Source organism: Streptomyces sp. NPDC051109 (assembly GCF_044455885.1).
GTDB lineage: Bacteria > Actinomycetota > Actinomycetes > Streptomycetales > Streptomycetaceae > Streptomyces.
Genome location: NZ_JBITFF010000002.1, coordinates 524,135 through 581,805 on the forward strand (window position 1 = coordinate 524,135; position 57,671 = coordinate 581,805).

Genomic DNA, 57,671 nt, shown 5'->3' on the forward strand with positions numbered 1-57,671 from the left:
GGGCGGGGGGGGGGGGCGGCGGCGGGGGGGCGGGGGGCGGGGGGGGGCGCGGGGGCGCGGGGGGGGGGGGGGCGGGGGGGGGGGGGGGGGGGCGCGCGGCGCCCGCCCCCCCCCCCCCCCCCCACCGCCGTGCGGAACTATTCGACCGTGGCCCAGTCGAGCGTGCGTTCCACGGCCTTCTTCCAGCCCGCGTATCCCTCCTCGCGCCGTTCTTCGGACCACTCGGGTTGCCAGCGCTTGGACTCCTGCCAGTGCGTGCGCAGTTCGTCCGTGTCGCGCCAGAAGCCGGTGGCCAGTCCGGCGGCGTACGCGGCGCCGAGCGCGGTCGTCTCGGCGACGACGGGGCGGCTGACCGGTACGCCGAGGACGTCGGCCTGGATCTGCATGCACAGGTCGTTGGCGGTCACGCCGCCGTCCACCTTGAGGACGTCCAGGTGGACGCCCGAGTCCCGTTCCATGGCGTCCACCACGTCGCGGCTCTGGTAGCAGATGGCTTCCAGGGCGGCCCGCGCCAGGTGGCCGTTGTCGTGGTAGCGGGCGAGCCCGACGATCGCGCCGCGGGCGTCGGAGCGCCAGTACGGTGCGAAGAGGCCGGAGAAGGCAGGCACGAAGTAGATGCCTCCGCTGTCCTCGACGGTGAGGGCGAGGCGTTCGCTCTCCGCCGCATCCTTGATGATCTTGAGTTGGTCCCTCAGCCACTGGATGGCCGAGCCGGTGACCGCGATGGATCCCTCCAGCGCGTACACGGCCGGGCTGCCCGCGAACTGGTAGGCCACGGTGGTCAGGAGGCCGTGCTGGGAGCGGACCAGTTCGGTGCCGGTGTTGAGCACCAGGAAGTTGCCGGTGCCGTAGGTGTTCTTGGCCTCGCCGGGTGCGTAGCAGACCTGCCCGACGGTGGCCGCCTGCTGGTCGCCGAGGACTCCGGTGATGGGGATGGCCTCGCGCAGGGGGCGGGAGGTGCGGGTCCGTCCGAACGCCTCCGGGTGGGAGGACGGGTTGATGGTGGGGAGCATGGCCCGGGGAACGCCGAAGAATCCCAGGAGTTCGTCGTCCCAGTCGAGGGTCTCCAGGTCCATGAGCATGGTGCGGCTGGCGTTGGTCACGTCGGTGGCGTGGACGCCGCCGTCGGGTCCGCCGGTGAGGTTCCACAGCACCCAGCAGTCGGTGTTGCCGAAGAGCGCGTGGCCCTGCTCGGCCGCCTCGCGTACCCCGTCGACGTTCTCCAGGATCCACTGGATCTTGCCGCCGGAGAAGTAGGTGGCGGGTGGCAGGCCCGCCTTGCGGCGGATGACGTCGCCCTGGCCCGAGCGCTCCAGTGCCGCCGCGATGGAGTCGGTGCGGGTGTCCTGCCAGACGATGGCGTTGTAGTAGGGGCGACCGGTGCGCGGGTCCCATACGACCGTCGTCTCGCGCTGGTTGGTGATGCCGATGGCCGCCAGGTCGGCGGCGGACAGGTCGCCGTGCCGGAGCGCGTTCTGCATCACCGAGTTCGTGCGTTCCCAGATCTCCACGGGGTCGTGCTCGACCCAGCCCGAGCGGGGCAGGATCTGGGAGTGTTCCAACTGGTGCCTCGCCACCTCGTTGCCTGCGTGGTCGAAGATCATGAATCGGGTGCTGGTGGTCCCCTGGTCCACCGCGCCGACGAAGTCAGCCATGGCGTGCCGCCTCTCTAGGCGATTGGGCCGTACGGGCCGAGGTGCGGGGCGGGCCGTCTCGGGCCCGCCCTGGCGGTCCCGGTCCGGTCAGCTCTCGTCCGGGGCCGGGACCCGTCCCGCAGGCTCCGGCTCGGCGGTGGGCAGGAACCTGCCGATGAAGATCTTGTAGATGCACGCGCCCAGCACGCCGCCGATGAACGGGCCGATGATGGGCACCCAGAAGTAGAAGTTCCCGTACTGATCTCGCCACGCCCCGCCGTAGCCGGTGAGGAAGCTCGCCAGCCGGGGTCCGAAGTCACGGGCGGGGTTGATCGCGTATCCGGCGTTGGTGCCGAAGGCCATGCCGATGGCCACGACGATCAGGCCGACGATGAACGGGGCCAGGTTGGCGCCGGGGGGCGTGCCCAACAGGTCGGTGACCGCGAAGATCAGCAGGAGCAGGAGCGCCGTGCCGATGATCTGGTCCCGCAGGGCTCCCCACTCGGTGACCGGCAGGTTGGGGTTGCCGTTGGCCGGGAGCGTGGAGAAGACGCCCTGCGTCTTGATGGTGTGACCGGGGTCGGCCTTGGCCAGTGCCTCGGAGTAGTTCCACCGGATGATGAGGGCCGCGACGAAGGCGCCCGCCAGCTGGGCCACCATGTAGGGAGCCACCCTGCGCCAAGGGAAGCCCTTGAAGGCCGCCAGTGCGAGGGTGACCGCCGGATTGAGGTGGGCACCGCTGAGTCGTGCTGCGACGTAGACGCCCAGGGTCACACCGAGACCCCAGGCCCAGGCGATGCTGTCGTGGTTTCCGAGGCCGCCCGCGGGCTCCGTCAAGGCCCCGCCGGCGACCACCTGGGCCACCACACCACACCCGAAGAGAATGAGGATCATGGTGCCGGCAAATTCGGCGGATAGCTCGCCGACCAGCCCAGATCCCTTGAGGCGCTCAGTCATGGCTTCCGCTTCCCGCCGGCCCGAAGGGCCGGCTTCGACTGCCCCGAGTCCTCTGTAGCGACGGTGCGCCCGCGCTCGACGGGCCGCCGGTCCAGTATTGGGATCTTTCCCGTTGATCGCAGCTCGTAACTCTCCCGGGGCCGGGAACGGAAGTCTTGGCGGATGTGCCGTGCCCCGAAGAACGGCACACTGGGGTGTAGGGCGTGCAAGGTGAGCGGTGCGTGCGCTCCCGGGCGTGCCCGCCCGTCCGGGGCGGGCGGTGGAGTGCTTTTACCGCTCGTCCGCCGGTTGCATCCCGGAGGCACCTGATGAACATGCTGATCAACAGTCCGCAGACAGTGGTCGCCGACGCCCTGCGCGGGCTGGCCGCCGCCCATCCCGATCTGGACGTGGACGTGGAGGGGCGGGTCGTCGTACGGCGTGACGCGCGTGAGGGCGGGCGGGTCGGTCTGGTCTCCGGCGGCGGTTCCGGGCACGAACCCCTGCACGCCGGGTTCGTGGGCCCCGGGATGCTGTCCGCCGCCTGCCCGGGCGAGGTGTTCACTTCTCCCGTGCCGGACCAGATGCTGCGGGCTGCCAAGGCCGTCGCCTCCGGGCAGGGTGTCCTGTTCGTCGTCAAGAACTACACCGGGGACGTCCTCAACTTCGACATGGCCGCCGAGCTGGCCGAGGAGGACGGGATCCGGGTCGAGCGCGTCCTGGTCAACGACGACGTCGCGGTGACCGACAGCCTCTACACGGCCGGGAGGCGCGGCACGGGGGCCACCCTCTTCGTCGAGAAGATCGCCGGGGCGGCGGCCGAGGAGGGCGCGCCGCTGGAGCGGGTCGCCGCACTCGCGCGGCAGGTCAACGAGGCTTCCCGCAGCTTCGGCGTGGCACTGGGTGCCTGCACCACACCCGCCAAGGGCACACCCACCTTCGATCTGCCGGACGGCGAGTTGGAGCTGGGGATCGGCATCCACGGCGAGCCGGGCCGGGAGCGCCGCGCCATGATGACGGCGCGGGAGATCGCGGAGTTCTCGGTGGGGGCCGTGCTGGAGGACCTGGCCGCGGTGGCCCCGGCCGACGGTCCGGTCCTGGCCCTGGTCAACGGGATGGGCGCGACGCCGCTGCTGGAGCTCTACGGCTTCCACGCCGAGGTGGCGCACGTACTGGAGGCGAGGGGCGTGCCGGTGGCCCGGACGCTGGTGGGGAACTACGTCACCTCGCTGGACATGCCCGGCTGCTCGGTGACGCTGTGCCGGGCCGACGAGGAACTGCTGCGGCTGTGGGACGCGCCCGTGCAGACGGCGGCCCTGCGCTGGGGCCGTTGACACCGCAGGCCGGCCCGGGGCGCCGTCGGTCCCGTACGAGGACCGGCGGCGTCCACGCGGCCCCTGGAGCCGTCCGGCGCGGCCTCGACGTCGATCCGTCGCCGGAGTCCTGCGTGAACGGCCGGAGCGGGGGCAGGCGCGCCCGCAGACCGGCGCGCCGGGTTCCGGCGGACGGCGGGGCCCTTGTGCGGGTCCTTCGGCTTCCGCGGGGAAGCACGATCGAGTCGAGGAGCGAGTGGATGGCAGGCCAGGGGAGTGACGTCGTCGAGGTGATCCTCAAGGATCACCGCACCATGGAGGAGCTGTTCCGCCGCATGCGGAGCGTCGAGGCCGACCGCGCCGGAGCGCTGGCCGAGTTCTCGGCCCTGCTCATCGCGCACGGCGAGGCGGAGGAGGCCGAGGTCTACGGGGCGCTCAAACGCTTCAAGGGCGTCGACAACGAGGAAGTGGAGCACGGGGAGAAGGAGCACACCGAGGGCAACGAGGCGCTGCTGGCCCTGCTGGAAGTGGACGACGTCGGCTCCGACGAGTGGGACGCACGGTTGGAGGACCTGGTCAAGGCGGTGACCCACCACGTGGACGAGGAGGAGCGGACGATCCTCAACGGCGCCCGGGAGAGCGTCCCCGACGAGCGCAGGGCCGAGCTGGGATCCGCGTTCCTGAGGGCACGCGACGAGCTGCTGGCGTCCGGCTGCGGAAGCATCGAGAACGTACGCGCCGTCGTCGGCAGGTGAGGGCGGGCGGGGAGGTCGGAGGACCGGGGGCTCGTGTTCACGGAGGCGGAGTGCGACCGGCCGACGCGGTGCCGGGTTCGGCGGCCGCAATGGCCGCGAGGGCCGATCCCGGGTCCCGTTCGACCTCCAGGTCACCCAGGGTGACGACTCCGACGAGCTCGCCGTCCTCGGTCTGTACGGGCAGGCGCCTGAGTGCGTGGTGGCGCATGAGGTAGGCGGCCTGGTCGACGCCGTCGGCGGGGCCGACCGTGATCGGCTCGGGGCTGCAGATCGCCCGCACCGTCGTCTCGGCGGGGTCACGGCCCTCGGCCATGGCCCGTATGACCAGGTCCCGGTCGGTCAGGATGCCGCGCAGCCTGCCCCCCTCCAGGACCAGGACGTCCCCGATGTCCGCGTCCCGCATGACCCGGGCCGCCTCTGCCAGTGAGGTCAGCCCGTCGACGGTCACCGGCTTCTCGGTCATCACCTCGTGGACCCGTCGGGTCATGGCTCCTCCCACGGCTGGAAGCGGTTCCTGCCCGGCGCCTACCCAACCCGGCGCCGGGTACCCACCGCGCTGCCGCGGGACCGCGCCGCCCGCCGGAGCGGCGCACCTTCCGACCGCCGCGGAGCGGCACACGCGGCCCGTCCGTCGCGGCCCGTCGCGGCCCGTTCACCTCCCGGCCGGAGCCGGGCCGCCGCGGGCGGGCGCGTGGTCCCTCACAGGGAGGTGGTAGACGGCGAAGGCCCGGTCGATGACGGGCAGGGCGACGTTGCGGACTCGGATCCCGCCCGCCGTCATGCCGTGTTCGGTGCCGAGGTGGGCGTGGCCGTGGACGGCGAAGTCGGCGCCCTGCTCGTCCATGGCCTCGGCGAGCAGGTAGCTGCCGAGGAAGGGGTAGATCTCCCGGGGCTCGCCCGCCAGGGTGTCGGGTACGGGCGCGAAGTGCGTCAGAGCGATGCGCACCGCGCAGCCCGCTCGGCGCAGCTCGCCCAGCGCCCGCCCCAGTGACTCCGCGCAGTGGCGGCTGTAGCGGATGAACGCCTTCATCTCCGGTTCGCCGAACTCGCTGCCACTGCGTCCGGCGAAGCCTCCGCAGAATCCCTTGGTCCCCGCCACGCCCACCCGCGTACCGGCGAGGTCGAGGGCGATCCCCTCACCCTCCAGGACGTGCACGCCCGCCGCCCGCAGCTGCCGGGTCACGTCCTGCGCCTGGTCGCTCTGGTAGTCGTGGTTCCCGAGGACCGCGACGACGGGCACCGGCAGTCCCGCGACCTCCGCGGCCACCACCCGGGCCTCCTCGGGGGTGCCGTGCCGGGTGAGGTCGCCCGCCAGCAGCAGCACGTCCGCGCACGTACCGAGGGTGTCGAAGGCGGGTCGCAGCAGCCCCGCGCTGTCCGGACCGAGATGGACGTCCCCGACGGCCGCCACGCGGATCACGACAGTTCCTCGGCGTGATCGGGCAGGCCGGGGTGGCTCACGGTGAGGTCGTCGTACCAGTCCAGGCCCGCCAGCTCCTCCCCCGCGACGCGCAGGACGGCCGTCCGGCACTGCTCGTCGGGGACACGGCCCCGGACGACGGCACGGGCGCCGTGCGTTTCGACCCGTACGCCGAGTTCGGCGGTCTCCCCGCGGGCCAGCCGGTCTCGCAGGTGCTCGATGCGGTACTCGGTGATCTCGTCGGAGGTCACAGCCCTGCCTCCTTCTCGTCAGGAGCCCCGCTCTGATGGCGGTCGATGACCCGGAGCCTCACGAGCAGGTAGAGGAAGGCGTCCGGAAGCGGGGCGGCCCGGTGGTCCCGGTCGAGCCGGTCCCAGTCGATCTGTTCGCGCAGCATGCGGGCCATGGGCAGCAGTTCGCCGAAGTCGCAGTAGTGCTCGCAGAGCGCCGCGAGGCGGCTCTCCATGAGGTCGGTGGGCGCGAGGACCGGCATCCACACCGAGTCCACCGCCTTGACGCTCGCCCGTCCCAGCAGCTCCGTACTGACGGGACGTCTGGCCAGCTCGAAGATCAAGTCGATCTCCTCTCCGCCCGAGCGGCCCTTGACCAGCCAGTCCTCGGGGGCCCGCCGCATGTCGATGCCGCCGGCCTCCAGGGCTTTGATGGCCGTGTCGGCGTCCTCGGGCCGGATGCAGAAGTCCGTGTCGTGCTGGAAGCGGGCCGGCAGGCCGTGCGCGAAGGCGGCCACGCTGCCCGCCAGGGCGAAGGGCTTTCCCGTGCGCTTGAGCAGCGCCGCCACGTGCTTGGTGGTTTCGAGGATCGCCTGGGTGTGGTCCTTGGGCAGCGGAGCACCGGCCGGGGCCGCGGGGCTCAGGCTTTCGGGTGGGGGGAGTCCCCCAGGCGTCGGCGGGGCGGTCTCGGAGACCATGGCACCTCACTCGTGTCACACGAGACGAGTACATCCCTGATAGGTCATGTGGGGCCTCTTACCGGTCCTGGGCGCCCCAAACCCGGCTGCCGCGCCGCGGTGCCGCACGCAGCCGCCGGCTTCCTGCGCGCCGCGGGACCCGCACGCAGCCGCCGGCTTCCTGCGGTGATCCCGGCCGGCTCCTCCTGCCGCAGGGGTTCCGCGGCAGGAGGAGCCGAAGGGCACCCGTCAGGTGCGGTACGCGTAGTAGACCGCGTCCGGGTAGGACGCGACGATGCTCGCGAGCGACTTACGGTAGGTGTTGGTGGAGTGGTACGTGAGGTACGGCATTCCGGCGTTGCTGCGGTACGTCACCATCATGGAGTGGTCCTTGGACCCGTCCCTGTTGAAGTCCACCTGCACGATGTCACCGACGTCCGTCTGGTAGACGTCGGCCAGGTTGGCGGCCCGGTGGTTGGACAGCGTGAACCACGCCCACTCGTTCGCGCCGACCCAGGAGTCGGTCTGGCGGGTGCTGTCGTACGACCAGTTGCGGTAGTCCGTCGTGGGGCCCGGAACGGTCTTCCAGCCACCTGCCTTGAGGGCCTGGCTGATGAAGTTGGTGCAGTCGCCTCCCGCGCCGTTGAACTTGCGGTAGGCCGGGTTGTAGCTGCTCCAGTACTTCTCCGCGTACTTCGCCATGGCCGCGTAGTCGTACGCACCGCCGGTCTTCGCCTTGGGCTTGGCCGGGGCGGGGTACTTGGTGGACGCGGGCGTGCCGCCCGGATACTGGTTGCCGTCGTCCTTGGCGACGTTCGTCCTGGCCGCCACGGGCTCGTTGATCGCGACGGGGCCGTTGTCCTGGGACTTGATCGAGGCCAGCTCCCAGGCACCGCCCCGCTTGCTGGTGAAGGTCAGTTCGTAGCGCGTCCGGAAGTCGGTCGTGGCCGGCTCGTCTCCGCGCAGTTTCTTGTAGGTGAGCGTGGTGTCCTCGGCGACCTCGACGGTCGCCTTCCCGCCGGTGACCGTGGCCCGGTCCACGGCGACGTGGGTGGTGGCACCCGTGTAGGCCTCGCCGAGGGCCGCCAGGCGCGTCTTACGGGACTGCAGCGAGGAGATCGCGGCGTCCTCGTCCTTCTTCAGCTGGGCCGACATGCGCGTCTTCGCGGAGGACGGACCGGAATTGCGGTGTCCGGGCTGTTCCTCGACCAGAGCCAGGGTGCGCTGGGAGAGCACGTCGTCGGCCATGCGGGCGAAGGTGTCGACGGTCGCGCGGTCGGCTGCTTCGGGCCCGGAGCCCGCACTCGCGGAGTAGGCGAACAGCGTCGCGGACGACAGGGTCACGGTCAAGGCTGCGCCGACGGCAAGCCTGAACCTCTTTGGTATCACTGCTTTTCCCCTTGTCACCCGGTCCACACGGACCGGGGGACGGAATCTTCGCACAACCAGGCGGTTCCTTCAGCGCGTTCCGCTTCGTCGGCGGTCGCCTCCCAGGAGTCGTCTCAAACGCAGGGCGGCCCGCCTCCGGTTCACCTTCCGCCACCGGCTCCGTACGCCGCGGCCGGAAGCCGACGCCCACCGCGCCGGCCTCACAGCAAATGCCTCTAGGGTATGCGGGAAAGCACAGCAAGGGGGCATTCCCAGTGGGCAGGCAGGATACGTCCGCAAGAGGGCGATCGTGGGGCAGGCGGGCGGCTCCGGAGGGCGGCGGCGGAGCCCGGTCGGGCCGTCGCAGGAAGACCGGGACGCGCCGGAGGCCCCAGGCGGCGGCCGGCCGGCCAGTCGCCCTCGCGTCGGCCGCCGCTGCGGCGCGCACACGGCTGCGGCGCCTTCGACCCGCCTTCCCGAGACCGGGCCGCAGCGGCTGGCGGCGGTGGATACCCTCCTGGCGCCAGTGGCTGGGAGCCTGCCTGTTCGCGTTCACGGCCCTGGCGGGCTTCATCACGTACGCCTACGCGACCACGGACATACCCGAAGACCTCAACTCGTTCGCCACACAGCAGGACAACGTCTACTACTGGGCCGACGGCTCCACGATGGCCCGGACGGGATGGGTCAGCCGGCAGGAGATGCCGCTGGACAAGGTGCCTCCCAAGGTCCAGGGAGCCGTTCTCTCCGCCGAGAACGCGAGCTTCTACTCCGATCCCGGCGTGTCACCGTCCGGTGTCCTGCGCGCCCTGGGCGCCGCGGCGACGGGCGGCGAGACCCAGGGCGGGTCCACCATCACGCAGCAGTACGTGAAGAACGCCTACCTGAACCAGGACCGCACGCTCTCCCGGAAGTTCACCGAGCTCCTGCTCGCCGTGAAGCTGGACAACCAGAGGGACAAGAAGCAGATCCTCCAGGACTACCTCAACACCAGCTGGTTCGGGCGCGGGACCTACGGGATCCAGCGCGCGTCCCAGGCGTACTTCGGCAAGGACGTCTCCCAGCTCAATGCCAGCGAGGGCGCCTTCCTGGCCTCCCTCCTCAAGGGCGCCGGGCTGTACGACCCGGCCCTCGGCAAGGAGAACCACGAGCGGGCCGTCGAACGCTGGGCCTGGATCCTGGACCGCATGGTCGAGACCGGTCGGCTCTCCCGCGCCGAGCGCGCCACCTACACCACCTTCCCCGAGCCCTTGGGGGCCGCCATGCCCGGCACTCCGGGCGCGCAGACCGGGTACCTGGTCGAGCTGGCGAAGGCCTACGCGATCAAAGCGGGCCACATCACGGACTCCGACTTCGACCTCGGCGGCTACCAGATCTACACGACCTTCGACCGGGCCCGCATGACGGCCCTGACCTCTGCCGTCCAAAAGGCGCAGAAGGACTTCGACGCCGAGCGGCGCCCCGACACCGACAAACACGCGAAGATCGGGGCGGCGAGCGTCTCCCCCGACGGGCGGCTGCTCGCCGTGTACGGCGGCCCCGACTATCTGAAGCAGGGCTTCAACGAGTCGAACGCGACGACGATCCCGGTCGGCACGGCGTTCACGCCGATCGTCTACGCCGCCGCGCTCGACGAAGGGGTGCTGCGCTCACGCGGCAAGACCCGTACGCCCGTCTCCCCCTCCACCACGTACAACGGCGACGACCAGGTCACCGTGCAGACTCCCGAGGGGCCGTACTGGGACCGCAGCGGCAAGGTGGTGAAGGGCCGCAACGACGACGGCCGCAACTGGGGCCAGGTGACGTTGCGCCAGGCCGTCGCCGACTCCGTCAACACCCCCATGCTGCAACTCGGCCTCGACGTGGGCCTCGACGGGGTGCAGTCGTTCGCCCAGCGCGCGGGCCTGCTCGAATCGAGCCTGGGGCCACGGATTCCCACGTTCGCGCTCGGGGAGAACTCGACGCCCAGTGCGATCCGCATGGCCGGCGCCTACGAGACCTTCGCCGCCGGCGGCATGCACACCGACCCCTACTCGGTGCGCTCGGCCAGCCGCAACGGCGTTGCGGTGCCGCTCGATACGCCGCAGCCGACCCGGGCCGTGACGGCCAAGACCGCGCAGGCGGTGACGGACGCCTTGCGGGAGGCGGTCACCGAGGGTTCGGCGAAGACGGCGGACAAGGCGCACGCCGGGGCGGCGGGCAAGACCGGGACGACGGCCGCGAAAACGGCCGGCTGGTTCGTCGCGAGCACCGAGCAGGAGTCCACGGCCGTGGTGGTCTACCGGATGTCGCTGACCGACCTGGTTCCGCTGCCGCTGACGGGACTCGGCGGCGACGCGCCGGGCACGCCCGGCAGCGAGCGGGCGGTGCGTCTGTGGAGCGACTACATCAAGGCGGTGAAGTAGGCCGGGCGGCGCACGCCGCCCGGCCCGGCGACCGCCGGGCTGCCCGTCTACTTGACGAGCGAAGCCCAGGCCGGTGCCTGCGCCGGGTCGAGCGTGCGCAGTTGGGCCAGGACCTTCGGGTCCTGCGCGTCGAGCCAGTCCGCCAGCTCCCGGAAGGACACGCAGCGGACGTCCTGGCGCGGGCAGACGTCCTTCATCACGTCCTCGACGGCCTTCATGTAGATGCCGCCGTTCCAGTCCTCGAAGTGGTTGCCGACGAACATGGGCGCCCGGCTGCCGTTGTAGACGCGGTTGAAGCCGTTCATGTACGAGGCCCGGGTCTGCGCCTGCCACGCCGCGAACTTCGCCGGGTCGCCCTGCGTGCTGTCGCCCGACTGGTTGAAGAGGAAGTTGAAGTCCATGGAGAGGACCTGCACCTCCTTGCCCTGCAGTGGCAACAGCTGCAGGGGGAAGTTCCAGATGCCGTCCTGCTTGGACGGCCACAGCTGGAAGTCACCGGCGGAACTCGCGTCGTAGCGCCAGCCGTACGGCTTGATCGCGGTCAGGAGGTTCTTCTGGCCCTCCAGGCAGGGCGCCCGGCCCCCGACCACTTCCCGGTCCGGGTCGAAGGGCAGCGGCGCCTCCTTGGTGAAACCGGTGTTGGTCTTCCAGTTCTTGATGAACGCATACGTCTGGTCGATCTCGCTCTTCCATTCGGCGGGGCTCCAGTCCTCGCCGCCCTTGGGCCCGCAGAAGTGCCCGTTGAAGTGCGATCCGATCTCGTCACCGTCGCCCCAGGCGCCGCGCAACTGCTCCAGGGTGCCCTTCACGTGTGGAACGGTCGGGTAGGAGATGGCGGCCGAACCCGGGCTGTGCTGCGGCGGCCGGTAGAGCGCCTTCTTGTTTTCCGGCAGCAGGTAGATGCCCGTGAGGAAGAAGGTCATGTGAGCCTTGTTCTCGCGGGCGACCTGGCGGAAGTGCGAGAAGAGGTGGTCGTCGCCCTCCAGCGCGCCGTCCCAGGAGAACACCACGAACTGCGGCGGCTTCTCCCCGGGTTTCAGCCGCTCGGGCTTGAGCTGGCCCGGCTGCGGCCCGGTGTAGGAGGTGGAGCCGTCCCCCAACACCTTGACCTTGCCGTCCCAGGCCTCCTCGGCCTTCTTCGCAGCGGCGGCCCCGTCGGCCGCGCCGCCCGGAGCCGCGAGCTTCGCATCGCCTTGGGCGGCCCCCGAGGGACCGCTCCTGGTGAAGGCGAACGCGGTGGCGGTGGCCCCGGCGATGGCGATCACGGCCACGCCCAGGCCCAGGCGTCTGCGGTTCTGCGCCTTCCTGCGTACTTTGCGGGTGCTCCGGGACTCCGTCCGGTCAGCCGGAGCGGTGTCTGTATCGGCCATCGCAGTCGTCCCCCTGAGATCCCCGCAGCCGGGCCGCGCGTGGATGGTTCATACGAATATAGAACTTGTCGGCACTCCTCCCACACTCAGGACTCCTCAACCCGTCGCTTCACAGCCAACTCACAGCCCCGGCCGCATCCGCCGCCATGGCCGTTCTGCGAGGTCGGCGCGTACGCGAACCGGACGAAGGTCCGGTGTCGGTCGTCCTGTCGGGCGGTCGGCACCGTGCCCGCGACATCAGGGGAGATGCCGGTGCTTGGAGCGGTGACGGATGCGGGCGCGGCGAGCACGCCGGCGGGTCCGCTGATCGGGCGGGACACCGAACTGGACCAGCACACCCGACTGTTGGCGGAAAGGCGTCGGACGAGCAAGATCGCGGTGATCGAGGGAACGGCCGGCATCGGCAAGACCCGGTTGCCGTGGGCGCTGGTCGAGCGGGCCGCGGCGGCGGGGCGCGAAGTGCTCGCACGTGAGTGAGGAGTTCCGCGCACCCGGATGGTTCGTCTCCTTCGGATCCTGCCGTTTGGGCCCGCGTCGTCAGGTGCCGTGCCCGCACGGACGGAAAGGCTGCCGATCCACTGGACGCGCCCCGGGTGCCTCGACAACACGGCGAGGTGCGGTGCCGGCCGGCTTGGTTGTGCCTGGAGCCCTCATACTCCAGCCGTAGTTCGTGATGATCCGTGGGGCAAAGTGGGCGCATGACTACGTACGAGACGATGTCGTTCCACCTTGAGACCGAGCGGCTGATAATGCGGCCTTGGGCCGAGTCGGACGCCGCTGAGTTCTGCGCCCTCCTCTCCGAACGCGGCAAGGGAACTCCCACGGTTGAGCACATCCGGACGTCCATCGCGGAGCTGCTCACCGCGACGGCGACTACGGGCATCGCCCTGTTGCCCATCCAGCGCCGTGACGAAGGCGACTTCATCGGCTACTGCGGGCTGATCATCGGCCGCTCCACCCTGGAGGAGCCTGAAATCGCGTATGAGCTGTTCCAGCGCGCGCATGGGCGGGGCTACGCCACCGAGGCGGCCGGCGCGGTGCTCGACGCCGCTATCGCGACCGGGCGGGAACGGCTCTGGTCGACCGTCGGTACATGGAACACACCGTCGCTCCGTGTCCTTGAGAAGCTCGGGTTCGAGCGGGATCACGTCTCCACGGAAGACAATGGTGAAGTGGTCTGGCTCACCCGCTCGTTGCCGTGACGCGGGGCCGGGCCCCGAGGCTTCACGGCTGGCGGCCGGCATCCATGTCCGTCGGGCGGCCCGGTCACCGCGCTGTTTCTCGGCTAGTAGTACTCCAGCTGTAGATCGATCTTGCTGGCGGGGTCGGTGCGGAGACGGGTGCGGCCACCGTTGATCATCGTGAGCTGTGTGGACTGACGATGAGACAGCGGCCGCAGGTCACAGCGGAGATCCCGGCCGGTGGCGGGAGGCGTTCGAGGTCGCCATGGGCCGGATCGCGGGACGGTTCGCCCTGTACGAACCCCGCCTGCGAGCGGGACGGCTGGTACGGGGCCTGCTGTCGGACCTGCCGCGCAAGAACTGCTGGACGATCGCGGAGTGGGCCGGGGAGACCAGCCCGCACGGCATGCAGCACCTGCTGTGCCGGGCCTCCTGGGACGCCGATACCGTCCGTGACGACGTCCGCGAATACGTCGTCGAGCACCTCCACGACGATGCCGCGGTGCCGGTCGTCTACGAGACCGGCGATGTGAAGAAGGGCACCCACACCGTCGGGGTCCAGCGCCAGTACACCGGCACGGCCGGACGGATCGAGAACTCCCGGGTCGCGGCCTACCTCGTCTACGCGGGCGCCCGGGGACACGCGCCGGTGGACCGGGAGCTGTACATCCCGCGCTCCTGGACATCCAACCCGGACCGCTGCCAGCAGCGCGGGCTGGTTCTGCGACTGGGCCGTCATCGACCTCACCGAACCGGCGCCACTGGCCACCCTGGTTGAGGTCGCCGGATCCAGGTGGCGGGTGGAAGAGACCTTCCAGACCGAGAAGGGGCTGGCCGGGCTCGAGGAGCACCAGGTCCGCCGCTACCCCTCCTGGACCCGCCGGGTCACCCTGGCCATGCTCGCCCACGCCTTCCTCGCCGTCGCCCGCGCAGACGAACACGCCCGCAACTCTGCCCCGGACGGGCTGGTCCCGCTGTCCTGCAACGAGATCCAGCGCCTGTTCATCACAACCGTCGTCCAGCCCCTCCACGACATGACCCACCGACTGAGCTGGTCCGACTGGCGACGCCGCCATCAGCAGCGCTCACGCACCCGCCATTGCCGGCGACAAGCGGGGAAGCCACGCCTCTCGGTCATCCCGTAGGACAACCCTCATTACAGCCAGCGCGCCACCGAGCGCGGAGTGCTGGTGGCGATCCTCGGTCCGCAGCCCGCCTGCCGGCCCGGGCCGCCGTGGCCCGCCCCCGCCCGCCGGTATCGGCACCCCGGCCCGGGCCCAGGCGTTGAACTCCCTGCCCGCCGACCAACCAAGCCTGCGCCGACCACGGCCGACACGACCAGGAGCTGGGTTCCCCGCCGCCGCGTGCCCGGCACAGCCGAGGTACACCCCCGCCCATCCGGGAGATACGTCAACTTTGTTGATTCCGAAGATGGTTGACGACCGCACGCATACGATCAACGGCATGACACCAGTGATCGCCCCGTTGCCGGGCGGTACACCCGCGCAGCTCGGAGGTCACCGGATCCTGGGGGTGCTCGGCGCCGGCGGCATGGGGACGGTCTACCTCGCCCGCCGCCGGGGGCGTCCGGTCGCCCTCAAGACCATCCGGCCCGAACTCTTCCGCGACGCGGACCTGCGCGAGCGGTTCACCCGCGAGGCCGCCGCCGCGGCGGCGGTCCGCAGCCCCTTCGTCGCCAACGTGCTCGGTTCCTCGACCGCCGAGCACGTGCCTTGGATGGCCGCCGAGTTCGTCCCCGGTGCGACCCTCGCCGCCGCCGTACTGCGGCACGGGCCCCTGCCCGCGGCCGCCGTGCGCGTCCTCGCCGGGGCGCTCGGCCGGGCCCTGACGGCCCTGGGCGCGGCCGGGGTCGTGCACCGCGATCTGAAGCCGTCGAACGTCATCCTCGGCGCCGACCGCCCCCGCGTCGTCGACTTCGGCATCGCCCGGGTGACCGGCGACGCCACCTTGACCGCGACCGGGCAGCGCCCCGGAACGCCCGGCTACATGTCGCCCGAACAGGTGGTGAAGGGCCCCCTCGGACCGCCGAGCGACGTCTTCTGCCTCGGCGCGCTGCTCGTCTTCGCGCTGACCGGCCGGCACGCCTTCTACGACGGAGACCCGGTCCGCTCGGACTTCCGCACCGCCTACGAGGCCCCCGACCTCACCGACGTTCCGGTCGAGCTGACGCCCGTGATCCGCGGCTGCCTCGAAAAGCAGCCGGAAGACCGGCCCGCCGCCGCGGAGGTGGCCGCGGAACTCGACCCGCAGGGCGCCGCCCTGCGCGCCGCCACCCGCTGGCTGCCACCCACGGTACTCGCCGACGCCGCCGAGGTCGCACGGGCCGCAGCCGCCCTGGGCGCCGGGCCGCGGCTGCCGACCCGGCGCAGGGTGCTCACCGGCGCCGGAGCCGCCGTACTTCTCGCGGCGACCGGTGCCACCGCCCTGCGCACCCTCCAGGAGGAAGACCGCTCCGGCCGCACCCCCGCCCCCCGCTGGAGCGGCCCGCCCGGCACGGTGCCGGGGCCCCTGTGGTCGTACGACGGCGCCGCGGCGCAGCCGGCCTTCGGGCCGGTCGACGTCGACGGCCGGGTGTGCTTCGCGGACGGCGGCGGCGAGCTCCTCCTCCACGATCCGGTCTCGGGCGAACGGCGCTGGCGCGGACCGGTGGTGCGCGACCTCGTCGGCGGCCGCCGACCCGTCGCCCTGGACCCGGACGGCGCCCTGCTGTTCCTGAACCCCGGCAGCGGTACGGTCCGCCACCGCGCGCGCGACGGCGTGACCGCGCTGCTCGCCGCCGACGAGGACCGGGTGTACGTCCTCGACGCCGACGGCCGCCTGGCCGCGCTCAAGCTGGCGGACGGCACGGTGCGCTGGCGCGTGCCCGCCCCCGTGTCGGGCGCGGTTCTCTCGGCAGCCGCCGGGTACGGGCGGCTGCTCCTGGCCTCCGCCGCCGGCGGGCTGGTGGCCCTGTCCGCCGCCGACGGCGGCCCCGTGTGGCGGCGGCCCGCCGGCACCGACGGCTCGCGGACGACCCTGTCCGCGAGCGGAGTGCTGCTTGGCGGGGCCGGAGACCGGACGCTGACCTGCCTGGACCGGGGGCGCGGCGAACAACTGTGGACCCTGCCCGCGGACGACAGCGCGGGCTTCGGCGTGCCCACGCCGGCCGGCGACCACGTGTACGTCGCCGACGGCCGCCAGCTCCGGAGCATCGACGTGAAGACCGGAGCCCCTGCCTGGACCGTGCCGGCCACAGAGGAACTGACCCAGGACCAGGCTCCGTTGGTGGCGGGATCCGGGATCTTCGCGCCGCTGCGGAAGTCCGAGCTCGGCATCCTCGTGGTGCACGGCGGGCGGGCAGCCGAACAGTACGTGTTCGCACCGGCCCCGGCCGGGGAGGTCCGGGCCGACGTTCCCTGGCGGGGAGTGGTCGCCGGAGGCAGCGTCATCTGGCAACGCGGCAGCGCGGTCCGCGCCCTGCCGGGCATGTGACCGGCCTCGGGCGGGGCCACGAGGTGAGGGGGGGAACGCATGGGGGGCGGACGTCTGGGGGAGGGCTTGCGCCCCGAGGACCCGCGGTCGGCCGGGCCGTACCGGCTGCTGGCCCGTTGGCCCGGCCCCCGGCCGGTGCCGCCGCGCAACGGGATGTACGTAGGCCGCGACCGGGACCACGGGCACGCCGTGGTGTGCCTGCTGCCCCCGGCCGCGTATGAGGCGGCCGAGGCGCTGCACCGTGGGCCCGTGCCGGGAGTGCCGCACGTACTGGACCTGCGGACCGAGACCGACCTCGCGTGGGTGGCCCTTGCGCACACCCCGTCCGTGTCCCTCTCCGACGTGGGGCGGCGGCCCGGCCCGACGTCCGGGGCACTGCCCCTGGAACAGTCGGTGCGGCTCGCCGCGGAGATCGCCGACACCCTGGCCGCCCTGCACGCCCGGGGCATCAGCTACGGCGCCGTGGCACCCGACGGCGTCTGGCTCACCACGGGCCGCCCGCTGCTGATGGCGCTGCACTCCTGCCGCATGCCGTCCACGCCGCCCCCTGAACCGGGCCGGAGGGAGGCACAGGGGCCGCGACCCGACGCAGGGCCCGGGCAGCCCGAACCGCAGAGCCGCGTGTCGACCGTGCCCGCCGCCTTCATGGCCCCGGAAGTGGCCGCGGGCCGGCCCTCCTCCACGGCCGCCGACGTGTACTCCCTGGCGGTGCTGCTGCTCCACACGGCCACCGGGCGGCTGCCTTTCGGGGACGGGCCGCCGCCCGTGCTGGCCTACCGCGCCCTCCACGACCGGCCGGAACTGGCTGATCTGCCAGGGGCTTTGGGCGAGGCGGTGGCCGCGGCGCTGGCCGCCTCCCCGACGGACCGCCCCACCGCCGCGGAGCTGTGCCAGGTGCTGGCCCCCGGCGGGCAGGACTCGGAGCGGACACCGGACCCGCTGCCCGGCCGGGTCGTCGCCGCACTGGCCGTACGCACGCAGGCGATCGCCGACCTGGAGATCGCCGATGCGGATGCGGACGGAGACGGAGACGGAAACGGAGACGGGCATGCGGGCGACCGGGCCCCGGCGGACGCCGGTGCCCACGAGTCCCCGCACCCCGCCACCCGGGCGGTTACGCCCCCGACCCCCGGCACGGCTCCGGCCCCGACCACCTCCGAAGCGGCCGCCCGGCCCACCCGCCGCCGAGTTCTGTCCGGCCTGCTGACCGGCGCGGCGGGGGCGGCCCTGGGAGTCTCCGGGACCCTCGCCTGGTCCGCCCTGACCCGCGAGGACAGCCGCACCGGGCCGTCCGCGGCGGGCGGCGGTTCCGGTACGAGCCCCCGCGTGCCCGGCATGCCGCCTGCCGCCCTGTGGCGCCTGGACGACCCGACGGCCCGCACCCGGCTCCTCCCGGTGAGCAGCGCCGACCATTGCCTGATGACGCGCGGCGACGTCCTGTACGGGCACGATCTGCGCACCGGCAAGGAGGTGTGGCAGTTGCCCGCCGGCGGCAGCACCCCACCCGTCCCAGTGCCCGGCGACCGGTTCCTGACGGCCACGCGCGAGGGGCTGTCGCTCTGCTCGATGCGGGATGGCCGTACCCAGTGGCTCCAGCGCAACGAGCAGCTCGCGAGGGTGCTCGCCGCCGACGGCGCCACCGCGTGGCTGCTCACGGGGGACGGGAGTCCGACGGGCGGGTACCTGCTGGCGGCGTTCGACCTGGACCAACGCAAGGAGCTATGGCGCACCCCGCTGCCGAGCGGATTCGGCAACGCGCAACTCGCCACCACCGTCGGCCCCGAGACGGTCGTCGTGGAGGTACAGGTACCCCAGCAGATGTTCCGAGATGTCACGGCCGTCCGAACCCTCGCGATCGCGGGCTTCGAGCGGAGCAGCGGACGCATGCTCTGGAACCGCTCCTACCCCGACGTGCACGCCGGCCCGGCCTCCGTGGTGGACCCGGCGGGCGGCGGACGGCTGTTCCTGCTCTCCGCCGGTCGCGCCCACGCCTACGACCTGAAGACCGGCACCCGGCTCTGGGAATCGCAGGCCCTGGTCGCCGGGACCAACGCCCCGCCCTTCTTCAGCGGCCACACCCTGTACCTGGCCGACGACGGCACGGGCCCCATCGTCGCCGTCGACCCGGACACCGGCCGGACGCTGTGGGAGCAGACGCTCACCGAGAACCTGGCGTGGAACATGCTCGGGAGCATGACCGCGAGCACCTCCGGACGCACCCTCTACCTCGCGACGCTGCACCAGGTCACGGCGACCGGCATCCCCTCGGGCAAACGGCTGTGGCAGACCGGGCTCGCAGGGGTGGAAGCGCGCGAACCGTTCCAACTCGCCGCGGTCCCCGGGGCCCTGCTCGTCGCCCGGCCGTCCGCCGTCGTCGCCCTCCCGGCGGACTGACCCCGGGTCCTCCCTCCACGCCCGCCGAAGCACGCACGTACAGGCACGCACGCACAGGTACGACCACACGCACAGGTACGACCGCCGCCCCGAAGGAGTCCACCGGTCATGTCCACGCTCCTGCCCCTGCTGCCCGACGATCCCGAGCGGCTCGGGGAGTACGTCCTCCTCGGCCGGCTCGGCGGCGGCGGCATGGGGACCGTCTTCCTGGCCCGCACCGCCGGTGGCCGCCTCGCCGCGGTCAAGACCGTCCGGTCCGACCTGCGCGACCAGCCCGGCTACCGCCAGCGGCTGACGCTGGAGGCCGAGGCCGCGCGTGTCCTGGGAGCGGAGCACACCGCGGCCTTCCTCGGCGCCGACCCCGACACGGCGCGGCCCTGGCTGGCCACGGCGTACCTCATCGGGCCCTCGCTGACCGAGGCGGTGACGGCCGGGGGGCCGCTGCCCGAACCGGTCGTCCGCGGACTCGGCTCCGCACTCGCCGCAGCCCTCGCCGCCCTGCACCGTGCCGGGCTCGTCCACCGGGACGTCAAGCCGTCGAACGTCCTGATCACCGCGCAGGGCCCGCGCCTCATCGACTTCGGGCTCGCCCAGGCCCCGGGCAGCCCCCGACTCACGGAGGCCGGGGGACTCGCGGGCACACCGGCGTACATGTCGCCGGAGCAGGCGCGCGGGGGACCGCCCGGCCCGGAAGGCGACGTGTTCGCCCTCGCGGCGGTCCTGGTGTTCGCCTCGACCGGACACGGCCCCTATGACGCCCGCGGCCGACAGAGCACCCTCGAACTGCTGCGGCACGGGGCCGACCCCGACCTGACGGGCCTGCCGGACGGACTGCGCGGGACGCTCACCGCCTGCCTGTCACCGGAGCCGGGCGACCGGCCCGCGCCCGGCCGACTGCGCGACGAGTGGGGGCCGTTCGACCCCGGGGAGTTCGCCGAGCTCCTGCCGCAGGCGCTCCTCGCCGACCTGTCCCGCCGGATCGGGGACGTCGCCACCGTGGCCCCTGCCCCGCTGCGCGCCCCCGCCCCGCGCCGCGCGCTCTCCCGCCGCACCCTGATCGCGGGCACGGCGGCCGCCGCGCTCACCGCCGCGGGCGGCGCCGCGGCACTCTGGGCCACGGGCAACCTCCCCGGCTCGGGCTCGGGCTCGGGCTCCGGTGGCCGTACTGCGGCGCCCGGCCCCGGGCGGTCCTCCCGCCCGCCCGGCACCCCCCCGGCCCCGCTGTGGTCGGTCCCGTCCCCGTTCTCAGCCGCCCCGGCCGTCGCGTCCGACGAGGTACTGATCCACACGAGCGACGTCCTGCGCGGCATTTCGACCGCCGACGGCCGGATCCTGTGGGAGACCCAGACCGCCAAGGTCGACGTGGCCGTGGCGGGCGACAAGCTCGTCGGCTCCGTCTTCGACGACGACGGCAACGCGAGCGCGGGATACCTGGACCCGCGCACCGGCCGGCTCGCCCCCGACGCGGCCAACCCGGCCGTCCTGGGCGATCTCGCCCAGACCACGCAGCTCCTGGCCGCGGATGCCGAATGCCTCTATTTCAAGGCGTACTTCAGATCCGGCGACCGGCAACAGCAGGAGCAGGCGTGGCTGCTCTCCTACGAACTGGGCGCCCGGAAACTGCGCTGGCGCACGCGCATCGAGGGCGCCGTCCTGGACTCGCTCGGCTCCCTCATGATGTCGTCGGTCATCTCCGGCGGCCGCATGATCTGCTCGGATCCCGCACGCGTCTTCGCCGTAGACCTGCGAGACGGCCGCGTGTTGTGGGCCCGCCGGGTCCGCACCGACCAGGAGGCCGCGTCGCCGAACCAGTCGGGAGGCATCAACCCTCCGGTCGCCTCGGACCGCCACGTCTTCGACTTCGAGGAGCGGATCACGGCGGTGGACCTGGTGACGGGAGAAGTGGCCTGGAAGCTGGAGCCGGAGGGCACGAAACTGCTGAGCGCGCCCGTCTGCGCGAACGGCGCCGTGTACGTCGCGGACGGGGCGCTCCAGGCGTTCGACGAGTCGACGGGGAAGAAGGTGTGGACCCACGACCCGGGCGCGTACGTCTCCATGCTGGCGGCTCCCGCCCCGTTCCGCGGGGAGCTCTACGCGGCGGTCGGCGGCGCCGGTCAGGCGGTCGTCGCCGTGGACGTCGCCGCCCGCCGCGTCGCGTGGACGCTGGCCGCGGGGGCCGTGAACATGCCCGACGGCCCGACGATGATCGTCCAGCGCGGCAACCGGCTCTACCCCCAGACCGTCGACCGCCTCGCGGCCGTACCGCTCGATTGAAAGCGGGGATCCGCGCGGTAGCGTGCCGCCGCCTCGCGGCACGCGGCACCCACCCGGGGTGTGCCGTGAAAGTGGCTACGTGTGGCCGGCCCGGACCGGAGTCACTCCTTGCTCAGCCGCACCGTGTCTCCCGTCCGTCCGCCCCCGAGGACGTCGATACGCACGCCGGTCGCGGGGTCTGTGAAGCTCTGGCCGGGTGCGTACGCGGCCAGGTCCAGCGCCGTACACCCGGTGGGCGGGGTCGTGGTCGGGTTCGCGTTCGTGATCCGCACCGGGCCTTCGCCGGTCCGGGCTGCGGAGTCGACCTTGTAGATGAGGACGCCGGTGGAGCAGGCGGCCGCGTCGTTGCCCTGGGCGCGGCGGGATTCCGCCACGTACGCCGTCGTCTCACCGGTCCGCAGCACGGCGATCTTCGTTCCGCCGGGCCGTTCCACCGGGGTCAGCCGTACGGTCCGACGACCGGACGAGGACAGGCAGGCGACCTGGTCGTCGCGGGTCCAACCGAGCTTCCAGGAATGCCAGCCGAGGTACTGCGGGGCGTGGCCGGCGATGTCGCCCATGACGTCCCAACCGCCCACGTACTGGTGGGTGGCTCCGGTGAACGAGTACAGGTCGGGCAGCCCGAAGGTATGGGCGGTCTCGTGGGCCGCGACCTTGTGACCCCAGCGCCACATGTCCTGTCCGAAGGTGACGGCCCATTTGAGGCGGGTTCCGTCGGCGGTGATTCCGGGTGTCGCCGGGTCGTACAGGTAGGTCGGTGAGAAGGGGATGGCGGTCGCCGTCCTGGCGGGGACGACGTACACCATGTCGTAGCGGGAGAAGTCCGCGTAGGGGTCGGCGGCCGTGATCGCGTCACGGAGGTACTTCTCGTGGGCCTCGAAGGTGAGGCCGCGCGCGAAGCCGTAGGAGGTGGACTCGGCGGGCATCCGGATCCAGCGGTGCAGTGGGGTGTTGTCCAGTCGCAGGCGACCGTAGCTCGCGCGTCCCATCCAGTCTGCGGCCGGGGCGAGGTGAGCGGCGTACGGCTCGGTGGAGTCGGTGGCCGGGGCGTCGGGGAAATCCACGTACAGCGTCAGGACGCGGCGGGTTCCGGTGGCGGGCTGGAACTGGGTCCGGTCGGTGTCGTGGCCCTCGTCCGTCCAGCCGGTCCGGCCGGGGAGGGCGCAGCCGGCGGCGGGGGGCGAGCCGGGGGCGGCGGCCGCGGTGGGGGCGGACAGGCAGGGGATGAGGGCGACGGCCGCGGCGAGCGACCGCAGGCGGTGGGGCGGGGTGGTCATGTCTCTCCCGTCGGGGGCAGGTTGAGGAGTACGAGGACAGGGCGCGGGAGGGAGCTGCGAGGGGGTCCTACGCGCGACCCGCGGTCAGGTCCATCAGGCGGGACAGCACGCGGCCGCCGGAGGCGGTGACGCCGTCGTGCTCCCATTCGTTGGTGACCCATACCCGGGTGGCACCGACCTCGCGCGCGGTGCGCAGGGAGAGCCCGGCGTCCACGTACATGTCGTCGTGGTAGACGAGTGCGGCGAGCGGGACCCGGTTGGCGGCGAGGCGGCGGGGGTCGTACAGCGCCGGCCAGTCGGGGCGTTCGGCGAGCAGATCGGCGGCGTCGGCGAAGGGGCGCAGGCCTTTGATCTCTCGGAACATCCAGGGGTAGATCATTTCTCCGGTGAGCAGGAGCGGGTCGGCGTCCTCGGCGAACTCGGGGAAGTCCGCCAGGGCCCTGGACGCCGCCCAGCCCGTCGGCCCCGCGCCCTGGCCGTACAGGCTCTCCTGCATGACGGCGAAGAGCGGGTTGTCGGTGAAGCCGGTCAGTGTCATCACCTGGTGCAGGAAGGTGTCGGTCGGCTTCGCGTCCTCGTCGAGGGATTCGTCGAGGAGCCAGTGGATCCGCTCGAAGCCGTCGCCCATACCGAGGGCGAGGCCGAGCGTGCGCAGGCGGTGGGGGGTGAGCCGGTCTCCGTCGGGCAGGCGCACATCGGTGGCGGCCAGGAGGCGGGCGAGCTCGCGCAGCCGGGCGGCGTCGTCGGGGTAGCGGGCGTAGAAGTCGAGGACGCGGTCCCGCACCCGGGGGTAGGTGCGGGCGTAGACCTCGTCGGCGGTGGCCGAGAGACCGGGCAGGCCGCCGGTCACGTAGCACGCCCGCAGGCCTTCGGGGGCCTGGCTGAGATAGGTGAGGGTGATGAAGCCGCCGTAACTCTGGCCGAGGGTCTCCCAGGGCTCGTCGCCGCACAGCTGCCGGCGGATCAGTTCGGCGTCCGCGACGATCGAGTCGGCGCGGAAGTGGCCGAGGTGGTCGGCCAGCCGGGCGGGTGAGTCGAAGCGGGAGGCCGCCCGGGCGGTGAGGGGGGCGGAGCGGCCGGTGCCGCGTTGATCGAGGAGGAGGACCCGGTGGGTCTTGAGGGCCTGGGGCAGCCAGCCGGGCGAACCGGACGACGGCCTAGGCGACTTGCCGCCGGGTCCGCCCTGCAGATAGAGCAGCCAGGGCAGTTGCCGACCTGCTCGGCGCGCATCGGTCACCTCGCGGGCGAAGATCCGGATGGTCGGACCGTGCGGGGCCGCGTGGTCCAGGGGAACGGTGAAGACGTGGTCGACGGTCGCGTACGCAGGGTTCATGGGTCCCTTTCGCGGCCGCATGGCGTCAGAGCCGCATAGTGACGTGTGACATTGCGCGACAGCATGGCGCGGCCAACAGCGGCTGTGGAGCCCCCCACTTACCCATAACTCCGCGCTATGGAGGCGCGACAATTGTGAGTGCCATTTCACATAACTATGTTATCGGTCACATTCCAGCCCCCTCAGGCTGCCCGACTGTTCACGGAGTGACCACTGATGAACAAGCGCACTCTCCACGCCATCGCCACCGCCCTGGCGGCGACCGTCGCACTCGGCATGGCCGGCTGTTCCAACGGCAGCCACTCCGGCGACAGTCGGCAGGACAAGGACGCGAGGAACCCCGCACTCGCCAACGCGGGGGCCACGGTCGGCGGCACTCCGCAGAAGGGCGGCACGCTGACCGTCCTGTCCAACCAGGACTTCGCCCACCTCGACCCGGCCCGCAACTGGGTGATCGGCGAGATGGACTTCGGCACCCGGCTGCTCTACCGCACGCTGGTGACGTACAAGGCGGAACCGGGCGCGAAGGGCGGAGAGCTGGTCCCCGACCTCGCCGAGGACCTCGGCGTCCCCTCCAACGGCGCCAAGACATGGACCTTCAAGCTCAAGAGGGGCCTCACCTACGAGGACGGCAGCCCGATCACCGCCCAGGACGTCAAGTACAACGTGGAGCGCTCCTTCTCCCCCGACCTGCCCGGCGGCCCGGACTACGCCGCCCGCTACCTGGCCGGCGCCGAGGGCTACCGGGGCCCCGCCCAGGGGCAGCACCTGGACTCGGTCAAGACCCCCGACGACCACACGATCGTCTTCGAACTCCGCAAGCCCTTCGCAGAGTTCCCCAACGCCACCGTCCTGCCCACCTTCGCCCCGGTGCCCAGGGCCCAGGACAAGGGCCCCCAATACGACAGCCGCCCGTTCTCCTCGGGCCCCTACAAGATCGAGTCCTACGACCGGGACAAGCGGCTGGTGCTGGTCCGCAACCCCCACTGGGACCCGGCGACGGACACCGTGCGCAAGGCGTACCCGGACAAGCTGGTCGTGGTGATGGGGCTGAGGGCCAACCAGATCGACGACCGGCTCATCGCTTCGGAGGGCGTGGACGCCTCTGCGGTCTCCTGGGGCAAACTGCGCCCCGAGAGCACCCCCAAGGTGCTCACCAAGACCGACGTCAAGGCGCGGCTGCTGGCCGAGTCCACCAACTGCACCGAGATGGTCCAGATGCACACGGGCCGCGCCCCCTTCGACAACGTCAAGGTCCGGCAGGCCGTGCTGTACGCCCTGGACCGCGAAGCGGTACTGACCGCCTCGGGCGGCCCGGCCCTCAACGACCCCGCCACCGCGCTCATGCCCGGCTCGCTCTTCGGCGGCACGCAGCCGGACACACTGGGGATCCCGGCCACGGGTGACGTGGAGAAGGCGAAGCAACTCCTGAAGGAGGCGGGCAAGCCGAACGGCTTCACGACCGCCATCACCGTCTCCAACGGGGACAAGGGGGTTGCCGAGGCGGTCCAGCAGTCCCTGGGCCGGGCGGGGATCAAGGTCACGATCGACGCCGTCGATCCGTCGGCCTTCTACGACACCATCGGTGACACCAAGAACCGCACCGACCTCGTCTACACCGGTTGGTGCCCCGACTACCCCTCCGGCTCCACCTTCCTGCCCTTCCTCTTCGACGGCCGCTACATCAAGGAGAAGGGGAACTCCGGCAATCACTCGCTCTTCCGCGACGAGGCGACGATGAAGCGGATGGACGAGATCGCGGGCATGACCGACGCCGCGCAGGCCAACGCGGCGTGGCGGCAGCTGGACGGGGAGATCCTCGCCAAGGCCCCGACGGCGCCCGCCGTCATCGAGCGCATGCCGCTGCTGCTCGGCACCAACATCGCCGGCGCCTTCGGCCACACGTCCTTCGGCGGCCAGCTCGACTACGGCACGATCGGGCTCAAGGACCCGGCGAAGAGCGGCAGCTGACCCCACCCCGCGCGGCGCCCCGGGCTCCTTGTCACGGAGCCGGGGGCACTGCCGCGTCCGTACCGCTCCTACGACTTCGTGATGCGTACGGTCTCGCCGTACCCGTCGGCGGCGAGCACGTCGATCCGTACCCCGGCCGCCCCGTCGGTGAAGGACTCGCCCGCCCAGAACGGGGCGTCGTCCAGCGGGCGGCAGCCGCCGGCGGGTGCGGCGGTCGGCTTGGCGTCCATCACCCTGACCGGCCCCTGGCCGGTCCGCACGGAGGTGTCGACCCGGTAGACCAGCGCACCGGTCGAGCAGGAGCCCGCGTCCGCCTGGACACCGCGCCTGGACTCGACGACGTACGCGGTCGTGGGTCCGGTTCGGATCACCGCCATCTTGGTACCGCTGCCGTACTCGACAGCCGTGAGGTACACGGTGTCGCTCCCCCTCGCGGCCCGGCACACGACCTGACTGTCCCCGGTCCAACCGAGCTTCCAGGAGTGCCAGGCGAAGAACTGCGACCCCCGGCCGCCGATCAGGCCCATCACGTCCCAGCCGCCGGCGAAGCGGTGGGCGTCGCTGCCCGCCTCGAAGGCGTACAGGTCGGGCAGTCCGAAGGTGTGCGCGGTCTCGTGGGCGGCCAGCTTGGCACCCCAGTACCACATGTCCTGGCCGAAGGTCACCGCCCAGTTGATGCGGCGGCCGTCGGCCACCACACCCGCCGTGCCCGGCTCGTACACGTACGTGGGTGTGAAGGAGATCGCCGCCGCGTTGCGCGTCGGCACGACGTACACCAGGTCGTACCCGGAGAAGTCCACATACGGATCGGCGGCCGCCACCGCGTCCTTGATGTACGCCTCGTGGGTCTCATGGGTCAGGCCGCGCGCGAAGCGGTAGTCGGTGGAGGCGCGGGGCATGCGGACCCACCGCTGGTGCTGGTCGATCGCGAGCCAGGTCCTGCCGTACGAGGCGTACCACAGCCAGTCAGCCCCTGGCGTGATCTGCGCCGAGTCCTCGCTCGGGGCCTCGGTGGCCCGCGCGTCAGGGAAGTCCACGAAGACCATGGCGACCCTGACCGTCCCGACGGGACGCCGGAACACGGAGTAGTCCGTCTCATGCCCCTCGTCCGTCCAGCCGGTGGTGCCGCGCAGGGCGCAGGCAGACGGGCCGTCCGCGGCGCCGGCGGGGGGCGCTCCCAGCAGGAAGAGCAGCAGTGCGGCGGCCAGGGCGGGCAACAGCACCCCGCGCAATGTCGTCAGCCGATGGATGAGTCTCACGAGCGAGCAACCTCCACATTAATGGTGTGTGACATTTCACATAAGCCTGACGGGATCCCACTCCTGTCCGAAAGCTGTCGCCGCTCCATAACATGCGCGGCATGGAACTGGAGGTACGGCACCTGCGGGTGGTGCGCGCGATCGCCGAGGCCGGCAGCCTTACCCGGGCCGCCGCCGCGCTGTCCATGACCCAGCCGGGCCTCAGCACGCAGTTGCGCCGCATCGAGTCGATGCTCGGCGGTGTCCTGTTCGACCGGCGGCGGGCCGGAGCCACGCCCACGGCCTTCGGTGAGCTGGTGCTGGCCCGGGCCCATGCCGTCCTGCCGGGTATCGACGCGCTCCTCGCCGACACGGCCCGCGCGGCCCGCCACTTGGCTTCCCCGAACCGCGTCCGCGTCGGATCGGTCGGCGCACCCCTGCTCGGCCACCTCATCCTGGCCGTACGGGGGTTGCGGCCCGAGGCCGAGGTGACATCACGGTGCCACTACTCCCCCGTCGCGCTCCTGGACGACCTCGCCGCCGGCCGCCTGGAGGCGGCGGTCCTCGGCGACCACCCCGAACAGGTCCTGCCGCCGCGCGACGGGGTGGTCCTCACCCCGCTGGTCACCGAACCGGTATTCGCCCTACTGCCCGCAACCCACCCGCGGGTAGGCCAGGAGGCCGTGTCCCTGGCCGAACTCGCCGATCACGACTGGGCGATGCCCCGGCCCGATGGCGACCGTACCCGCGAGTACTGGTCCTCCGTTTGCGCACTGACCGGCCGCCGCCCCTCCGCCCCCCACGAGGCCGAGGGGCGCCAGCTGATCGAACTGGTCCGTGCGGGCCTGGCCGTCAGCCTGTGCCAGGCCACCTTCTCGCAAACCCCCGGCGTCACCGTCCGCCCCCTCGCGGGAAACCCCCTCTGGTACCGCCATGTCCTGGCGTGGCACCGCGACGGCCCGCTGGCCGCTCACGGCGACGACATCCTGCGGACGGTGGCGGCCGGTTACCTGGAGACCTGCGCCGCCAGCCCGGTCTACGCTCACTGGCGCCGCCGCCACCCGGACCTGGCCCAGCCCTCCGCATGAACAGCAGCTCAGGCACCCCTTCGCCACCTGCCGGGCAGCTGTCGCCGCGGTCATCACCCGCGCGACAACGAGGGAGGGGGAGACTGGGCTTCGGTCCTGCGGCGCAGTGCGCGCTGACCTGCGTCCGCTGCTGGGGCGCTGCGCTCGGAGGGGACCCGGCCTCCTGGGGTCGGGTCAGCGGAGGGCCGCCGCCTGCCGACGGCGCACGTACACCACCGCACCGCCGATCGCCGCCAGCGCTGCGGCCGCGGTGGCGGAGATCGGCTGCCACGACGCCCCGGCCGCCGGTGTCCCGGACGCGGCAGCGACCTGTTCCGGCTGTTCCTCCACGAGGCCGGCGTACCCGCCGGCCAGGCCCTTGCGGTCGTACTCCGAGCCGGGCATCTTGTCGCCGTAGCGGCTGGTGACCAGCTTCTGGTAGGCGGCGAGGGTGACGCCGCGCTTTCCGCCGAGGCCGGTGGTCGCTTCCTCGTTGAGCGGCTCGACCATACCGTCGGCGGTGAGCCGGTACCAGGCGTGGATCTGCGGCTCGGTGAAGGTACGGGCCTGTGCGGTGCCGCGCTCGGCGAAGCCGACATCGGCGTCCCCGTCCCGGATGCCGGCCAGCTGCCAGCCCTCGGCACCGACGTTCTGCGGGCCGCTTCCCGTCGTGGCGGCAGCCCCCTTGGGTGCGAGCAGTACGGCGGCGTTCTTGCCGTCGGAGGCGGTCACCCGGGAGGCCAGGTAGGAGAGCCGGATGGCGGTCTGCGGGGTCGCCTGGGTCTTGCCGGTCACGAACTCGGGGCTGATCTCGAACATCGGCACCGGGTCCTTGAGAGCGAACCCGGGCGGCGCGGCGACCGCGGCGGGTGCGTTACCGGGGGTGCCGACGGTGCCGCCGTCCGCGCCGGTGCCGTGCTGCCGGGCCGAGACCAGGAAGCGGGAGACCGTGTCGCGGAGTTGGTCGCTGCGGACGGCCTGCTGGGCGGACGGGTAGCCCGCGATGCCGTCGCCGTCCGCAGCCTGTGCGGGAACGATTCCGCTCAGGGCCGCGGCGAGCGCGGCCGTGGCGAGGACGGCGGCCCGGACTGCCGTGTGTTTGGTGTGTCGGGTGGTCTGCATGGTCGATCTTCTCCTCAGCCCTGGATCCCGATGCGGGAGTGGGTCCACTGGAACGAGTTGTTGTTCACGTAAGTGGCGTGGTTCCACCAGGTGTAGGTCTGGGTGGTCTGCCACGGGTCCCCGACCGCGACCATGTTGGTGGCGCTGTCGTAGCCGTAGATGACGTTCATGTGACCCCCGCCGGTGCGCCAGCCGATCCGGACGGCGAACGGCCGGCCTGCGGCTATCTCGGCGACCGACTCGCTGAACGAGGCGTTGCGATACAGGCTGCGGCCGCTGTTGCCCAGCCCCAGCCTGGCCAGGCCGTTGGCCATGTCTTCCAGCGTCGCGGGCTGGTTGTTGCAGTCCACCCAGGAGCCCTGGGCGGCGAGTCGGCAGAACTGCTCCTGGCTGACGGAGCGGCCCCAGTGCTTGGCGATGGTCACGCCGGAGGCGTCCCAGCACCACTGGGTCCTGACCTGCTTCTGCATGTCGATGTTGAGCGTCTTCGCGGTCGTGGGGGTGGGTTTCGGGTTCGGCGTCGAACCGCAGACCGGCAGGGCCGTGGTGTTCTCCTTGATGAAGGCGTCAGCGATGTAGTACGAGCCGGTGTAGATCCACCGCGGGTTGTTCTCCACGGTGTCGCCGGTGGTCCGGCAGGACATCTGGATCCTGGCGCCTACCTTCGAGGAACCGTTCACCTGGGCCGAGAGGGACGGCTTGGCCCGGTGGTTGACGGTCGTGTAGTTGCCCTGCCCGCCGATGACGGTGCCGCTCACCACATCGGCTTGGGCGAGCGCACCGAAGCCGAACAGCAGACCGCCGGAGAGGGCGGCGGTGACCGTGGCTGTCAGCGCCTTCTTGCGGCGGGACGCGCGACGTTTGTGCATCATGCTCCTTGATCTGAAAATGCGGGAACTTGCCTGCCCGGCAGCCGGATCGTCCGGTCTGCGCTACAGATGCCGAGGGGCGCCGGGCTCGGCGGTGGCACCGGCAGGTGATGGCCAGCCAGCCCACTGGCCGCCACCACGGTGGTGCGGTGGAGGCGTGGTGCCGTGAGGGACCGGCCGACGGCCGCAGGGGAAGGTGACCGTGCGCCGGCGGTTGATCAGACGGTCGAAGGTCAGCCGACCTTCTGGTCCGTCCAGGCCTGCGTTGCGCGCCCGTCGGCGCGCTGGAGGCCGAGCGGCCGTGCGTCGTAGTGCGGGCGGTTGCTCACGTGGTCGGCGCGCAGTCCGCGGCCGTCACGCAGCGGATGTGTCGGATGCCGCCCGTCTCCTGGCGCGTCCTGAGGACGCCCGCTGACTTCGGCGGCGGACGGTGTGGGGACGTCCGCTGCTGCGTACGCCTGAGCGGCGGTCCCTGCCTGGGCCTTGTCGCCGAGCGCTGACACCGCGGCCCAAGCCATGGCGGTGGTGGAGAGCATCAACCGGCGGGGTGTGCGTCGGCGTTCACCTCTCTCTCGACGGTAGGCCGTCATGCGCACCTCAAATTCTGGGACGGAGGAGTGGGTGCACGGAAGCCTGCCAGACGGGCACCGTGGAGAATTCGGACAAACAGGAATGGGGTTCGAGATACCTGACTGTGACCTTGGTGACCAAATCTGATGATCTATCAAATTGCTTTGGACTAAGGCGAGTTGCATCTATAGACACGTAGAGGTCCAGGCCATTTCGGCGATGTCGTTATGCAATCGAGATAACCAGACGAGGTTGCTGACGGAAATTCAGTTAGTGATTCACCTAATTACTACCCGACGAATTTCCCCTGTTACGAGCGGTAAGGAATCCGTCGCTCCGCCCGAGGGTGACAACTCGGCGATGCGAAGGGCTTTGATGCGCGACGGTTCCAGCTGTCGGCGGTTCGCACGGCCTGGGGCCGAACTGACCCCCTATGCCCGGATGTTCGTCGCGTATCCTCTCGCTCTCACGCCCCCGGCACAGGTGATCGGCGTGAGCCGGGCCGCGTGTCACGGCCCCGGAGTCCTGGCTCGGGGACTGGTAGGCGCACATGTTCAGGCGCGCCCCGCGGCAGCTGGGACAGCCCGTCCACCGGGACGGCGGACGGGCCGTGAGGGCATCAGCCGGACAGGAGCACGTTGTTGATCGAAGGCCGAGCGCCCGATGGCTGACCAGCACGGCAGCCGGCACCATGGCGTCAGAATGCATCAAAACTGGCATTCTTGGCGGGGGGTGGGATCCCAGGCTGGCGAATGCCTATCAGGCAGTTCGACAGGCTGGGTGGGTGGGGCGCGCACACCCTTCGGGCGGAAAGTGTGGTGACGGGCACCATGGGCCGTTCACCTGGGCGTTCCTAGGGTGTGGCGACATCGGAACGTCCCCGCACTCGTCCGGAAGTGGTAACCATGGCCGCCTCTGCCACACCGTCAGCGCATCCCGGCAGCATCAGGAGAATCGTCGCCGCCAGCCTCATCGGGACCACCATCGAGTGGTACGACAACTCATCCGACCAGAGCTACGACCTGCGGTTTCCCTGGTCCTGAACCCTGAAATCCAGCACCGACCCAGCACGGGCCCCGACCCGCACAATCTGACTGCGCGGATCCCCCAACGGACGGAGAGACGGGCGGCACGCTCCGAGCTGAACGGGGTTCACTCACGGTGACTTCTATCCCCTTGCACCCAGTGACATCAGCCGCTGCCCGGACGGCATCGAGGTGGATTGATCGGGCGCCATCCTTGGCCTCTCGCCCTGCACTGCCGACGGTCTAAGAGCTGTCCGGTCGACCATGTGGCTCTTGCGCGGGTGGTGTGGGTGTCGGTGTCGCCCCCGGGCATGGACGTCGGCGTGCTCGCAGGAGCGGTCGTCGGTCAGCGTGGGCGGCTGGGCGGGTCGCCGCTGGGGCGGATGGTGCCAAAACATCCCCGTCCGTGGGACCCCTGCACCACAATCGGTGGTATGACTCTCAGAGGACGAGGCGGGTCGACACCGCAGGCTGCTCCGGCCGGGACGATATGAACCGACGGATCTTCATCAGCCACGGGGCGGGCCGAGACGCGTGTGTGCGGGTCGTTCTGGACAATATCGTGCCGCGCCTGCGCGCCAACGACTACGAGGTCTTCGTGGACGTAGAGGAACTACGTGTCGGCGACGAATGGAACCCCGTACTTTACGACGAGATGTACCGGTGCGACGCGGCCATCGTCCTACTCGGACCGGAAACTGTGGCGGACCCTCGGTGGGTGCGGCGCGAAGCCGATGTCCTGATCGGCCGCTTCAAGGTCGGTGGACTTGCCGCCGTCTTCCCCGGGATCGTCGGAAACGTGACCACGGCAGAGGCCCGCAAGCAGGGCTTCGACGCCTTGTTGTCGCTCCAGGCCTGCAAGCAGGCCCCCGGGGTCGACACACCCCCCGAACAGTCGGACCCGCTGCAGGTCGCTGACCGCATCGTGGCGGAATTCTCGCCCCTGGGCGCGAGATCCGGGGATCCGGGAGCCTGCCACTGGGCCGGCCGCGTCGCCCGGTATCTGGAGTCCGCCCGCCGTCGCAGCGACGGCAGCTTCCTCGACGCCGCGCGTCGGCTGGGCCTCTCCAAGGCGGAGCTGATGCACGTCAAGGCTCGCATCGGCGCCGAACTCTTCCTCTCGTACCGCATGCTGAGCGGCACCCTGTGTGAGGAATTGCCTTCGGCAGTAGATCTGTTGAAGCCCGCGCTGGGGCTCGACCAGCTGCGACAGCTGTCCGCCGAGGTCATGCCGAGCTGGGTCGATCACGAGGCGGCCCGGAGTTTCCTGCCCGCCCAGGCCGTCGCAGGGGCGGGAGATCCCGTCGCATGCTCGCCCTTACTCGTCTTCAATGCCTTCGACGAATGGACCGCGGATCAGTACGTCCGCCGCGCCCTGTGCAACGCACCCGACGCCTACAGCCTCGGCACGCTGGAACGCGGCCTGCCCGAGGACGACTCCTCGGCGGCGGAGGCACTCGAAGCGGCCTGCCGGGCCGCGCTGCGCCAGATCTTCAGGGTCCCGCCACGGATGCCCTTGGACTCCCGGACTGTTCGGGAAAGAGCCGGGTTCCTCAACTACCTGGTGCTGAACGGCGCCGACCACGACCTGGACGATGTCGCCGTCGTGGCCGCCTCCCTTCGTCGGGACTTCCACTGGCTGGTGGTCGTCGTCCTGACTGGCGGCATCGAACCCGGGTTCGGGTCCGGATGCGACGGGCCGGGCAGACTGCACGAAATTCTCGACACGGCCGTCGTCGTCCCCCCGATCACCATGGAGGCCGAGTCGGCCGCCTACCAGCTCATGAAGCGTATGAACGCCGTGGTCCAGGACTCCGGCACGCCCGTGATGTCCGAGGTGAGTTGATGTTCCCCCAGACCGCTACTCCCGCCGACATGCCGGACCGCCGCGACGGTCTGATCTACGTCATGCCCACCGATCTCCGACTGGCGGTCGACGTGGCACTGGCGACCGGCCGCCCGTTGCTCCTGCGCGGGGAGCCGGGTTCCGGAAAGTCCTCCCTCGCACCCTGGGTCGCCTTGGAACGCGGCTGGCGCTACTACGAGCACGTAGTGACTTCCCAGACCCGTGCCCGGGACCTGCTGTGGACCTTCGACGCCGTGCGGCGGCTGGCGGACGCCCAGGTACATCACCGCCCCCGGGGCGGTCGGGAGCTCCGGCACAGCGAGAACACCTACGTGCAGCCGGGTCCGTTGTGGTGGGCCTTCGCCCCACGGTCGGCCGCGCAGTTCGTACGCCGATCCGAGCGGCCGGGCACAGGCCGGGGCCATCGTCCTCCGGCAGGCGCGCGCCAGGCGCTCGCGGCGAACGCGGGGCGCTCTCCCGATCATGCCGTCGTACTGATCGACGAGATCGACAAAGCCGACCCGGATGTGCCGAACGGCCTGCTAGTGCCGCTGGCCTCCAACGGGTTCGTAGTAGCCGAGACCGGGACTGAGGTGTCAGTGGAAGCCTCCGAAAAGGTCTCCGAGGTACCGTTCTCCCGGCATCTGATCGTCATCACCACCAACGAGGAGAGAGAGCTGCCCCAGGCGTTCCTTCGACGCTGTGTCATCGCCCGGGTGCACCCCCCTGAGGATGTGCAGGAGCTGGTCAGGATCGCCCACGAGCATCTGACAGCGCGGCTACCGAAGGTGACCGCGGCCGATCTGGATCTCGCGGCGGCGCTGGCGCAGGAACTGCAAGGGGTCCGGCGGAATGCCTCGCGGGACGGAGTACGGCGTCCCAGCACGGCCGAGTATCTGGACGCCCTGTGGGCCTGCCACTCCCTCGAGATCACCGTGCACGACGAGCGCTGGCAGGCCCTGCGGGAGCTCACCCTGGTCAAGCCACAGCAGTGGAAGGACTGACCCGGCGTGGGGGCTACGACAGCCGGAGGACGCGGGCCAACTGCGGGCAGCCACGCCGGGATCTGGCTCGGCGACCTGGCCCGAGCGCTGGCGGGGCTGGGTGTGGATCCGGGCGACCACGACCGGGTGCGAGCCATCGCCGCACTGCTCGGGTTGCAGGGCTCTGTACCGGGACCGGATCCGGCAGCGGACCGACACGGGACGCCCATCTCGGACCCGGCACAGGGCAGCGGACCCGCCCCCGGAACCCCTTCGCGGACGACCCAGCAGGCGGACACCGCACCCGAAGGTCGGGCCCTACATAACTCCGGGGCTCCGCTGATGAGCGGTCAGCCCGCCCAGCTGACCATGCTCACTCCCCTGCTCGCGACGGGGAGGCATCATCCCGGGTGGAGCTTTCCGGCGCTCGCGGAACGGGCCGAGCACCCGGAGGAAGCCAGCCTGCCGCACCATCCCCTGCTGCCGCCCCACTCGGAGACGGCGACCTTGCAGACGGTACTGTCGCGAGTGGTGCCCGAGGGGGAGGTGGACACCCGGCGGCTGCTCGAAGAGATCGCCACCGGCCACCCCCTCCAGGACTTTCCCCGCCTGCCCGTGCGCACCCTGCGCTTCGGGACCCAGGTACTCGTCGATCTCGGCCCCGGCATGGAGCTCTTCGCCCGGGACCAGGCGGAACTGGTCGACCGCATCACGGCGATCGTGGGGAGGCACGCCACCGAGGTCCTCTACTTCGCCGAGTCACCCCTGCACCGGGCCGGGCCGGGAGCCGGCTGGACCTGGCGGCCGTACCGGCCCCCGGCCGCCGGAACCCGGGTCCTGGTCCTGAGCAACTTCGGCTGCCACCGGCCCGGGACCGGACTTCCCTCCGCGCTGTGGCACGAGTGGCAGGAGCTCACTGTGCTCCTTCGACGCAGCGGCTGCCTCCCCGCCGCGATGGTCCCGCTGCCCCCGAGTCGCTACCCGAACCGGCTCACCCCGCTCATGCCCGTGCTCAGCTGGGACCGGTGCACCACCACCGTCCACGCCGAAGCGAGTATGCCGTGACTTCTAGCGGTCCTTGGCTGCCAGGCCCGCCCGCCCGTGCACCGGAACCCGGTGACCTCCCGTCGCAGGCCCTGCGGCTGGCTGTGGCGGTGAGCACCGCGGTCCGGATCGAACCGGAACTCCTGCGCGTCGTGCGGGTCCGCGTGGAGCCGACCCTGGACGTCTCAGCGGAGGCCGACGTCTGGTACGGACCGTGGTCGCTCCACCACGGCGGCGCCTACATGGCGCTGCAGCCCACCCTGCTGCCACCGCTGCGCGAACTGCTCAGCACCAGGCTGTCCGTGAGCGGGCCGGAGGACCCGCTGCGCCGGATCGGAGATCTGATCGCGCAGACGCATCGGGGACTATCCCCGGTGCTCGCTCTCGAAGAACGCGTCACCTGGGCGGCTGTGCTCGCCGATGCCGGACTCGCCGACCTCGCCGTACACACCGTGGACGAACTGATGGAACCCGTCCTGCGCGCCGCGGTGGAGAATCATGCCCGGCACGCGGGACTGCGCCGCTGGTTCACCGGTGCGGGAGAGCGGCTGCCCGAACGGGTGCGCAGCAGCCGCAACGCCCTCCGGCTGGCCCAGGTCCTCGACATAGGCGGCATGCCGGGTGTCGGAGTCGGCAGGGGCGCCGCAGGACTTGCACCGGAGCCCCCTGGCCACCGCCCGCCGACGGTGCCGGAGACGACGGTCCTGGCAGTCCGTCACGACGGCGGCCACATCACGGTGGGAGATCCCGCCTGGCCCGCCACCGCCATCGAGGTGCCGAGCTCCCCGAATCTGATGATCGACGTATCGGACGACCCCACCCAGTGGGAGGCCGCCGAGCGGATCACCTTGCGCCGGGGCGCGACGAGATCCGTACCCGTCCAGCACGTGCCCGTGTATCTGCGGACCGAGGCAGGTGTCGTCTATGCACTCGGGGCACCTCACGATCACGCTGGAGCGGAATATGGCCTTCCGTTAGCCGACGCCGTGACGGGCCACCTGATCCGAGAGCAGGTGTGGAGGCTCTCGGATTCCGATGCCGCGGAGTACGGCGTCCGGCCGGCGCCAACCGACGATGCCTCGTCCAGTCCTCCCCCCTACCTTCCCCGGCAGGCGGACCGGGAACTGGCCGCGGCCGTCACCACCGACATCTACCCGGAGTCATCCCGGATCGTCCTGCTCGTCGGGGCACCCAAGAGCGGCCGTACCCGCACTCTGTGGGAGGGCATGATCCGCAACCTTCCCTCGCGGTGGGTGCTTCGGCCCCCCCGGGGACTCTCGGTCGCAGACCTGGCGGCCGTGCTGCGCGAGGAACCCCTGGCCTCGCCCGCCGTGCTGTGGCTTGACGACCTCGACACCCTTCTGGCGGGGGAATCGGGCGAGGAACTGGCCGATTCGCTAGGACAGTTCCTCGATGACCCGGCCATGCCGGAGGTACTCGTCCTGGCCACGGCGGGAACGGACCCCTTCAACCTGGGCTCTCATGCCCGGAGCCTGCTCGCCCGCGCGACGACCGTGCAACTGCCAGCTGCATTCACCCCGTACGAACTGGAGACCCTAGTTGGGCTACCGGCCCCAGCCGATCCGCGGATCACCGAGACCCTGGAGCACCACCGGCAAGGCCGGATCGCCCAGTACCTGGCGGGCTTGGACCGCTCGCCGGCCGAAGGGGTCGGGCCGCTCTGGTTGAGGTCACGCAAGCGGGTCCCGCTAACCGCCCCGCTGCCGAATCCCGGGCCGGTCACGGGGCGGAGCACCGAGGCGAGGGCGGTGCTGGCGGCCCTCACCCCGGTCGTTGGCGAGCGGACGTCACCCGTGGTCGCGGTCACCGGCCTGCCCGGCGTGGGCAAAACGACGCTGGTCCTATCGGTGGCGCAGCACGCGAGGGACCACGGACCCTACCGGGGCGGCGTCGTATTCCTCGCCCTGAACGGGAACACCCCCGGCCAGGAGCAGTCCTCGCCGGACCGGGTGCTGAACCGGCTGCTCCGCGCCCTAGGCACCCCGCTCGCCGAGATCCCCGCCGCTGCCGCGGAACAAGCCGAGCTCTACCGGATCATCCTGGCCGACCTGGTTGCGGCCGATCTACCTGTCCTAGTCGTCCTGGACGACGCGGCCTCCTGGGGTCAGGTCCAGCCACTCCTTCCCGGGGTGCCGGGCATCGGGGTCCTCCTCACCACCCGGTCGCGCAGCGCCGCGGGCACGGCCGAATGCTTCGATCTGGCCCTTCTAGCCCCTGAGGCATCCGTGGCGATGCTGGATGCGACGCTCCAGCAGCGCGGACCGGACCACCGGCTGCAGGACCAGCCCGCCGAGGCGCTCCAACTCGTCGAACTCTGCGGCCGTCTCCCGCTGGCGCTGACTCTACTGGCTGCTCGGCTGGCCAAGGCGCCGGCCCTGTCGCTCACCGAGGCGGTGGCGGAGCTGGCCCACTCCCAGGACCGGCTCGCGCGCCTCGACGCCGAGGAAGGCGGTGAACGGCCGCTGCGCAGCGCGCTGGAACTGTCCTGCGAACGTCTGACACGGCCCGAGGCGCGGGCGCTCCAGTGCCTGGCGACAGCCCCGGGAGTCGACATCTCCACACCGTCGGCGGTCCGCCTCTTCGACGTTACCCCACGTCAGGCCGCTGGCCTGCTGGCGGCGCTGGCCGACGCGCACCTCTTGGAGGCTGCTGACGGGGAACGCTGGCGCATGCACGACCTGATCAGGCTGTTCGCCCAAGAACGCGTGGCCGTCGCGTCATCGGGGGAGCTGAAGGACGCGACCTCTCGGCTTGCGACCTTCTACCTAGTACGCACGCGAGCGGCCACGGCCGCGCTGCGCAAGGAGGACCGGCGCTCCGCCGACCGTTGGCTGGCGCAGGAGCGCTCTAATCTGCTGGCGATGATCGATAGCGGTCCGGTGGACACCGCCGTGAACCTGGCTCTCGCACTGGTGGACTTCCTCACCGAGGAACGGCTCTTCGCAGATCTACTACACGTCAACGACCGGGTACTCGAGGTCGCGGCGACGCGGTCCGACGACCGCCTGCTCGCGACGGCCCTCACTAACCGCGGAGCGGCACTGACCCATCTCCGACGGTTCGACGAAGCCGTTTCGGCTTTCGAGCGGGCCCATGACATCCACCGTGCAAAGGGAGACGCCTACGCGGACGCCCTCGTGCTCAACAACCTCGGAGCCGCCCTGCTGGAGACCGGACGGACACAGGAGGCGACCGAAGCGCTGGCGACCGCCGTCGAGCAGTACGCCGCATTGGGCTACGGCATGGAGCGTGCCGAGGTGCTGGATAACCTCGGCACGGCGCTGCTGCGGGCAGGTCGAGCCATCGAGGCCCTGGACTCCTTCGAGCAGGCGCTCGCCCTGGTGTCGGGGGCCGGCCGTCCTCGGGACGAGGCCCGACAGCTCACCAACCTCGCCGGAGCCCTACGGGTGGTCGGCAGGCTGGATGATGCCGTCAACGTACTGGAGCGTGCTGCGGACCTCTACTCACAGTCCGGAGCACACCACGGCCGGGCCCAGGCGCGAAACAACCTCGGCAATGTGCTGCGGCAGCTGCACCGTTCGACGGAGGCGGTCGCATGCCTGACCGAGGCCGTCACTCTCTTCTCCGAGCTGAGCGACGGGTACGGCGAGGGACAGGCGCTCAACAATCTGGGGGCGGCCCTCTTGGAGGTGCACCAGGTGGCGGAAGCCGTCGACGCGCTGCTCCAAGCCGCCCGGATCCACGCTGAACGCGGCGACCGGAGCGGCGAGGCGCAGGCACTGAACAATCTCGGCCTCGCGTTGTTCGAGGCGGGCCGGTTCGAGGAAGCCCTCGAACACCTCCTGCGGTCCCGGACCATCTACCACGACCTGCACGACCACCCCAGTGAGGCACAGGCACTCAACAATGCGGGTAACGCCCTACGTAGGCTCGGCCGCCACGCCGAGGCTGTCTCCCGGTTGTCGGAAGCGATCGTCCTGTTGGAGGCCTTGGGTGACACCGCAGACTTGCTGGTGGCCCGGGACAACCTGGGCATGGCCCAGTGGGAGCGCGGGCAGCCGGACCTCGCGGCGGAGACTTTCCGCGCGAATCTGCTGGAGTACGAGGCGATCGGTGACCACCGGGGCCAGGCACAAGGGTTCAACAATTTGGGCAGCGCGCTCGTGCAGCAGAACCGGTACCAGGAGGCCGTAAATGCGCTCAGGGCCGCTGCCGAACTGCTGGAGGCGCTCGGGGACCGCGGTGCCTGGGCGCACACCGCCGGCAATCTCGGCCTGGCGCTGGAGTTCACGGGCAGGCGCCAAGAAGCTCTTGAATGGCTGACCATGAGCGCGGATGCCTTTGGCGAGTTGGGCGACATCGCTGGACGCAGCCACGCCCTGTACAACCTCGGGAGCGCGCAGCGCCGGGTTGGCCGTGACGCCGCGTCGAAGCAGACCCTCCGTGAGGCGGCCCGGCTGTCCCGGCTCCTCGGCAGGAGCGAGCCGCCGCTGGAGACCTACTGACTCCCGCCCATAGGTCCATCGGGGAGCGGGGCGTTGAAGACGTTCATCCCGTGGATGTCCCCGCCCTGGATCACTGCGCCGTGGAACGTCGAGCCCGAGATCGTGTTGGTCACCCTGCCGACCCGGCCGCCCTCGTCCTCGGCGATATCACCCCACCTCTCCAGTGCGGCGCCGAACGCGGCTTCCTGGGCGGCCCTCTGGACGAGGGCCGTGATCAGAGCCCGGGCCAATTGCGGATCGGCCGGTGACTCCTCGAAAGCGGCCAGCTCGGGCTCGGCGGACTCGCCCGGGGCCGGACGCCGAACCAACCCTCGCAACGCCGCCCAGAGCGATCCGTGCGCCGCGTCGGTGGCAATCCGGATCAGCATCTCCGGCCGGATGAGGATCGGGTCCATCTCCCGACGGCCTCCCTCCCGCATCGAATCCGTGGTGCTCTCCTGGGTACACCGTACCGGCAGCACGGCCCGAACCCGCCGGGTCACGGCGCCTGTGGCATGACCGGAGCAGATGGCGCACCGGCGGCACCCGGAGCCGTGAGCTCCGGCATCTGTGGTGGCGCGGGGGCCGCCCCCCCACGCAGCCGCTCGTAGACGAGATCAAAGGTGAAACCCGCACTGAAGCCAAGCGGGATCGCGAAGAAGAGCAGCCTGCGGACATCCAACTGGTCGAAGAGGGCTGGAACCGCCAGGAGTTGAGAGGCGAAGTAGAGCAGTACGGTCACCAGGCCCGCCCCGAGGCCCCTAATTCCGGCCTTGACCCAGGCGGCCTGGGTCTCGAAAGAATTACGGATCATCGCCCCCGCGACCGATGCGAACAGCGGCGCTGTCGTCAGAGAGGTCAGGGCACGGGCGTCAGCCCGGCCCGGCCCACCGGCAAGGACAAGGGCAGCGAGAGCCGCGACCGCGCACAGGACGGCGGCCGCCAGTCCGGCGCCCGTCCGGCGGGCCGACGACCGGTCAGCCCGTGCCCGAATGTCGGCGGCCTCCACTTGCCGGGTCCGCTGCCGCATCAGGCTGGCAGTCAGCCGAGCCGCGTTGTCGCGGGACCAATCCCGGCCCAGGAGCGCGACGTCCTCGTCGTCCGCGTGGTTGCGCACCTTGTCGAGGTTGATCCATACCTCCCTGGCGCCCCCTCCGAAGGCGGCTACCGGCAGCACCGGAATGCCCTGCGCCATGGCGATGATGCCAGCCACCCGGGTTGACTGCCCGCCGCCCACCATCAGCACCCCGTCACAATTCAGCAGGGTTCGGTAATAGGCGACTTCCCACTCGCCGCTCGTGTCCCGGTAGATGTCAAGGTTGACAGAACTGCTTTCTGGCAGCGCGAAGGAGACCTCCCGGTGGCGCGGTGGGTACGCGGCCACCCTGCCGGGGTTCTGCGAGTCAGTCCCTTCGGCATAGCCGTGCACCACATCGGCCTCGATGTAGGTGGACTTGCTGGAGAAGACCGCGAGGTCGCATCCGGCCCGGGCCAATTCCCGCCCGAGTTCCCGGCAGGCGGCGCGTGCCTGGTCGACCGCTCGCAGCGGAGGGTTGAAGACGCGCGCTTCGTCGACACTGCCGACGACTGCTATCAGTGGACGTACACGCTGCGACAAGACCATGGACGACCTTATCCCGGCGATCAAGATCACCTCAGTCTGATCGGTGTTCGGTGTCGGGCGCGGCAGGCGAGCAAGCCGCTACCCCGTGCTCAGCTGGAACGAGATGGACCGGAGCGTGCTTCGCGGGCTTCGCCGGGACCGTTGCCAACGCAGCCCATGACGGCGTGCGGATGGGGTGCGGGAAGCCGTCGAAGGCGGCCTGGACTTTTTCGGTGAGGGTGAGCACGTCGACCTGGGCTCGGCTCCATGAGGGGCAGGAGACGGTTTCGAGGCCGGGTTCACGCAGTCCGAGGGAGGTGAACATTTGCTGGGCCGCCTTGACCTATTCGACGTGATCGGCGGTGAGGGAGACCTGGATCGCGTCCCCCGATGCCCTTGCTGAGGAGCGGGGTGAAGGCGACATCGGATTTGATGCTGCCTTGGAGTGCGGGTCCGGCCTCGGTGACGCCGAGTGAAGGGTAGCCGCATTGGGAGGCACGTAGGCGGTAAGGGACGTCGGCGGGTCGTGGTGCTTGACGCTGATCTTGATGTCGGTGAAGCCGTGTTCCTCGAACCGTGGGCTTTCCCTCAGTGCTGATTCGACGATGACTTCGGAAGCTGTTTTTCCGTATTTGACGAGGAGGCGTTGGTCGAGGGAGCCCGCCTTGACGCCGATCTCTCGGGTTTTGTCGTCGAAGCGTTTGATGTAGTCGGGGATGGCGCGGACGGCGGCGCAGCCGGCATCGATCGCCCGGAAGCCGTACTTGGGCTGGAAGTGGATGTCGGCGATCACCGGCATCTGGGACTTGCGGGCGATGACGGACAGGGCCTCGGTATCGTCCTGGGAGGGGACGGCGATACCCACGATCTGGCAGCCGGCTGCGGTCAGCGCGGCGATCTGCTGGAGGGTGGCGTCGACGCTGCCCCCCTGCAGCTCCGGTGCGCCGCCACACACGGCAAATCTGCATTGGCGATGTCCCACTTGGCGGCGGCGCACCGGACTCCGTGAGGTCGCCTGCATCGCCGATCAGCTGCTGGACGGCCTGGTTGATGAGGCGTGCGGGCGCCGCTACGGTCGGCCTGTTCACCGGAACCGGCAGGAAGGCGAGCGGCCAGCCCCCGCGTCCAGGCCCTGCGGCACATCGTGGTGCAGAGCTCCGTGGCGTCGTAGGCCGTCTTGTGGGCGATGCCGCGACGGGCGATCTTCGGCGTGATGCCGCGACGTCGCAGGTCGCGGCGATACTTCTCGTAGTCGTAGCCGCGGTCGGCGAACAGCCTGCGGGGCCGTCGACGGGGTCTGCCGCGCAGGCCCCGGATCGGTGAGATCGTGTCCAGCAGCGGCAGGAGCTGGGTGATGTCGTGCCGGTTCCCGCGCCTCGGCCTTCTCCAACTCGCCTGCAGCATGATCCGCCTGCGAAAGCTCCGAACCTCATTCTGAAACGATCAGTGACCTTCTTCGAGTTGGCCACCGATCGGGTGATGGGCCCTGAAGCGCAACGAGCGAGGTCCCCGAGCTGTTGCTCGAGATGCCTGACGTCTCAATCACGTTGCTCGGGTGCCTCCTTGGTCATCCATCCTGCCGCACTCGCCCTGCCGCATGTGCTCGTGGAGTGGGTCACCCTGCTGATTGTCACCCGTGAGGGCGACCAACGCTGCAAGCTCCGTCCATCTCAGCGCGCGATGGTGGCACTGGTGTACCTGCGCGAACACACCAGTCTGGCGAAGATCGCCGGGTTCGGGATCAGCGAGTCCACCGCCCACGCCTACACCCGCGCGGTCGTCGACCTGCTCGCCGAACGTGCACCGGGCCTGCTGAAGACGCTGCGTGAGCACGATCCCGACTTCGTCCTGCTCGACGGCACCCTCGCCGAGTGCGACCGCGTCGGCGACGGCCGGGCCGACTACTCCCACAAACACCGGCGCCACGGCGTGAACGTGCAGGTCGTCACCGACCCTGGCGGCCGGCTGCTGTGGCTCTCGCCCGCCTTGCCAGGCCGCACCCACGACCTGACCGCCGCCCGTACCCACCAGATCATCAGGATCTGCGAGTGCCAGGGCGTTCCCATCCTGGCCAATCTCGCCTACCAAGGCGCCGGCCCGTGGCTGACCACCGGCATCAAACGCAAGCCCCTGCAAGAACTCACCCCCACCGAAAAGACCCTCAACCAGGCACTGGCCGCCGCGCGAGCCCTCGTCGAACGCGGCGTCGCAAGGCTGAAGTCCTGGCGAATCTTCCGCAAGTCCCGATGCAACCCAACCGCATGACGTCAATCGCCAAGGCCATCCTCACCCTGGAGCGGCAGCGCTGAAGAAGCTCAGTAAGTAGAAGACCGGACCCAGGTGTAACCGAGCTCCGGCAGATGCACACCTAGAGGCCCCTCTCGATCGAAGCCGCGATGGCGCGAAGGCGCTTCGCCGCCGATCGCGCGTCACCGATCCGATAGGTCGCATAGCGCGGATCCTGCACGTCCTCAATGCTGCGCACGATGTCCAGATCGAGGCGGTCGAACAGCCTGAACGTTTCCAGCAGTTCGTCGATGTTCGGCGCCAACGGTGACCCGCGCTCGATCAGCGAGACATCGCGTGCCGAAACGGCCTCCTCCGTCTCCGACTCGGTCTTGAGTCGGGAGATGACGAGGGACAGGATGTCGAGCTCGCGCTGCCGCGTGTCGATGAGCCCCGCGAGCCTGGACAGCCCGTCCGGCGCCTCGAACAGCATCCCGACGTCCGCCGGCCGTAAGCCGAGGGCCTCAGCGGAGCTGACGACCTGGCCCAACTCGTCGGCGGTGATGAGCGCCCACTGCTTCCGCTTGGCCATGTTCTTGATCGTGTCGCCACTGAAGGCGGGGCCGATGATAGCGACGTACTCCGCGGAGCGCTTCTCCTTGTGCATGTCGATTGCCACGTCGCTCACGTTGCTGTGCGTGACCCGACCGGATGACGTCGACTTTCCGTCCACGATCGCGGTCCGCAACGACCCGTTGCCGTCGTACCACTGCACGAGGATGTCAGTGTCACCGGAACCGCTGATGGGCTGGGCGTGGAAGCCCATGTGCCTGAACGCGCTCTCGATGTGCACCTCGAACGCCGCACCGGATGCCGCGCCATCGGCGCCCGGGTCGACGGAGCTGCGCGTCAGCGATTCCACGAAGAGCGAGAGCTTGTCCGGTTCGCACGGCGCGCCCGACGTTGTTTGCGCCAGGCCCGGCGACAGCTCCAGCTCCGCGGCGGCCTCCGGCAGGTGCGGTTCGACGAGGGGGAGTGTCTCGATGAGACGCAGCCCGGTTGCCGTGGCCTGGACCGACGACCAAGACGTCTCGATGAGCAGGCCCGATTCGACCATGAAGGCCGTGAGCCACCGCACCTTGTCCTTGTTCAAGCCGTACGTGATGCCTTCCCGGTACACGTCGTTCCTCGGAACATTGGCCTTCGCCGCACGGATCAGCTCGCCGACGAACTTCATGTTCGCGTGAAGGATCCTGATGAAGTCGATGTCCGATCCCGACCGCAGCCACGCTTTGGCAGCCGGCGTTGCCGTGAACACCCCGCGGCGGACCTCCAGAAGTAGCCCGGCGGCCCGCATAAACGGCAGCATGCTGTCGACGCTGCTGCGCTTCAGGCCGAACCGGTCCGCGATGAAGCCCAGCAGTGCGTCCTTCTCCATCTGGTCCTCTGCGGCCGCGATGCACGTCCGCAGGTTCTCGATCTTGTTGGGGTCCTCCTTCGGGCTCGGAACCCAGATGTTGTAGGTGTTCCTGGCCTCCTGGGCGCCGTCGGTCGCGGCTAGGTGCGCGAGGAGTGCGGCGATCTCCTCCGGAGTTTCGGGAATCTCGACTGCTTCGCCCGAGTCGTGCATGGCCAGAGCCGAAGGCGTCACGACGTCCCAGGTGGCGAAGAGCGACCGTCCTTCAGCGGTCGCGCCCTGCTTCCGCTCTCCCAGCCATTCGGCCAGCCCCAGGACTTCGAGCCAGGTCATTCGGAGACGCGTGTTGTTGACGCTCGTCCAGTCGAGGTTGTACGACTCGACCAACTCGGCACTGGCCTCTTCGACCGTCAGCGGCTCGCGCACGAGGAGCCCGAGCACCTCGGCGAACAGCCGGATCCGCTCGGCCATTAACGAGGCGAGACGTGAACGCGACTCGTCCGCGAGCAGTTCGGAGCCCTCGGGAGTCAGTTGAAGAACTCCTTTTCGAATCTGGATCAACCCCATCGGACGCAGCGCGTACGAGTAGCGCCGCCAGGACCTCGACGACTCCACACTCGACAGCTGCGGCTGCGCATCGAGGTCCGTGGCCTCACCATCGCCGATCCGGCGAACGAGCTCGAGGGTGAGCGGGAACATCTCGTCTTTCCCGCACTGGAGGTTCGGTACGGATGACGCCTGCTGCATCCACCTGCTGCGCTGTGCCCCGAGAGCGGGCGCGCCCGGGGCGGTGGCCGGTTGGCTGGTCGCGCTGAAGAGGTTCAGAGTCATTCTGGAGTGGCCGTTCCGTTCATATCACTGTCGGGTGATTCGGCAGAGGCGCCTGCCATGCGCGCACGTTACTGCCCACCACCGACAGGCAAGACCCAACTCCCAATCCGCAAAAGTGAACTGATCGATCAACAGTTGATCGGGATCGAATGCGTCACAGCCTGGCGCCACTGCCTGCCGGGCAACCGCCCACATGAGGGAGAAAAGAAGGGGGGCGAACTCCCCGGCCCGAGCCCCGTGGACCGGGGCTTGCCGCGAAGCCATCGCCGCAGTCGGGGATAGTCGCAGACCTTGTCGGCGTGGAGGCGTTGGGGCTTGAAGCGGCGTCCTCGATGGGGGTCGGTCGCGCCTCGTTGGGCGATGGGCCGGATCAACCAGCATCATCGGCTCGATCCAAGCCCCACCTTGCGCCAGTGATTACCATTTGGACAAACACATCCGGTCAACCGAACAACCGATCAACACACCAAAGAGACAAATCCTAGCTAGGGGGGTCCTGCCGATCACGCCGGGCGAGCCGAAGGGCGGTGGGCAACCCGGGGCCCGGAACGGGGACGCGGCCCAGGACTTCGTGCTCGTGCTCGGAGACCTCACCGAGCAGTCCGCCGGCGAGCGGTAGGGCTTCGGGGACGGCTGCCCTGTCCCCCCACGCGTCACCGGGGCGAAAGCCGGCCAAGGCGGGGTGCCCGGCCCACCACGCGGCATCGTGGTACTCGCCCTCCCTGGCGTGGTCGAGAACGAGGCAGTAGGCGGCGCGCCCGTCGTCGGCACCCGCCGTCAGCTGCCACCAGAACCGCCCTCCGTCCGCATGGCCGAGCAGATGGAGCAGACAGGCGAACACGAAGGGGCTCTCCTCGTCTACAGGCCCTGCCTCGATCAGTCGGCCGAGATGGTCACCGGCATCCTCGCCGACGGACAGGGTGCAGATCGCATCGAGATCGAGGCGTGCCCGCTCCTCGTCGACCGGGCGGCCTGCCCAGGGGTCCGGCCACTGCCCCTCCTGCGGTGCACCCCCGCCAGCGGGGGCCGGGGCCGTGGTACCGTACCGGATCCCGGCGGGGTGGCGGGCGACCGCCCGGCGGGCACTGTGCCGCCGCAGCAGGCGGCCCTTGGCCGCCGAGACGTCGTACTGGGCGTACCGGTCCGTGACCTCCGCCCGGAGGAGGAAGTCGTCCACCGACCGCACCTGCCGGCCGTCCCGCATGATCATGTCCTTCCGTTTCCGTCAGGTGGGAGCGCCACCCCGCGCGCCCGGCTGCCGCCGGGTCCGCGCACGGCTCCCTTCACCCATAGCGTCCGGCGGGCCCGAAGTGTGCAGCCGGGAAACGAGTTCTTTACCGACCGTCATTCGCCGGGACCCCGAGCAGCGCGGCCAGGCGCCGGCGCGCCATGCGCAGGAGGGAGCGGACCGAGGCCTCCTCGATGCCCATGATCCCGGCCGCCTCCCGATGGCTCAGATCCAGCACGTAGTGCAGGACGACCGCGTCCCGTTGTCGCTCGCTGAGCCGCCGCACCGCGGAGTAGAGCTGGATCGTGTCCGTGAGCGCCTCGTACGGGTCACGGTCGGGGATCGCCAGGGCCGCCTCGAAGGCCGCGATGTCCGTGGGCTGGGGTGCGCGCTTGCGCCGACGCTGCTGGTCGACAATCTGGTGCTTGAGGATCGTCCAGGCGTACGCCTCGAGCCGGATCATTTTGAGCACTCTCGGCCAGTCGTCCATGATCGAGGCGAACGTCTTGTCGACCGCGTCCTCGGCCTCGCAGTCGGGTCACGCGCCGCCACGCGATCGAGCGGGCCGCGGTCCGCTCGCACTTCCAGCTCGTCGCCTGGACCGAGCTGCCCATCTACTACGTCTTCGACAACCCCGACGTACTGACTCCGTACGACGCTCTCACCGCGGGGCAGGCCGTCCCGCACTCGCTCTCAGGATCGGGAGCGCCGTACCTGCTGGTGCCCACGACAGAGTGCCGCACCTTCGGCCTGCGGAACCGCCCCGTCGCGCGCGACGCTGCTTGAGGTCTGAGCCGCACCGAGACCTGCCGGTCGGTACAACACGCTGCACTGAGTGAGGTCACGCCCCCGCCCCCCTACGGCCCAGGTATCTCGACACCCAGCCCGCCTGACGAACCGTCATCAAAGTCAGCATTGGGTCACCATTGGTCCTGGCAGAGCTGACCCCAGCTGGTCATACATGGGAAGCGCCTGGACCCCGGCGGGGCCTCCCGTGAGCGCCCGGGTCCTGCCCGTCGGCGATCAGTGGCAAATGTCCGGGTTCAACGCTGCGTAGTCAGCACCGATCCAGCACGGGAGTCAGCACCGTGGGGTCAATGCCTGCCAAATGGGGACATTCTTGATGGGCTGGGTTTTGGGGTCGTGGTGGTCTCAGGGGAGCGTCTTGGTGGTGGGGTGGGGCATGCGCACATGTGGCGGGGTTGAAGTGTGGTGACGGGCTACATGTGCCGTTGACCTGGGCGTTCCTATGGTGTGGCGACACGCACACGTCCCCTCCCCCCTTCCGGAAGTGGTACTCATGGCCGCCTCTGTCCCGTCCTCAGCCAGTCCTGGGAACATCAAGAGAATCGTCGCCGCCAGCCTCATCGGGACCACCATCGAGTGGTACGACTTCTTCCTCTACGGCACCGCCGCCGCGCTGGTGTTCAACAAGCTGTTCTTTCCGACCAGTGATCCGCTGACCGGGACTCTCATCGCGTTCATCACCTACGCCATCGGGTTCCTGGCCCGGCCGCTCGGCGGGGTGGTGTTCGGCCACTTCGGGGACAAGGTCGGGCGCAAGAAGCTGCTGGTGCTCAGCCTGCTCATGATGGGCGGGGCGACCTTCGCCATGGGACTGCTGCCCACGTACGCGACCATCGGCGTCGGGGCTCCCGTGCTGCTCACCGTCCTGCGGCTGGTGCAAGGCTTCGCCCTCGGCGGGGAGTGGGGCGGGGCGGTGCTGATCGTCTCCGAGCACGGCGGGGCCGAGCACCGGGGGTTCTGGGCCTCCTGGCCGCAGTCCGGGGCGCCTGGCGGGAATCTGCTGGCCACCGGGGTGCTCGCCCTGCTGGCCGGCGTGCAGTCCGACGCGGCGTTCCTCGCCTGGGGCTGGCGCGTGCCCTTCCTGCTCTCCGGTGTCCTGGTGATCGTCGGACTGTGGATCCGCCTGTCCGTCTCCGAGTCCCCGGTGTTCCTCGCCGCGCAGGCCGCCCGGCAGGGGCGCAAGGACGAGGCACCCGTGGTCCAGGTGTTCCGCCGCAGCCTGCGCCAGGTGCTGACCGCCATCGGCACGCGGTTCGGTGAGAACATCTCCTACTACGTCCTGACCTCCTTTCTGCTCGTCTACGTCACCGTGCACTTGGGGCTGCCCAAGAGCACCGCGCTGAACGCCGTCCTCATCGGCTCGGCCGTCCACTTCGTCACCATCCCGGCCTGGGGCGCGCTCTCGGACCGGATCGGACGGCGCCCGGTGACGCTGATCGGGTCGGCCGGCATGGCCGTGTGGGCGTTCGCGTTCTTCGCACTGGTGGACTCGGAGTCCTTCACCGTCATCACCGTCGCCGTCACCGCAGGACTGCTCCTGCACGGCGCGATGTACGGGCCCCAAGCGGCCTTCATCTCCGAGATGTTCGACACCGACGTCCGCTACTCCGGCGCCTCGATGGGCTCGCAGCTCGCCTCGATCGCCGCCGGGGCGCTCGCTCCGCTCATCGCCGTGGAACTCCTCAAGGACTACGGCTCCTCCGTACCCGTCTCCCTCTATCTCTGCGCGGCCGCCGTGGTGACCACCCTGACGGTCGCCCTCGCCCGCGAGACCCGCGGGCGTGATCTGGCCCGCGCCGGCACCGGGCCCGCCTCCGGCGAGCGGGCGGCTCCCCTGCCGGCCGCCGCCGACCCCGCCTGATCCGGGCCCTGCGGCCACGGGAGAATGCCGTCATGACCTCCGCGAGGGAATCCGCCGTGCTCGAACTGCTCGAACTGCTGCGCCGCGGCGCGCCGGTCGAGCAGTTCACCCGGCCCGCCGCGAACGCCCGCACCGCCGGGGCGGGCCCCGCCGAGCAGGCCCTCGTGGACGAGGCCACCCGGGTGGCGCTGGACATCCGGCGTACGCTCGACCAGCACCGGCGGCGCGAGGCCGAGCTCACGGCCCTGTTCGACACGGCGGGCGACCTCGCCGCCCTGCGCGACCTCGACGCGGTACTGCGGGCCATCGTCCACCGGGCCCGCATGCTGCTGGGCACCGACGTCGCGTACCTGACCCTCAACGACCCGCTGGCCGGCGACACGTTCATGCGTGTCACCGACGGCTCGGTGTCGGCCGCCTTCCAGCAGCTGCGGCTCGGCATGGGCGAAGGGCTCGGCGGTCTGGTCGCCCAGACCGCCCGCCCGTACGCCAGCGCCGACTACCGCACCGACGACCGCTTCCGGCACACGGACGCCATCGACAACGGGGTCCGCGAGGAGGGTCTGCGCGGCATCCTCGGCGTCCCGCTGCGCGTCGGGACCCGCGTGATCGGGGTGCTGTACGCCGCCGACCGCGCGGTCCGCGACTTCGCGCCCGACGCGGTCGCGCTGCTCTCCTCCCTCGCCGACCACGCCGCCGTGGCCATCGACAGCGCCCGGCTGCTCGAAGAGACCCGTACCGCCCTGGTGGAACTCGGGGTCGCCACCGAGACCGCCCGCGCCCAGAGCGAGGCGGTGCGGCTCGCCGCCGAGACCCACGACCGCCTCACCCGGCTCGTGCTGCGCGGCGGCGACGTGGCCGACGTCGCCCGGGAGGTCGCCGCCCTGCTGGGAGGCAGCCTGGTCGTGCACGACGCCGACGGCGCCGAGCTCGCACGCGTCGGCACGGACCCGGCAGGTGCGTCCACGCGCCCGCCGGGCCCCCCGGCCCGCGCGCTCGCCGCGTCGCGCTCCGGCGGGCGGGCCGTCGCGGTGGACGGCATGTGGGTCTGCGCGGTGCTGGCCGGGCCGGAGCTCCTGGGCAGCATCACCCTCGGCGGGCGCGGCGACGACCTGCCCGACACCGAACGACGGTTGTTCGAGCGGACCGGCCTGGTGACGGCCCTGCTGCTCCTGCTGCGGCGGTCCATCGCCCACGCCGAGGACCGGGTCCGCGGCGAACTGCTCGGCGACCTGCTGGCTCCGGCGGCTCCCGGCCGGGTCCGCGACACCGGCAGCCAGACGATCCGGGCCCGCAAGCTCGGGGTCGACCTCGCCCGCCCGCACGCCCTCGTGGTGCTGCACTGCGAGGCCGCGCTGCGGTCGCGGCTGGCGGCCGAGGCCGCCCGGCACGCACGCGCCCGCGACGGCCTGGCCGGACTGCACGAGGGCCGCGTCGTCCTCCTCGCCCCGACCGACACCCCGGGCCCGCTCGCCCGGTCGCTCGCCGCCGAGCTGGGCCAGGCCCTGGGCACCCCGGTCACCGCGGGCTCCGCCGGGCCCGCCGCCGGCCCGGAGGGCCTGCCGTCCGTGTACGCCGAGGCGCTGCGCTGCCTGGAGGCCCTGCACGCCCTCGGCCACACCGGCGGCGGGGCCGGCCTGCCCGACCTGGGGTTCCTCGGGGTGCTGCTCGGTGACGGGGCGGACGTGGGCGCGTACGTCGAGCGGGTGCTGGGGCCGGTCATCGCGTACGACGCGCAGCGCGGGACGGAACTGGTCCGCACCCTGGAGGCGTACTTCGCGCACGGCTCCAGCCTGGCCCGCACCAAGGACGCCCTCCACGTGCACGTCAACACCGTGGTGCAGCGCCTCGACCGGGTCCGGCAGGTGCTGGGCGAGGACTGGAACACCCCGGCCGGGGCCCTGGAGATCCAACTGGCCCTGCGGATCCGGCGGGTGGCGGCGGTCCGGCCCCGGCCGACGCCGCCCGCCCCCGTACCGCCCTCCTCCGCGGACCGCTATCCGACGTCGCGGTGAGAGGCCCACGCCCCGACGGTGAAGTCCTGTCCCCGGCGTCGTACTTCGACCGCCCCCGCGCCGCCGAAGTGGGCGGGTACGAGCAACTCGGAACAGTCGGCGGCGCGTTCGAGGATGCGGCGGCGGCTGGCGGCGGCCTGCGCCGGGTCCAGGCAGAAGCAGCTGTTGCAGGCGGGTTCCAGGATCTGCACCGGGCTGTGCAGCAGATCGCCCACGAAGACGGCCCGGTCGGTGCCGGAGGCCAGCCGCAGCACGGAGGATCCGGGGGTGTGCCCGGGTGCGGACTCCAGGGTGAGGTGCTCGTCGATGCGGTGGGCGCCGTCCCACAGCACGACCTGTCCGGTGCGGTGGACGGGAGCGATGCTGTCCTCGTAGATCAGCCGGTCGTCCTCCCGGGCGCCGCCGCCGTAGGCGTTGGCCGGCCCGAAGTGGTGGTCGTCCGCTGCCGGGACGAGGTACTGGGCGTTGGGGAAGGCGGGCACCCAGCCGTCGTCCTGCGCGACGGTGTTCCAGCCGACGTGGTCGCCGTGGACGTGGGTGTTGACGACGACGTCCACGTCCTCCGGCCGGACTCCGGCCGCCCGCTCCAGCTCCCCGAGGAAATCGCCCTCACGGTGGTGGAAGAGCGCCGAGCCCGGCCGCTCGCGCCCGTTGCCCACGCCCGTGTCGACCAGGACGGTCTTGCCGGCGCTGCGCAGGACCCAGGTCTGGAGTGCGAGGACCGCCCGGTCGCCGTCGACCTCCCAGTGGTCCGGTGACAGCCACTCCTCGTTCTCCTTCCACACCTCGGCACCGACATCCGGTACGAGGCTGCGCGGGGGCCCGAACGGTCCCTGCCACTCGATGACCCGGGTGACCTCGACATCGCCCAGCACGATGCTCTGCCTGCTCTGAGCGTGCTGGCCGTGCTGGCCGTGCTGGCCGTTCCCCCTGTTCTGCCTGCTGTTGACGTCCTGCCTGCCCTGCTCGTATTCGCTGCTCATGACGCCGAGCCTACGAAGGGCAGTTGAGCCTCTCAATGCCTGCCCGGCTCATGTGAATACGCAGTCGTCTCACCCTCGACACCTGCGAGTACCCTGGCTTCATGGATGTGGTGAGCGACGCCATCGCGGCCGTCCGGATCGGCCGGCCTTCCTCCGACCGGGTCAGCGTGAGCGGGAGTTGGTGCGCGCGGTTCGCCCCCTACGACGGCGCCGGCTTCCACGTGGTGCTGGAGGGCAGCTGCTGGCTGCTGCCCGACGGGGGCGGCCCGCCGATTTCCCTCGCCGCCGGAGACGCGGTGCTGCTGCCGCACGGTACGGGACACGTGATCGCCGACTCCCCCGTCGACGCGGCGGCTGCGGCGCGGGCCGTGCCGTTCGAGCTACCGCGCGGGGCAGCGGTGCCGGACGCGACCGAGGCTCCCGGGGCGCCCGCCCCCGGCGGGGTGGAGATGCTGTGCGGCAAGTACCGGCTCGACCGCAGCCGCGTCCATCCGCTGATGCTGGAGCTGCCGAAGGTGGTCCACCTGCCGAACCGGATCGGATCACACCCCGAACTGCGGTGGGCGATAGCCCTGTTGGGAGGTGAGCTGGGCCAGCAGCGGCCGGGGGCCTGCTTGGCGGTGCCCAGCCTGCTCGATCTCCTGCTCGTCTACATGGTCCGCTCGTGGATGGCCGAGGGCTCGGGCGGGGCCTGGTCGGCCGTGCTGGGCGATCCCGTCGCGGCGGCCGCCCTGCGGGCGCTGCACTCGGATCCGGCCGCGCCGTGGACCAACGAGCGGCTCGCGGCCGAGGCGGGCGTCTCCCGGGCCACGCTGGCACGCCGGTTCACCGCGCTGGTCGGCCGCCCGCCGATGGCGTATCTGACGTGGTGGCGGCTGACGTACGCCGCAACCCTGCTCCGGGACACCCCGGACCCGCTGGCCTCGATCGCGCGCCGGGTCGGGTACGGCACGCCGTACGCCTTCTCGCACGCCTTCGGCAGGGAGTTCGGGACGACGCCGGGCCGCTACCGGGCCGGGGAGGCGAAGGCCTCGTGAACAGCACGACGCCCGCCGGCGGCGCAGGCGTTGATCCGCCTCCGCCGCCGGCGGGCGTCTTGTGGATCAGGCCGGATCAGCGGCGGACCGGGCACTGCTTCCACGAGAAGTGGTAGACGGAGCTGATGCTGCCGTCCGTGGAGTCCACGGTCATGTAGCTCGTCTTGCTCGTGTCGGAGGTCCCGACCTCCGCGCGCAGCTCGGTGTTGATGTTGAAGTTGCGCTGTTCGCCGCAGGGGGCGAAGACGAGGGCCTCGATGCCGGTGGTGTCGGTCACCTGCCAGTTGTCGTCGAGCGCCCCATGGAACTGATGGGTCCGGTTGGCGGTCTGACTCATGCCCTGGAAGTAGTAGCTGGCCTTCTGGGTGCCGGTCGCTCCCGGCTCCAGCCTTCCGTAGCCCCGGTAGTCGACGTGGGACACCGCGTACGTGTAGCCCTGCGGGACGTGCACGAGGAGGGAGAGGAGGCAGTTCTTGCGGCCTTCGGTGGTGGCGACGCCCCCGCCGGCCGCGGCCAGGTACTCGCTGTAGGTGACGGTGAAGGCCGAGTTGTCGGGAGACACGGCGACGGTGGCGCTGCCGGGGCGGCAGCCCGAGCCGTTGACCGAGGCGACGTCGACGGCCACCGGGCCCGGGGGCGCGGCGGCGGCTGCGGCGGTGGCCCCGGCCGACGGGGAGAGCGTGACGAGGCATCCGGTCACGGCGGCGGCGGTCAGTGCGGCGCGAGCCTTGCGGGTGGTGCGAGATGGCTTGATCACGTCGCCATGGATAGCCGCCGCGGGCGGCCATGGAGCGCCGCCGGATACGCCGTCTCACCCGGTCGGACGGGACGGTTCACCGGAGAAACGATTCAGCACGGCCGGCCCGACGGCCGAATGGCCCACACGGCGCACCTTCACCCACCCCACCCGCGTCATTCCATACGAAAAGCGGCATTTTTCATATGATGGGCATCCCGCCGACGGAGGAGAGCCCATGCCCGGCCTGCCCGGCCTGACCGGTCCGCTCGTACGGCGGTCCGCCGTACTGTCCGCATGCGTGGCCGTGGCCGCCGCCCTCGCACCCCTCACCGCGCCCGCCCCGCCCGCCTTCGCCGCGGCGGTCCCCGGGCACGAATCCCCGCCTGGGCACCATCGGACCGGCGACGCCGGCGCCCGGGCCGGCCACGTCGAGTCCGACCGCGTCGAGGCCGGCCCCGCCGAAGCCGACCCCGCCGAGGCGGCCGTCATCGGCGAGGAACACGCCCGGGCGCACGCGCAGCGGCGGAGCGCGGTCAAGGGCCCCAAGGAATACCCCCAGGCGAAGCGCACCGAGAGCCTCGCGGCCCTCAAGGCCTCGCAGCGGCTGACCAACGCCCTTTTCCCCGCAGCGCAGTTCGGGCGCTTCACGGAGTTCTTCCCCTCCCCCGACTTCGGCGTCCACACCGCGCTGCTGCCCACCGGGAAGGTACTGCTCTTCTCCTTCGAGCGCGTGGAGACCAACCCCACCAAGGAGACCGGCCCCACCGACCGGATCGGCCCGACGAACGCCGGCCGCGCCTTCCTGTGGGACCCGGCCAAGGGCACGGGGGCACGGGCGTTCAAGAAGGTGGAGCCCCCGACGGTCCTGATGCCCGACGGTACGTACACACCTCGCCCGGCCCCGTTCTTCTGCGCGGGGCACGCGTTCCTGCCCAACGGCATGGTCGGGGTCTTCGGCGGCAACACCGGCGGCAAGGGCGGCAGCGGCGCCAAGCTGTCCTTCGTGTTCGACCCGTGGACCGAGACCTGGTTCCGCAACCGGGACATGTCCGTCGGCCGCTGGTACCCCTCGGTCGTGACGGGGGCGGACGGGCGCCAGATCATCATGTCCGGCCAGTCCGAGCGGGGTACGGGCACGCCCACCCCGGTCGTGGAGCGCTTCCCCGCGCTGCGCCATCCCGTGCCCTGGCGGACGTACGACATCCCGGTCGGCCTGGCGGCGGAGCGGCTCCGGGCGGACGCCCCGTTCCGCAACGACTATCCGCACCTCTTCTCACTGCGCGACGGCATGATCTACGGACTCGGCCGCGACGCCGATCAGCAGTGGCTCTTCGACCCGGTCAAGGAGACCCGCACCGATCTGCCGCGGCGGCCCGCCGACTTCCGGGGCTACGGATCGGCCGTGCCGCTGCCGGCCGGGTACCGCGGCCCGGACTCCGTGCTGGTGCTCGGCGGCGATCCGCACGACCCCAACACCTACCGGCTGTCCGGAGGCCGGTGGACCACCGAGGAGCCGCGGGCCTTCGGCCGCACGCAGGACGACACGGCGATCCTGCCGGACGGCACGCTGCTCACGGTCAACGGCGCCCTGGACACCCGGGATTACGGGCACGGGCCGTTCAACCCGCAGGCCGACCTCTCGTACCGGCAGATCGAACTGCGGGACGCCCGGGGCCACTGGAAGCTCGGTCCGGCGCAGCGACTGCCCCGCGGCTACCACTCGAACGCCCTGGTGCTGCCGGACGGCCGGATCATGGTGACCGGCGACGAGCTCCAGCAGATCGCCAACGATCCCGACATCCGGGACGAGATGGACGGCAGCATCGAGCTGTACGAGCCCGCGTACCTGCACCAGGGCGGCAGCCGACCGGCCCTGGACCGGGTTCCCGGGGCCGAGTTGGGCTACGGAGCCGGGTTCGAGGTCCGCAGCTCCACGGCCGCCCAGGTCACCCGCGCCGTGCTCCTGGCTCCGACGACCGTCACGCACGCGGTGAACACCAGTCAGCGCCACCTGGAGCTCCCGATCACCGGCGTTCACGGTACCGCGATCGGGCTGCGGACACCGCCGAGCGCGGCGGACGCCCCGCCCGGCTACTACATGCTGTTCCTCCTCGACGCGAGGGGGGTGCCGAGCACGGCGCAGTGGGTCAAGCTCGGCGGCCGCCGGTAGGCCCCTCGTGTTTCAAGGCGCGGGCGGGGGCTCGACCCTCGCCAGCCACGCGGTGAGGAGCACCTCCAGTTCGGCGGCCTGCTGCGCGGTCAGACCTTCGAGCAGGCTCCGCTCGTTCTCCATGTGCTCGGTGAACGCCCGGTCGATCAGCTCGCGCCCCGCCGGGGTGAGCGCGACCACGCGCCCGCGGCCGTCGGCGGCCGAACGGCGGCGCGCGACGAGGCCGTCCCGTTCGAGGCGGTCGATGCGCTTGGTCATCGCGCCCGTCGTGACCATGGTGTGCACCGCCAGTTCGCCGGGGGCGCGCTCGTACGGCGCCCCCGCGCGGCGCAGGGCGGCCAGTACGTCGAACTCCCCCTCGCTCAGGCCGTAGCGGCGGTAGACGAGGCAGAGCCGGTCCGTCAGGAGCAGCCCGAGCCGGTGCAGCCGCCCGATCACTCCCTGGGGGGCCACGTCGACGTCCGGGCGCTCGCGGGCCCACTCGGCCTGGATGC

The 57,671-nt window shown here is 71.0% G+C and carries 40 protein-coding genes and 5 pseudogenes (1 of these 45 cut by a window edge); 20 read left to right on the forward strand and 25 right to left on the reverse strand.

Translation table 11 applies throughout. The annotated features are described in order from the left end of the window. Positions 1 to 137: 137 nt before the first annotated feature. The gene (glpK, locus tag ACIBAD_RS05265; RefSeq protein WP_134069073.1) at positions 138 to 1,655 is read right to left on the reverse strand and encodes a glycerol kinase GlpK; all 1,518 of its coding nucleotides are present in this window, start codon (positions 1,653 to 1,655) and stop codon (positions 138 to 140) included. Positions 1,656 to 1,742: 87 nt separating this feature from the next. Then, the gene (locus ACIBAD_RS05270) at positions 1,743 to 2,591 is read right to left on the reverse strand and encodes an MIP/aquaporin family protein (RefSeq protein WP_398904624.1); all 849 of its coding nucleotides are present in this window, start codon (positions 2,589 to 2,591) and stop codon (positions 1,743 to 1,745) included. Positions 2,592 to 2,899: 308 nt separating this feature from the next. Between ACIBAD_RS05270 and dhaK the strand changes: the two genes are divergently transcribed. Continuing rightward, positions 2,900 to 3,904 (forward strand): dihydroxyacetone kinase subunit DhaK, encoded by a 1,005-nt coding sequence (dhaK, locus tag ACIBAD_RS05275; RefSeq protein ID WP_134069075.1) that lies wholly within the window; start codon positions 2,900 to 2,902, stop codon positions 3,902 to 3,904. A 239-nt stretch (positions 3,905 to 4,143) separates the two neighbouring features. Further along, on the forward strand, positions 4,144 to 4,638 hold the full coding sequence (locus tag ACIBAD_RS05280) for a hemerythrin domain-containing protein (protein WP_134069076.1): 495 nt from the start codon (positions 4,144 to 4,146) through the stop codon (positions 4,636 to 4,638). A gap of 37 nt (positions 4,639 to 4,675) precedes the next feature. Here ACIBAD_RS05280 and ACIBAD_RS05285 read toward each other — a convergent pair whose 3' ends face one another. The 5 genes from ACIBAD_RS05285 to ACIBAD_RS05305 all read right to left on the reverse strand — a co-directional run bounded on the left by ACIBAD_RS05285 (position 4,676) and on the right by ACIBAD_RS05305 (position 8,309). Continuing rightward, complete coding sequence (locus ACIBAD_RS05285) at positions 4,676 to 5,125, reverse strand: CBS domain-containing protein (RefSeq protein WP_398904627.1); 450 nt, start codon at positions 5,123 to 5,125, stop codon at positions 4,676 to 4,678. A gap of 165 nt (positions 5,126 to 5,290) precedes the next feature. Further along, positions 5,291 to 6,058 (reverse strand): metallophosphoesterase, encoded by a 768-nt coding sequence (locus ACIBAD_RS05290; RefSeq protein ID WP_134069078.1) that lies wholly within the window; start codon positions 6,056 to 6,058, stop codon positions 5,291 to 5,293. Continuing rightward, on the reverse strand, positions 6,055 to 6,309 hold the full coding sequence (locus ACIBAD_RS05295) for a hypothetical protein (protein ID WP_134069079.1): 255 nt from the start codon (positions 6,307 to 6,309) through the stop codon (positions 6,055 to 6,057). The genes ACIBAD_RS05290 and ACIBAD_RS05295 overlap by 4 nt, the downstream gene beginning before the upstream one ends. After that, on the reverse strand, positions 6,306 to 6,986 hold the full coding sequence (locus ACIBAD_RS05300; RefSeq protein ID WP_398904630.1) for a nucleotidyltransferase family protein: 681 nt from the start codon (positions 6,984 to 6,986) through the stop codon (positions 6,306 to 6,308). Before ACIBAD_RS05300 ends, ACIBAD_RS05295 begins: the two co-directional genes overlap by 4 nt. Positions 6,987 to 7,214: 228 nt before the next feature. Beyond that, the gene (locus tag ACIBAD_RS05305; protein WP_398904632.1) at positions 7,215 to 8,309 is read right to left on the reverse strand and encodes an amidase domain-containing protein; all 1,095 of its coding nucleotides are present in this window, start codon (positions 8,307 to 8,309) and stop codon (positions 7,215 to 7,217) included. 254 nt (positions 8,310 to 8,563) lie between these two features. Here ACIBAD_RS05305 and ACIBAD_RS05310 point away from each other — a divergent pair, with 254 nt between their 5' ends. Further along, positions 8,564 to 10,738, forward strand: coding sequence for a transglycosylase domain-containing protein (locus ACIBAD_RS05310; protein ID WP_398904634.1), 2,175 nt, complete (start codon positions 8,564 to 8,566; stop codon positions 10,736 to 10,738). Positions 10,739 to 10,785: 47 nt separating this feature from the next. Here the strand turns inward: ACIBAD_RS05310 and ACIBAD_RS05315 are convergent, their stop codons facing one another. After that, a complete protein-coding gene (locus ACIBAD_RS05315; protein WP_398904636.1) occupies positions 10,786 to 12,108 on the reverse strand; it encodes a hypothetical protein in 1,323 nt (440 codons plus the stop codon). A 246-nt stretch (positions 12,109 to 12,354) separates the two neighbouring features. On the opposite strand from ACIBAD_RS05315, the gene ACIBAD_RS05320 reads away from it, so the two are divergent. From ACIBAD_RS05320 to ACIBAD_RS05345, 6 genes and pseudogenes are all read left to right on the forward strand, one after another. Continuing rightward, positions 12,355 to 12,585: an AAA family ATPase gene (locus ACIBAD_RS05320; RefSeq protein ID WP_134069082.1), complete on the forward strand. Its 231-nt coding sequence runs from the start codon at positions 12,355 to 12,357 to the stop codon at positions 12,583 to 12,585. Positions 12,586 to 12,806: 221 nt separating this feature from the next. After that, positions 12,807 to 13,310 (forward strand): GNAT family N-acetyltransferase, encoded by a 504-nt coding sequence (locus tag ACIBAD_RS05325; protein ID WP_214942850.1) that lies wholly within the window; start codon positions 12,807 to 12,809, stop codon positions 13,308 to 13,310. 301 nt (positions 13,311 to 13,611) lie between these two features. Continuing rightward, a pseudogene (locus tag ACIBAD_RS05330) lies at positions 13,612 to 14,434 on the forward strand (transposase). A gap of 319 nt (positions 14,435 to 14,753) precedes the next feature. Further along, positions 14,754 to 16,781 (forward strand): serine/threonine-protein kinase, encoded by a 2,028-nt coding sequence (locus ACIBAD_RS05335; RefSeq protein ID WP_398904639.1) that lies wholly within the window; start codon positions 14,754 to 14,756, stop codon positions 16,779 to 16,781. A 39-nt stretch (positions 16,782 to 16,820) separates the two neighbouring features. Continuing rightward, positions 16,821 to 19,175 (forward strand): PQQ-binding-like beta-propeller repeat protein, encoded by a 2,355-nt coding sequence (locus tag ACIBAD_RS05340; RefSeq protein WP_398904641.1) that lies wholly within the window; start codon positions 16,821 to 16,823, stop codon positions 19,173 to 19,175. A 108-nt stretch (positions 19,176 to 19,283) separates the two neighbouring features. Beyond that, complete coding sequence (locus tag ACIBAD_RS05345) at positions 19,284 to 21,449, forward strand: PQQ-binding-like beta-propeller repeat protein (RefSeq protein ID WP_398904643.1); 2,166 nt, start codon at positions 19,284 to 19,286, stop codon at positions 21,447 to 21,449. A gap of 101 nt (positions 21,450 to 21,550) precedes the next feature. On the opposite strand, the gene ACIBAD_RS05350 is transcribed toward ACIBAD_RS05345, so the two are convergent. Both ACIBAD_RS05350 and ACIBAD_RS05355 read right to left on the reverse strand, forming a co-directional pair. Beyond that, positions 21,551 to 22,726 carry a M6 family metalloprotease domain-containing protein gene (locus ACIBAD_RS05350; RefSeq protein WP_134069089.1) on the reverse strand — a complete coding sequence of 392 codons (1,176 nt, stop codon included), beginning with the start codon at positions 22,724 to 22,726 and terminating at the stop codon, positions 21,551 to 21,553. A 67-nt stretch (positions 22,727 to 22,793) separates the two neighbouring features. Next, positions 22,794 to 24,059, reverse strand: coding sequence for an alpha/beta fold hydrolase (locus tag ACIBAD_RS05355; RefSeq protein WP_398904645.1), 1,266 nt, complete (start codon positions 24,057 to 24,059; stop codon positions 22,794 to 22,796). A gap of 216 nt (positions 24,060 to 24,275) precedes the next feature. On the opposite strand from ACIBAD_RS05355, the gene ACIBAD_RS05360 reads away from it, so the two are divergent. Beyond that, complete coding sequence (locus tag ACIBAD_RS05360) at positions 24,276 to 26,030, forward strand: ABC transporter substrate-binding protein (protein ID WP_398904647.1); 1,755 nt, start codon at positions 24,276 to 24,278, stop codon at positions 26,028 to 26,030. A gap of 68 nt (positions 26,031 to 26,098) precedes the next feature. Here the strand turns inward: ACIBAD_RS05360 and ACIBAD_RS05365 are convergent, their stop codons facing one another. Further along, positions 26,099 to 27,289 carry a peptidase M6 gene (locus ACIBAD_RS05365; RefSeq protein ID WP_134069092.1) on the reverse strand — a complete coding sequence of 397 codons (1,191 nt, stop codon included), beginning with the start codon at positions 27,287 to 27,289 and terminating at the stop codon, positions 26,099 to 26,101. A 101-nt stretch (positions 27,290 to 27,390) separates the two neighbouring features. Between ACIBAD_RS05365 and ACIBAD_RS05370 the strand changes: the two genes are divergently transcribed. Then, positions 27,391 to 28,356, forward strand: coding sequence for a LysR family transcriptional regulator (locus ACIBAD_RS05370; protein WP_134069093.1), 966 nt, complete (start codon positions 27,391 to 27,393; stop codon positions 28,354 to 28,356). 174 nt (positions 28,357 to 28,530) lie between these two features. Here the strand turns inward: ACIBAD_RS05370 and ACIBAD_RS05375 are convergent, their stop codons facing one another. The 3 genes from ACIBAD_RS05375 to ACIBAD_RS05385 form a co-directional block, all read right to left on the reverse strand. Next, positions 28,531 to 29,457: a hypothetical protein gene (locus ACIBAD_RS05375; RefSeq protein ID WP_134069094.1), complete on the reverse strand. Its 927-nt coding sequence runs from the start codon at positions 29,455 to 29,457 to the stop codon at positions 28,531 to 28,533. A gap of 14 nt (positions 29,458 to 29,471) precedes the next feature. Further along, positions 29,472 to 30,329, reverse strand: coding sequence for a papain-like cysteine protease family protein (locus tag ACIBAD_RS05380; protein WP_134069095.1), 858 nt, complete (start codon positions 30,327 to 30,329; stop codon positions 29,472 to 29,474). A 230-nt stretch (positions 30,330 to 30,559) separates the two neighbouring features. Continuing rightward, positions 30,560 to 30,862: a hypothetical protein gene (locus ACIBAD_RS05385; RefSeq protein ID WP_134069096.1), complete on the reverse strand. Its 303-nt coding sequence runs from the start codon at positions 30,860 to 30,862 to the stop codon at positions 30,560 to 30,562. Between the two features lie 1,465 nt (positions 30,863 to 32,327). On the opposite strand from ACIBAD_RS05385, the gene ACIBAD_RS05390 reads away from it, so the two are divergent. The 4 genes from ACIBAD_RS05390 (at position 32,328) to ACIBAD_RS05405 (ending at position 40,281) form a co-directional block, all read left to right on the forward strand. Beyond that, a complete protein-coding gene (locus tag ACIBAD_RS05390; protein ID WP_398904651.1) occupies positions 32,328 to 33,767 on the forward strand; it encodes a toll/interleukin-1 receptor domain-containing protein in 1,440 nt (479 codons plus the stop codon). A gap of 29 nt (positions 33,768 to 33,796) precedes the next feature. Beyond that, positions 33,797 to 34,771 carry an AAA family ATPase gene (locus tag ACIBAD_RS05395; protein ID WP_398904653.1) on the forward strand — a complete coding sequence of 325 codons (975 nt, stop codon included), beginning with the start codon at positions 33,797 to 33,799 and terminating at the stop codon, positions 34,769 to 34,771. Positions 34,772 to 35,092: 321 nt separating this feature from the next. Next, positions 35,093 to 35,815, forward strand: a complete 723-nt coding sequence (locus ACIBAD_RS05400; protein WP_398904655.1) for a hypothetical protein — start codon at positions 35,093 to 35,095, stop codon at positions 35,813 to 35,815. Positions 35,816 to 35,904: 89 nt separating this feature from the next. Beyond that, the gene (locus ACIBAD_RS05405) at positions 35,905 to 40,281 is read left to right on the forward strand and encodes a tetratricopeptide repeat protein (RefSeq protein ID WP_398904657.1); all 4,377 of its coding nucleotides are present in this window, start codon (positions 35,905 to 35,907) and stop codon (positions 40,279 to 40,281) included. On the opposite strand, the gene ACIBAD_RS05410 is transcribed toward ACIBAD_RS05405, so the two are convergent. From ACIBAD_RS05410 to ACIBAD_RS05425, 4 genes and pseudogenes are all read right to left on the reverse strand, one after another. Beyond that, on the reverse strand, positions 40,275 to 40,676 hold the full coding sequence (locus ACIBAD_RS05410; protein WP_398904659.1) for a hypothetical protein: 402 nt from the start codon (positions 40,674 to 40,676) through the stop codon (positions 40,275 to 40,277). The two genes, ACIBAD_RS05405 and ACIBAD_RS05410, sit on opposite strands and share 7 nt — an antisense overlap. 83 nt (positions 40,677 to 40,759) lie before the next feature. Further along, positions 40,760 to 41,914: a hypothetical protein gene (locus ACIBAD_RS05415; RefSeq protein ID WP_398904661.1), complete on the reverse strand. Its 1,155-nt coding sequence runs from the start codon at positions 41,912 to 41,914 to the stop codon at positions 40,760 to 40,762. A 77-nt stretch (positions 41,915 to 41,991) separates the two neighbouring features. Next, positions 41,992 to 42,884 (reverse strand): annotated as a pseudogene (locus tag ACIBAD_RS05420) (flavodoxin-dependent (E)-4-hydroxy-3-methylbut-2-enyl-diphosphate synthase); the annotation flags it as partial. A gap of 158 nt (positions 42,885 to 43,042) precedes the next feature. Further along, a pseudogene (locus ACIBAD_RS05425) lies at positions 43,043 to 43,234 on the reverse strand (transposase); the annotation flags it as partial. Positions 43,235 to 43,426: 192 nt separating this feature from the next. Here ACIBAD_RS05425 and ACIBAD_RS05430 point away from each other — a divergent pair. Continuing rightward, positions 43,427 to 44,172, forward strand: a pseudogene (locus tag ACIBAD_RS05430) (transposase family protein). Between the two features lie 59 nt (positions 44,173 to 44,231). Here ACIBAD_RS05430 and ACIBAD_RS05435 read toward each other — a convergent pair. From ACIBAD_RS05435 to ACIBAD_RS05450, 4 genes and pseudogenes are all read right to left on the reverse strand, one after another. Continuing rightward, positions 44,232 to 46,337, reverse strand: a complete 2,106-nt coding sequence (locus ACIBAD_RS05435) for a restriction endonuclease (RefSeq protein WP_398904663.1) — start codon at positions 46,335 to 46,337, stop codon at positions 44,232 to 44,234. Positions 46,338 to 46,585: 248 nt separating this feature from the next. Beyond that, positions 46,586 to 46,678 (reverse strand): annotated as a pseudogene (locus tag ACIBAD_RS05440) (IS5/IS1182 family transposase); the annotation flags it as partial. A gap of 140 nt (positions 46,679 to 46,818) precedes the next feature. Next, entirely contained in the window at positions 46,819 to 47,541 is a 723-nt protein-coding gene (locus ACIBAD_RS05445) for a hypothetical protein (RefSeq protein WP_398904665.1), read from the reverse strand. Positions 47,542 to 47,671: 130 nt separating this feature from the next. Next, positions 47,672 to 48,055 carry an RNA polymerase sigma factor gene (locus tag ACIBAD_RS05450; protein WP_398904667.1) on the reverse strand — a complete coding sequence of 128 codons (384 nt, stop codon included), beginning with the start codon at positions 48,053 to 48,055 and terminating at the stop codon, positions 47,672 to 47,674. A gap of 810 nt (positions 48,056 to 48,865) precedes the next feature. Here ACIBAD_RS05450 and ACIBAD_RS05455 point away from each other — a divergent pair. Both ACIBAD_RS05455 and ACIBAD_RS05460 read left to right on the forward strand, forming a co-directional pair. After that, a complete protein-coding gene (locus ACIBAD_RS05455; RefSeq protein WP_398904669.1) occupies positions 48,866 to 50,233 on the forward strand; it encodes an MFS transporter in 1,368 nt (455 codons plus the stop codon). Between the two features lie 32 nt (positions 50,234 to 50,265). After that, positions 50,266 to 52,248, forward strand: coding sequence for a helix-turn-helix domain-containing protein (locus ACIBAD_RS05460; RefSeq protein WP_398904671.1), 1,983 nt, complete (start codon positions 50,266 to 50,268; stop codon positions 52,246 to 52,248). On the opposite strand, the gene ACIBAD_RS05465 is transcribed toward ACIBAD_RS05460, so the two are convergent. Further along, entirely contained in the window at positions 52,230 to 53,231 is a 1,002-nt protein-coding gene (locus ACIBAD_RS05465; protein ID WP_398904673.1) for an MBL fold metallo-hydrolase, read from the reverse strand. The genes ACIBAD_RS05460 and ACIBAD_RS05465 overlap by 19 nt on opposite strands. 101 nt (positions 53,232 to 53,332) lie before the next feature. On the opposite strand from ACIBAD_RS05465, the gene ACIBAD_RS05470 reads away from it, so the two are divergent. Further along, positions 53,333 to 54,268, forward strand: coding sequence for an AraC family transcriptional regulator (locus ACIBAD_RS05470; RefSeq protein ID WP_398904675.1), 936 nt, complete (start codon positions 53,333 to 53,335; stop codon positions 54,266 to 54,268). A gap of 76 nt (positions 54,269 to 54,344) precedes the next feature. Here the strand turns inward: ACIBAD_RS05470 and ACIBAD_RS05475 are convergent, their stop codons facing one another. Next, positions 54,345 to 55,025 carry a DUF4360 domain-containing protein gene (locus ACIBAD_RS05475; protein ID WP_398904677.1) on the reverse strand — a complete coding sequence of 227 codons (681 nt, stop codon included), beginning with the start codon at positions 55,023 to 55,025 and terminating at the stop codon, positions 54,345 to 54,347. A 217-nt stretch (positions 55,026 to 55,242) separates the two neighbouring features. On the opposite strand from ACIBAD_RS05475, the gene ACIBAD_RS05480 reads away from it, so the two are divergent. Then, complete coding sequence (locus tag ACIBAD_RS05480) at positions 55,243 to 57,177, forward strand: galactose oxidase-like domain-containing protein (protein WP_398904679.1); 1,935 nt, start codon at positions 55,243 to 55,245, stop codon at positions 57,175 to 57,177. A gap of 12 nt (positions 57,178 to 57,189) precedes the next feature. Here the strand turns inward: ACIBAD_RS05480 and ACIBAD_RS05485 are convergent, their stop codons facing one another. Further along, a protein-coding gene (locus ACIBAD_RS05485) for a MarR family winged helix-turn-helix transcriptional regulator (RefSeq protein WP_398904681.1) crosses the window boundary here: on the reverse strand, positions 57,190 to 57,671 show its 3' portion. It continues 67 nt past the right edge of the window; only the last 482 of its 549 coding nucleotides appear in the window; its start codon lies beyond the right edge, outside the window; it ends in the stop codon at positions 57,190 to 57,192.

Coding starts and splice junctions, on each gene's coding strand:
- ACIBAD_RS05320 (WP_134069082.1), top strand. CDS start 12,355: ATGCCGGTGCTTGGAGCGGTGACGGATGCGGGCGCGGCGAGCACGCCG.
- ACIBAD_RS05355 (WP_398904645.1), bottom strand. CDS start 24,059: ATGAACCCTGCGTACGCGACCGTCGACCACGTCTTCACCGTTCCCCTG.
- ACIBAD_RS05380 (WP_134069095.1), bottom strand. CDS start 30,329: ATGATGCACAAACGTCGCGCGTCCCGCCGCAAGAAGGCGCTGACAGCC.
- ACIBAD_RS05445 (WP_398904665.1), bottom strand. CDS start 47,541: ATGCGGGACGGCCGGCAGGTGCGGTCGGTGGACGACTTCCTCCTCCGG.
- ACIBAD_RS05385 (WP_134069096.1), bottom strand. CDS start 30,862: ATGCTCTCCACCACCGCCATGGCTTGGGCCGCGGTGTCAGCGCTCGGC.
- ACIBAD_RS05310 (WP_398904634.1), top strand. CDS start 8,564: ATGCCTCTAGGGTATGCGGGAAAGCACAGCAAGGGGGCATTCCCAGTG.
- ACIBAD_RS05280 (WP_134069076.1), top strand. CDS start 4,144: ATGGCAGGCCAGGGGAGTGACGTCGTCGAGGTGATCCTCAAGGATCAC.
- ACIBAD_RS05435 (WP_398904663.1), bottom strand. CDS start 46,337: ATGACTCTGAACCTCTTCAGCGCGACCAGCCAACCGGCCACCGCCCCG.
- ACIBAD_RS05460 (WP_398904671.1), top strand. CDS start 50,266: ATGACCTCCGCGAGGGAATCCGCCGTGCTCGAACTGCTCGAACTGCTG.
- ACIBAD_RS05335 (WP_398904639.1), top strand. CDS start 14,754: ATGACACCAGTGATCGCCCCGTTGCCGGGCGGTACACCCGCGCAGCTC.
- ACIBAD_RS05400 (WP_398904655.1), top strand. CDS start 35,093: ATGAGCGGTCAGCCCGCCCAGCTGACCATGCTCACTCCCCTGCTCGCG.
- ACIBAD_RS05465 (WP_398904673.1), bottom strand. CDS start 53,231: ATGAGCAGCGAATACGAGCAGGGCAGGCAGGACGTCAACAGCAGGCAG.
- ACIBAD_RS05285 (WP_398904627.1), bottom strand. CDS start 5,125: ATGACCCGACGGGTCCACGAGGTGATGACCGAGAAGCCGGTGACCGTC.
- ACIBAD_RS05370 (WP_134069093.1), top strand. CDS start 27,391: ATGGAACTGGAGGTACGGCACCTGCGGGTGGTGCGCGCGATCGCCGAG.
- ACIBAD_RS05480 (WP_398904679.1), top strand. CDS start 55,243: ATGCCCGGCCTGCCCGGCCTGACCGGTCCGCTCGTACGGCGGTCCGCC.
- ACIBAD_RS05315 (WP_398904636.1), bottom strand. CDS start 12,108: ATGGCCGATACAGACACCGCTCCGGCTGACCGGACGGAGTCCCGGAGC.
- ACIBAD_RS05340 (WP_398904641.1), top strand. CDS start 16,821: ATGGGGGGCGGACGTCTGGGGGAGGGCTTGCGCCCCGAGGACCCGCGG.
- ACIBAD_RS05300 (WP_398904630.1), bottom strand. CDS start 6,986: ATGGTCTCCGAGACCGCCCCGCCGACGCCTGGGGGACTCCCCCCACCC.
- ACIBAD_RS05350 (WP_134069089.1), bottom strand. CDS start 22,726: ATGACCACCCCGCCCCACCGCCTGCGGTCGCTCGCCGCGGCCGTCGCC.
- ACIBAD_RS05395 (WP_398904653.1), top strand. CDS start 33,797: ATGCCGGACCGCCGCGACGGTCTGATCTACGTCATGCCCACCGATCTC.
- ACIBAD_RS05470 (WP_398904675.1), top strand. CDS start 53,333: ATGGATGTGGTGAGCGACGCCATCGCGGCCGTCCGGATCGGCCGGCCT.
- glpK (WP_134069073.1), bottom strand. CDS start 1,655: ATGGCTGACTTCGTCGGCGCGGTGGACCAGGGGACCACCAGCACCCGA.
- ACIBAD_RS05360 (WP_398904647.1), top strand. CDS start 24,276: ATGAACAAGCGCACTCTCCACGCCATCGCCACCGCCCTGGCGGCGACC.
- ACIBAD_RS05375 (WP_134069094.1), bottom strand. CDS start 29,457: ATGCAGACCACCCGACACACCAAACACACGGCAGTCCGGGCCGCCGTC.
- ACIBAD_RS05450 (WP_398904667.1), bottom strand. CDS start 48,055: ATGGACGACTGGCCGAGAGTGCTCAAAATGATCCGGCTCGAGGCGTAC.
- ACIBAD_RS05410 (WP_398904659.1), bottom strand. CDS start 40,676: ATGGACCCGATCCTCATCCGGCCGGAGATGCTGATCCGGATTGCCACC.
- ACIBAD_RS05345 (WP_398904643.1), top strand. CDS start 19,284: ATGTCCACGCTCCTGCCCCTGCTGCCCGACGATCCCGAGCGGCTCGGG.
- ACIBAD_RS05325 (WP_214942850.1), top strand. CDS start 12,807: ATGACTACGTACGAGACGATGTCGTTCCACCTTGAGACCGAGCGGCTG.
- dhaK (WP_134069075.1), top strand. CDS start 2,900: ATGAACATGCTGATCAACAGTCCGCAGACAGTGGTCGCCGACGCCCTG.
- ACIBAD_RS05455 (WP_398904669.1), top strand. CDS start 48,866: ATGGCCGCCTCTGTCCCGTCCTCAGCCAGTCCTGGGAACATCAAGAGA.
- ACIBAD_RS05270 (WP_398904624.1), bottom strand. CDS start 2,591: ATGACTGAGCGCCTCAAGGGATCTGGGCTGGTCGGCGAGCTATCCGCC.